The following is a 57,671-nucleotide window of genomic DNA, read 5'->3' as shown; positions in this document are numbered from 1 at the left end:
CTAAATCACTGCACAATTAAGGCTGGTTATAATGGGAATTAAATATATTCCAGATGTCTGTGAATGTAATTAATGCCTGTCTAGTGTGCAAGTTATTGTTTTGTTTTCAATAATGTGGGCACGCAATCATGGAGACGATATGAATACACGTATTGAACATGACAGCATGGGTGAAATCGCTGTATCTGAAAATGTTTACTGGGGTGCGCAGACTCAGCGTAGTCTGCAAAATTTTGATATTGGCGGCGAAACTTTGCCACCAGCTATGATTCAGGCAATGGCTCTGGTTAAAAAAGCAGCCGCATTAACTAACCAGCAGCTTGAGCGTATCAGCGGTGAATGTGCCGGTCTGATAGTACAGGCAGCTGAACGTGTTCTGGAAGGGAAACTGGCTGACCAGTTTCCATTGGTGGTATGGCAAACCGGCTCTGGTACGCAGAGTAATATGAACATGAATGAGGTTCTGGCTAATGTGGCCAATGAAATTGCCGGTCAGCCAAGAGGCAGTTATAAACCGGTACACCCGAATGATCATGTTAACCATGCTCAGTCTACCAATGATTCATTTCCGACAGCTATTCATGTCGCTACAGCGATTCAGATTAATAAGCATTTGATTCCCGCTGTGCAGGCTTTACGTGACACGCTGGCTTCTAAAGCTGAAGCCTTTAAAGATATTGTTAAAATTGGTCGTACACACCTGCAGGATGCGACACCGCTGACACTGGGTCAGGAATTCAGTGGTTATGTCAGCCAGCTGGATCATGGACTAGAGCGTTTGCAGCAGGCATTACACTGGTTATATGAACTGCCATTGGGTGGTACAGCAGTAGGTACCGGTTTGAACAGTCACCCACAGTATGCAGAAAAAGCGGCAGCCAAACTGGCTGAGTTAACTGGTTTGCCGTTTGTTACCGCTCCTAATAAATTTGAGGCACTTGCCGGTCGTGATGCAGTGGTATTTGCTTCTGGCAGTTTGAAAACGCTGGCAGTCAGTCTGAATAAAATTGCCAATGATATCCGCTGGCTAGCTAGCGGACCTCGCTGTGGTATTGGTGAAATCACTATTCCGGCAAATGAGCCGGGTTCAAGTATTATGCCGGGTAAAGTGAATCCGACTCAGTGTGAAGCCATGACTATGGTTGCTGCTCAGGTAATGGGTAATGATACAACTATTACAGTGGCTGGTGCTTCGGGTAATTTTGAACTGAATGTATTTATGCCGGTACTGGTGTTTAATATTCTGCAATCAGTGCGTTTACTGGCTGATGCCTGCAATAGTTTCAATTTGCGTTGTGCACAGGGGATTGAGCCTGTAAAAGAAAAAATTGATGCCAATTTACATCATTCTCTGATGCTGGTTACTGCCCTTAATCGCCATATCGGCTATGAAAAAGCAGCTAAAATTGCAAAAACAGCGTATGCACAGAATACGAGTCTGAAACAGGCAGCTATAGAGCTGGGTTTTCTGACCGCAGAAGAATTTGATAAATGGGTTATTCCGGAAGATATGATTGCACCACACTGATGGTGTAATCTGATTAAAAGCCGTATCGAAATTAATTCGATGCGGCTTTTTTGATATTAAATTCAGTATTAACGGTTGTATGATTAAGCTATTAAAATTGATTACAATCTGATAAAAAAATTTTTGTTTTTTTGATTAGTTTGCTGTTTCTTTAATCAAACGTGCTTCTACCCGTACATAACGGTCTTTATCCAGTAATTGCAGACGGACACCAGTAGTGTCATTAACAATGCGCCAGAATTTAACAAAACCGAGTGTACCAGTACCTGTACGTTCATCTTCTATATTAGCACATAGTTTATTGATGCCAAAAGGCTGACTTAAACGCAATGTATGATGATAGTCACGATAAGTACCATTTATTTGATTACAGCCGAAATAAGCAAAATACTGATGTGTATTCGGATCAAAACGAATACGAGAAGAAGTATCTGGCGTGGGTTCACCATTCAGAGAACGGATTTCCCAATTGCCGGATAAAAATCTGGTATTAGGCTTATCTGCAAAAGCACAGGCATTAATTACAAGCAGAATAGCCACAGAAGCCAGAAGTGATGTTAATTTCTTCATTTGTTTAATTTCATTTACTTATATAGCCAATTAATTTTGACATATTTTATTATTTTAGCATTTTTATTTAGTTTTGTCAGATTTTGCGCATTATTGTTCGGATTCGCGTTGTTGTTTATACAAACGTAACCATTCAAGAGCTTCTGCTTTTTGCTGATCATTCCCATATTGTAAATCTCGCATGGCGCGGCGGTAACCAGCCTGCTCCTGTGCCTTGGCAATTTGTTGCTGCTGAAAAGAGTCCTGATTATCAGGCACTCTTCTGTGTATCTGTTGCGTTTGTGCTTTAGCCATTGCTTTTGCAATCAAGGCAGCCGGATTAATTTTGCCGGCAGACTTTGCTGCAGAAGTTGTGGTTGTTGCAGGTTCTTTAGTTTTGCGTGCATGCAGTTGTTTCTCTTTTAAACGCTGCAAGCGTTGCAGACGTTCGGTACGATGCTGAAATCGCAGACTGGCCTGAGTAGCAGCGGCAAAACGGTCACTTTCCTGCTCATCGGTCAGTGTTCTTGCCTGTGGTAACCAGTGTTCAAGTACCGACTGCATATCGATACAATCAACCGGGCAGGGGGCAATACATAATTCACAACCGCTGCATTCAGCGCTGATTACTGTATGCATTTGTTTGGTTGCGCCCATAATCGCATCTACCGGACAGGCCTTAATACATGCCGTACAACCGATACACTCGGTTTCATCAATTACAGCTATTGCTTTAGGGAGGGCAGCTTTAAGCACATCAGCCGGAGGAAGAACCTGCACATTTAACAGTTTAGCCAGATCACTGATGACAGCAGTACCGCCCGGTGTACAGAGGTTAATTTCAGCTTCTCCGCGACTCAATGCCTGAGCATACGGCAAACAACCCTGATATCCACATTGCCTGCACTGAGTCTGAGGTAAAAGCCGGTCAATGTGTTCAGAAGCAATAGACATGATAAAACTACGTAATTTTTAATACTTAAAGAACTATTCTAACATAAAGCTAAAACAGCAAATTTATACATATAAGCAGACTTTATTAAATATTATAGTCTGTTTATTCTGCTTTGTATTCAATCCTGTGCGGTTGAGACTGAGATTATTTACCTGTAGGTGCTGTCCAGCCTCCGCCAAGAGCCTGATAAAGTGAAACCTGTGAATTCAGATAATCTGCTTTACTCTGAATTAGCTGACTTTGTACGCTCAGTAAATTGCGCTGGCTGTCCAGAACATCAAGATAAGGAGAATAACCTGCACGATAACGATTTGTTGCATGATGCAGGGCATTCGCCAATGCATCTCTTTCCATTGCCAAAGCTTGTTCCTGTTCCTGCAGGCGATAGCTGCCGGATAATTGGTCCTCAACTTCTTTTAGAGCAGTCAGAACAGTTTTGCGATAGTTCCAGACAGCTTCATTACGTTTAGCGACATTCAGATCAAAATTTGCTTTTAATTGTCCGCCTTCGAATACAGGTGCCAGAATACTGCCGCCTATACTCCATAAATTAACCGGTTCTTTAATTGGTGAAGTAGTAAACAGACGGCCGAATGTAGCACTGATTTTCACAGAAGGTAAAAATTGTGCCTGAGCCGAGGCCAGACTGGCATCACTGGCAGCTATTAATAGTGCCGACTGAACTATATCCGGACGATTTTTCATCAGATCAGAAGGCAGTATGTCAGGTATAGCCGGTGCATGCAGTTCTGATAAGGATAAACCGCGTTCAATGGTACGGCTGCTACTGCCTGTCAGCATACTCAGAGCATGTTCCTGTTGGCTGATACTGGATTGAACTACCGGAATCTGTTGCAGTGTGGCTGCATATTCAGCCTGTGCCTGATTCAGTTCCAGCTTGGATGTATAGCCGACATTAGCTTTAGATTGAGCAATTTTTAGCTCTCGCTGACGCGCTTCCAGAGTTTTTTGCAGTAAATTCAGCTTTTCATCAAGTGCACGCAGAGTGACATAAGATTTAACCGTAGTTGTGATGACACTCAGACGGGTTGCTTCTTCGGCAATTTCACTGGCTTGCCGGTTCAGACGACGTGCTTTCCATGCATTACGGTTTTGACCAAAAACATCCAGTTCGTATGCAGCCTGAAATGTTGGCTGTTCTACACGGTTAATGGTAGCAATACCAAAAGCATTCAGGCTTTTTTGCCGTGAAGTACCGCCGCTGGCTTCCAGACTGGGTAGTAAGGATGCGCGCGAAGCATGTTCCTGAGCGAGTGCTTCCTGTATTCGTGTTTGTGCCAGAGCGATATCAATGTTATTAGCAAGTGCTTCACTGATAAGCCGGTTTAAAACCGGATCATTAAGCTGAGTCCACCATTGTGCATCTGCAATTTGAGCGGAGTGATGATACTGTTCATGCCACTGTACCGGAACTTCGACCCGCGCAGTTGCCGGAATGTTCGGAATTCTGGGAATACAACCACTGGCACTGACTGATAGAGCAATCAGGGTAAACAGTCTGATTAAAGGTGTTTTCATGCTTTCACTCTGGTTGTATCTATACTTACTACCACAGACATGCCCGGGCGCAGACGTTCAAAAAGCTCATTACTGGTATCAATGCGTATGCGGACAGCGATACGCTGTGGTACTTTAACGAAGTTACCTGTAGTGGTATCTGGTTTGATTGCAGAAAACTCACTGCCGGCAGCCGGAGAAATTTTTTCTACGGTACCTTTGATTTTGGCTCCGTTCAGGGCATCCACTGTAAACCATGCTGGCTGACCAACGCGGATATTGGCTGTCTGTGCCTCTTTAAAGTTAGCGACCACCCATTTGCGTGCAGGTACCAGAAACATTAATTGTGTTCCGGCATTTACCAGCTGACCATTTTTGACGCTGATTTCACTTAACCGACCACTTTCAGGCGCCCGGACAACGGTATTGGATAAATCAATCTGAGCCAGTCCGAGCTGTGCATGTGCATTATCAACGTTTGCTTTCAGGCCGCTCTTGTTAACATGAGTGCTTTTCAGATCTTCCTGAGCAACCCGATATTGTGCTTTAGCTTCCGCAACTCCGGTTTGAGCCTGTTTTAATGCAGCTCTTGTCTGGTCGCGTTCACGTAAGGAAAGCGAACCATCAGCAACCAGAATATTCACCCGGGCCATATCAGCCTGAGCTTTTTCCAGTTGCGCTTGAGCATTGGCAATATCTGCCTCACGAGCTGCCAGAGTTGCTTCTTTACTGCGGCGATTCTGTTCGTAATTGGCTAAAGAGCTATCCTGTAAACCAATTCCGGCTTCAGCGGCTGCAACTTTTTGTTTGTATATCCGGTCATCAATCTGTATGAGTGGCTGTCCAGCCTTAACGTCGTCAAAATCCTGAACATATACCTTAGTAACGTAACCAGTTACTTGAGGACTGATAATGGTAGTCTGACCACGTACATATGCATTATCAGTTGATACCATTGAGTTGCGGAATGGCGGTAATTTCCATGCACGTAAAATCATCAGGACACCAAGCATTAATACCAGTACCAGAATGGCAGTTACAAACCATTTACGTTTAGGAGGCTGCCACTGACTGACTGTCGGCTGAGCAGGCGAGGGATTAGCCTTACCGGCAGAAGCGGATGAGCTGCTTTGCTGATTTGTGCCCGCCTGATTCGTATTTGGCTGTGCTGATGTCTGTTCATTAGCGGTTTTGCTTGCTACCGGAGCAGACTGTGCGGTTTGATTGCCGGTTGTTTTCTGATTTTGATCCGGATTGTTTTGTTGTGTGTCAGTCATTATTGTCCTTCTTTATTTTATTGTTTTGGCGGTTCTTGCATTGCACGCTGGCGGGCAGCCGCATAGTTTCTCAGTTCACGCCCGATTGGGTTGGTACCGTGTATCTGATGCCACCAGCGATGTGCGCCGACAACCAGAAAGCAGATTAACGAACCGATTCCCACCAAAACAAATAAATCATTGTAAGCAGCCACTTGTGCCAGCATGGTGTCCTGTTGAATCAGTTTACTGACACCATAGGCATGATTCCAGCTGCTATCAAAACTAAAACTCTGGCTCGCCAGAGCATTCTTCTGAATTACCTGATTGACTAACGGGTCTGTCAGGTATGCACTGTCTGCGCTGTTAATCAGATGAATGCGTGTTCTAATCGTAATGAAAGCATTAAGTAACGCTGAACCGATTAGCCCGCCGACTGTTTGTGAAAAACCGAATACAGCCGAGAAACTCATGATATATACAGGGTCTTTGGAAAGAGCTCGTATCAGTCCTTCCATCATAACCGGCCCGAAGAAAAACAGCGAAGCAAAGGCAATCATAAACTCGGGAATATAGAAGTTAACCGGTCGTGACCACTGATTCTGTCCAACTTCCATAAAACTGGCCATGGCAATAATGGCAAATGAAATGACCAAAGGTAATTTAATATCAAGAGGGTTGAATGTTAATACACTAGTAAGCAATCCGAGTGCAGCACCACAGGAAACAACCGCATAAAAATGTATCATCTGGTCATTACTCAGGCCTAAAGCTGTCATCAGACCAGCTGCACCCATGTTTTGCTCAGATAAAGCTACTCTTATCAATGAACCGAAAATCAGTATCTGGAGCATGCCATTGGTATGCATCATCCATTTGATATCCAGCATCGGGCGTTTGCGGTTGTATTCAATAATCACGGAAAGCATACAGCATACGACGCCGGCTACAAACAGCCAGCCAATCCAGTCTTTGTCCCACCAGACAATTCTGCCTTGTACCGCTCCTGCAGAAATAAAGGCAATTCCGGCAGCCAGCAAAGGGAAGCTTATCAAATCAATTTTTTCGAAAGATTTTTCCAGATAGCCAGAGGGAATAGGTAACAGCCATACTGCACCGCAAACCAGCAATGCCATACCTAACTGAAAACTGAATACAAGCTGAAACTGTTCGTGCTGTAAAAGCAGGGGAGAAATAAATCTGGCCAGCGGCTGGCTGAGCTGAGTAAGCCCCAGCCCGAATATCATGCCTTTACCACGATGAATAGCCGGCATCGCCTGCATCATGTAATACATGGCTACACTGTTTAAGCTGCCGCCTACCAACCCGCTCATACCACGTGCGAATAATTCCATATAATAATCATGGAAAAAAAACTGAAGGCAATTAGTCAGTATCAGCCCAAGAATGATATAGCCTACATAACGCGGCAACCCGAAATTCTGGCGGATTTTAAAAAGTAATACACTGATAATGGCGCTGAACATGTAATAGGATACCTGTATCCAGCCGCCCTGTTCAGGTGTCAGTCCCAAGTAGCCCTGAATCTGGGGAATGTTGGCCAGCATCATGCCATTGGTAAATCCGGCAGTTAAGCCAACGATTGTGCCAATGATGCCGTAGCATAAACGCCTTTTCCACGGATGGTCGGGAAATGACGGTGAGCCCGCCATCATGGGGCGTTCATGCGGTTTTAACTGATAGGTATTTTGAGACATGGATTTTTTACTGCAATATACATATGCTGAAGCCGCTACAATTAAAAATGCCATCCAGTAATCCTGATTAACTCAGATGGATGGGCGATAAACGTTCAGCGTGTAAGTATTCTAAAACAAATTTTTGGTTTCTGCTAACAATATTTTAATATCTGTGATAATAATTCTGCTTTAGAATAACGGATATAAATTGTTAATTTTTAAAATTATTTATCATTGTAAAAATATAAAACTATTGTGTCTGTCAATAATTCTCAAGTGATTGAGATAAGTTACGATTACATAAATATACGATAATTAAAACAGACAAGACTGCATATTAGTTTAATGCAAAATAGGACGAAAGTTCAGTAATTGCTGATTGATTTTTAGAGACAGGCAAAAATGATAATCACACATAAGTATTAACTTATTTTGTTAATAAAAAATCCAGAAGAGTAGATGGTCGTTAAAAACAAAAAAGCATAATCCTGAGATTATGCTTTTTTGTTTTTAACTGGTGCCGGCACCAAGAGTCGAACTCGGGACCTTCTGATTACAAGTCAGCTGCTCTACCAACTGAGCTATGCCGGCGAAAGAGGAGCGCATTATGCGCAATAAAATTAAATCGTGCAAGCCCTTTTGGTGATTATTTTTTAAATTTACAATTAAACTGCTGTTTTAACGATTAATTAAAATATTCAAGTTTTAGCCTGACGGCGACAAACTATAACTTTTTTTTATAACGTCCTATATTATAATACTGAGTTTTGTTTATTTATCGGGAGTGTCAGGGTGGGACACCATTTGAAACTCGCGCTTGCCGGCGCGCAAATTCTGTTTGTAGCATTTGGTGCTATGGTTCTGGTACCGTTGCTGACAGGGCTGAATCCGGCACTGGCATTAATGGGTGCAGGTATAGGTACTTTATTATTTCAACTTTGTACTAAACGTAAAGTACCGATTTATCTGGGTTCCTCTTTTGCGTTTATTGCACCGATTATTTATGCCATGCAGGAATGGGGACTGGGTTCAACTATGTTTGGTCTGTTTGCTGCCGGCTTTATGTATTTTGTTTTTGCCGCATTAATTAAATGGCGCGGTCTGGCTTCAGTACATCGTTTACTGCCACCAGTGGTCATTGGTCCGGTGATTATGGTGATAGGTTTATCGGTGGCTGTGGTAGCAAGCAGTATGGCTATGGGCAGATCTGGTGATAAGCAGGTGGTTGATTACGCTCATTCTTTGTTTTTGTCTGGTTTCACATTTGCTGTAACGGTTATTGTTACCGTATTCGGCAGCAAAATGATGCGGCTGATTCCGATTTTGATTGGTGTGGCCGCCGGTTATATTATGGCCTTATTTACCGGTATGGTAGATACCAGTGCCATGGCAGCAGCACCATGGTTTGCTGTGCCACATTTCGCTACGCCTGAGGTTAACTGGCAGGCTGCACTGTTTATGCTGCCCGTAGCTATCGCACCGGCTATTGAGCATATTGGCGGAATCATGGCTATTGGTAAGGTAACAGGCCACGATTATGTAAAAGACCCCGGCTTACATCGCACTTTGCTGGGTGATGGTTTGGGCGTATGTGTGGCTGGTCTGATTGGCGGCCCTCCGGTTACTACTTATGGTGAGGTTACCGGCGCGGTAATGATTACTAAAAACAGTAATCCGGTAATTATGACCTGGGCAGCCGTTTTTGCAATTTTTATGGCTTTCTTTGGTAAGTTTAATGCATTTCTCAGCTCTATTCCGTTGCCGGTAATGGGCGGGATTATGTTATTGCTGTTTGGAACTATTGCTTCACTGGGTTTGAAAACGCTGATTGATGCCAAAGTGGATTTGATGGAACCGCGTAATCTGGTGATTGTCAGTTCCGTACTGACTGTCGGTATCGGTGGTATGGTTGTGAAAATTGGTACGATGGCTTTTGCTGGTGTGGGTTTATGCGCTTTACTGGCAATTGTACTTAATTTGCTTTTACCGGCTAAATCGTCAGCCCAGTCCTGATCAATTATTCAAATCGTTTGATCCTGTTAAAAAACCGCAGCCTGTTTATAGCTGCGGTTTCTTATGTTTGACGGAAATTCAATTTATAAGACAGTAGTCTTATTCAAGTTAATTTTTTCAGTTCAAACAGAAAATAGCGGCTTTTGCCGCTATTTTAGACTAACCGGACAACCGGCTAAGATTAAGCTGCCTGAATATTAGCCGCTTGTTTACCTTTTGGACCGGTGGTCACGTCAAAAGATACACGTTGACCTTCTTTCAAGGTTTTGAAACCATTCATGTTGATTGCAGAGAAATGCGCAAACAAATCTTCGCCACCTTCATCAGGTGTAATAAAACCAAAACCTTTAGCGTCGTTAAACCACTTAACAATACCAGTTGCCATGAAACTTCCTATACATAAAAAACAAAATAAAGAACAAGTTTACGACACAAAAAGGCCAACAAAGTAGTGAACGGCTGTACATCAGTTTGTCTGGCAGTCTATGTCTGACTTGTTAAGTAGTCTTTTTACATAGGTTAAGAACTAACGTCAAGCAAGCTTACCGAAAAATGATAAAATTATTAAAACCGTTACTAAAAACCCACAGATACATGTAGATTACTAGACAATGTCAAATACGAAGATACAAATTGTTAGCCAGAGCCAGAAAGCAATGATAATGCCGCCAAAACGCTATAAAGTGGTGTTGCTGAATGATGATTATACGACAATGGATTTCGTTATCAGTATATTAATGGATGTGTTTCATTTACCACATACGCAGGCCATCGCCATTATGCTGATGGTGCATGAATCCGGAAGCGGCGTGTGTGGTGTGTTTCAAAAAGATATTGCAGAAACAAAATGTAATCAGGTTTTATCACGCTCGGAAGCAGCCGGTTTTCCTTTACAGTGCCTGGTAGAAGAGGCCTGAATTGCCTGTTTGGGTAATTACGGGTGAAATATTGGTTCTGCGGGTGCCACTTGAATTTTATCGTGTATGCTTCATGTTTATACAAGCGATTGAAATTATTTGCTGTCACTATTGATAACGTAACTTTGCCAGGAGGTCGGATATGATTTCGGCACAGCTTGAAAAAATTTTGCAATATATTTATGCAGAGGCTCGTAGCCACGCCTTTGAATTTATTGGTGTCGAACATCTGTTGCTCGGCCTGTTGCAGCAAAGTGAAGATGTCAGTGAAGTATTACAGGCTGTTGGCGTAGACAATCATTTACTGGCTAAACAGTTACAACAGAGTATTCATGAAAACACTCCGGTCTTGCCGGATAATGAGCTTGAACAGTCTGAATTACAGCCTACACTGGGTTTTCAGCGAGTTTTACAGCAGGCTATTGTACATGTGCGAGCGGCGCAGACAAAAGGTGAGGTAACACCGGTTGATGTACTGGTTGCGATTATGTCGGAAAAAGACAGTCATGCCGTGTATTTTATTGAAGCGCAATCAGTAACCCGTCTGGATGTGCTGCGATACCTGACACTGGGTAATCATCGTTTTTCTCAGGATAAAAATACTGAGCAGAACAATGAGACAGAAGCTGCCAAAGCAGAGGCAAAAGCTCTGGAGCTGTATACAGTGAATCTCAATATGGAGGTAATGGCCGGACGTATCGACCCGTTAATTGGACGTAATGAGGAAATACAGCGTCTGATCCAGACATTATGTCGCCGACGCAAAAATAATCCATTACTGGTAGGGGAGGCAGGTGTAGGTAAAACCGCTCTGGCAGAAGGACTGGCTTATTTACTAGTACATGAAAAGGTACCTGAATCTATTAAAGGTTCAGTAGTTTTTTCTTTGGATATGGGTGCACTGCTGGCCGGAACAAAATATCGCGGTGATTTTGAAGCCCGACTAAAAGCCGTAATCAAAGAATTAAGTGAGCTGGATAAAGCTGTGTTGTTTGTTGATGAAATTCATACCATCATTGGAGCAGGCAGTGTATCCGGCGGGACAATGGATGCATCCAATCTCCTCAAACCGGCATTAGCCAAAGGAAGTATGCGCTGCATTGGCGCCACTACGTATCAGGAATACCGCACCATTTTTGATAAGGATCACGCATTAAGCCGGCGTTTTCAGAAAATAGATGTAGTAGAACCTTCCGTACTGGAAACGGTACAGATATTGCAGGGCTTACGTCCGGCATTTGAGCACTTTCATCAGGTACGTTATACCCGTGCAGCATTACAGGCTGCTGCCGAGTTATCCGCGCGCTATATAAATGAACGTTTTTTGCCTGATAAAGCGATCGATATTATTGATGAAGCAGCGGCCGCACAGAAAATTCAGCCAAAATCCAGACAGCGTAAAGTTATCGGACGGGCTGAAATTGAGGCTATTGTCGCTAAAGTGGCACGTATTCCGGAAACAGCTGTTTCTCATGATGATAAACAGGTATTGCGTTTTCTGGCTGATAACCTGAAAGCAAAAGTTTTTGGACAGGATCAGGCTATAGATGTGCTGGTTGCATCAATAAAAATGGCTCGTTCTGGTTTGAAACCGGCTGATAAGCCGATTGGCAGCTTTCTGTTTGCCGGGCCTACCGGCGTCGGTAAAACTGAGGTTGCCAGACAGCTGGGACAATTACTGGATCTGCCATTATTGCGCTTTGATATGTCTGAATACATGGAACGCCATGCTGTTTCGCGTCTTATTGGATCGCCACCGGGCTATGTAGGATTTGAGCAGGGCGGATTACTGACTGATGCAGTGAATAAACAGCCTTATTGTATATTACTGCTGGATGAAATTGAAAAAGCTCATCCTGATGTATTTAATGTATTGTTACAAGTGATGGATTATGCCAAGCTCACAGATAATAATGGTCGTAGTGCGGATTTTCGTAATGTAATTGTCATTATGACTACTAATGCCGGTGCGGCCGAGCTTGCTAAACCTAACCTTGGTTTTACTGGTCAGCGTGAGCAGTCTGACAGTTTGATTGCTATTAAGAATACATTTACCCCCGAATTTCGTAATCGTCTTGATGCCATTGTTCCATTTAAGGCACTGGATGAAAAAATTATTGCTAAAGTGGTTGATAAATTTTTGTTGTCTTTGGAACAGCAGTTACTGTCTAAGCAGGTTGTGGCTGAATTTACACCTGCGTTACGTGCCTATCTGGCTAAACATGGTTTTGATGCGGCAATGGGTGCGCGGCCGATGCATCGTCTGATACAGGAACGTATTCGTAAATTACTTGCGGATGAATTATTATTTGGCCGGCTAAGTGAGGGTGGTGTTGTACGAATTGATTATTTACCACAGCCTGACGAAGTGGTACTCGATTTTACAGATCCACAAAAAAACAGTCAGAAAGAATCTGAGTCGGTAACTATTGAATAAGTGTGTTAATAATAATATATATTTTGATAAAAAAAAGTGTGGCGAAAAGCCACACTTAAACACACACATCAAGAGGAAACCAATCAAAGTAAGTTCATTATAATGTTTTCATTAACAAGTGTTTTGATTCATATCAAATGTAAAGCCTTAAACTAAAAAAATTTAAAATAAACGAATTAAACCTTTTTTAGTAAAGAATATGAAAATTGTTTATTTTCGAAAATAACAATAAATGATTTAAAGTAAATTAGCTGGTAGCGGGTCGTTTTGTAGCTTATTTACCGGCTGTAAACGCTGATGAAAATCCAGAACATGAAGCTGAGAGCTGTTTAATTTGCTAAAAAATTTTTCACTATAGGGCAGTTGCGGTATGCTGATTCCCAGCCATTGCGCCACACCATCCAGTAATTCCAGACCGCTGCGCTGAGCTTTATTACGTAATTGTCCGGTCAGATCGCTGCTGACAATCACTAATGGAACATGGTAGTTCTGGTAGAAGCAATCATTATGACGCAGGATACTTTCAGAACGTACGATGCTGTTTTTTTCATAACTGTTTTTATCGTGACTTAAACCATGGTCGCTGAAATACAACATACTGAATGGCTGACCGCTGTGCTGTAATGCCGTATATATCTGACTTAGTAAATTGTCTGTCTGCCGGATGGTGTCAATATAGCAGTTAGTGTTGTTGTTATCAACATAGTGATGCGCTTGTTGTGGAAGACGGTCGCACGGATTAGGATGAGAACCCATGATATGCAGCACAATCAGCCGCGACCGATTCGAAGGCAGTGGCTGATTTAAAATTTTTTGCAGTGGGGCAATAAGCTGATCATCAAAGCTGCGTATACCAAAATCGTATCCGGTTGTTTTCAGAAAAGTCACGTGATTTGCCTGATGAGCAATAGAAGAAATTGACGTATCGTATTGCCCGAGAGCGCCCTGATTAGATAACCAGGCGGTATCCAGACCTGCCTTTTTAGCCAGAGTAATAACATTATTTTGTATGTTGATAGATGTGCCGTGGCTGAGTGTCAAGCCATGTAATAATGAAATAGGGGTATTCGGTCCGGCAGACAGCATATTATTCATAACAATATTGGCATGTTTATCCAGAAATGGTGTATCTTTATATTTAAAACCATACAGATGCATATAGTCTGCACGGACACTTTCGCCGATAATCAGTACATAGTTACGATAAATCTGATGGCTGCTGCTGATTTGCCAACTGTCAGGTTTGGCTAAATCCCGCTTCATTTTGGCCAGTTCAGTAAAATAGGCTCGTGGTTGCAGATAGGCATCTGCTAAAAATTCCACCGGCTGTGCGCGCAACGCAAAACCACCGATTGTATAGCCCTTACGTGCTGTCTGTATTGTCATTACCATCAGAATCAGTACTAGCGGAATACTCCAGTAAAAACGCCAGCGAGGTGCTGCGGCTTTACGATTAAAACGTACAATAAACAGCGGAACGGCTGCTAGTAAAATAGTAGCAAAGTAGGTGTGCCATGGAATAGCACCAATATATTCACTTGCTTCACTGACGGTTGTGCTTAATAACGAAGCAATAATGCCAAAACTTGGCCGGCCGTACAGGGTAGCAGTAGGGTGATATAAAAGAATAATAATAGTACTTAACCACATCAGCCATCGCCATACGCTCGGGAAGAAACGCTGTAAAAGCAGCATAAGCAGCCAGGTTTCAATAATCCGGTTTGGATTCGGTGGATAAGCCAGCGCATAAATCATTACCAGACTGTAAATAAGTAATAACACAATCATCAGCAGATAATGTTTACGAGGTGTCAGTTTCATAAATAACTCAGGATGCAGGAGTAAAATTATCGGCAAAGAAAGCTGTTTCTGCCAGAGCAGTCTGTTTGAGGAATAAAGATTTTGCGCTGGCAATCATTTGCGGATGTCCGCATGCATATACTTCATGATTGCTCATATCGGGATAATCATTTAGGGCGATATCTTGTACATATCCCCGAGCTCCTTTCCAGGATGATTCCGGCCGGGACAGTACTGCTGTCCACTTTGCCTGAACCAATTCGGCGCAAAGATTGTCCAATAAGGCTGCATCGTACAAATTTTCTTCTGCGGCAACTCCCCAGTATACATGGATAGCCTGCCGATATTGTTGTTCAGCCAGAGTATTCAGCATAGCTTCAATTGGCGCAATACCAGTACCTGATGCCAGCATAATTAATTGTTTTTGTTGTTTACTCAGTTGAAAGCTGCCTAAAGGTCCGTGAATGTGAATAATATCTTTTTGCTGAAGCCGTCCGTCAAATAATTGTTCAGAAAAAACACCACCCGTATGGCGGCGGACATGAATAACCAGCTGACGAGTATCAGTATTAAAACCGGCGATGGAGTAACTGCGGCGTAAATTATCAGCGAGAACAATATCGACATATTGTCCGGCTGTAAAATTAAACTGTTTTTTTAGCGGCAGTTTCAGGGTAACAATGGCTACATTGGCACAATAGCGAATATCATCAATCCGCGCATTCAGCGTTTGAACCGGCTGATTATTTTTACCCTGATAATTGGGTAGATAAAGTGTTATATCACTTGCAGCACTCTGACAGCATAATAAAATATCCTGCTGATTGCTGTCTTTACTGTTCAAGGCCGCCTGTGAATTGATTTCAGTAGTTTTGCCCTCAGTCAGTTGCGCCTTGCAGGCACCACAACAGCCACTTTTACAGGCATGCGGCAGCATAATACCGTTTTCAATAGCCGCATTAAGCAGTGATACCCCTTGTTTTGCGTAAAAAGTTTCACTTGCCGGTAAAACAGTTATCCGATAACTCATATCTGTTTTGTATTATTTTAAAGAAAACGATTATTTTAGAACCTTGCCAGATAAAAGCCAAATCAGGAGGTAAAAAATGATAATAAATGCCGCAGCGCAGATTACATTATTGTTTAATGAAAAAAGCCTGTTATGCTCAGTAACAGGCTTATCATGAATACTTCCTGAAAAGGCAGGGAAAGATTTAATTAGAAAAGTATTTGGCGTAGATTTTGTCGTACTCGCCACTGGCACGAATTTTTTTCAATGCATCATTCAGTTTTTCTACTGTGGCTGTATCACCTTTGCGTACCACGAATCCATAATGGTCTACACCAAATTCCGGTACCTTATTAATAGTAAATTTATCAGCACCATTGGCTTTAACATAATTACTGATAACAGCACCATCTGAAACCATGGCCTCAACTCCGCCATTTTCCAACTCTTTAATGGCTAAAGGTACACTGTTAAAACGGGCAATTTTGGTACTTTGTGCACCAAGTATCTTCTGAACAGCCAAATCACCGGTCTGACCACTTGCAACAGCTACGCGCTGCATATTATTTAATTCTGCCAGAGAATGAAAGGTTTTTGCTTTCGGTGTCAGTACCATCATAGAAATATCAAAGTATGGATCGCTGAAAGTCATACTTTGTTTACGTTCGTCAGTGATGGTTACCCCGGAAGCTACGATATCTAAATCGCCATTATTTAAGCTGGCAAACAAACCGTCCCAGGGCTGGTCTTTAAACTGTATTTTGAAATTACCGGCTTTAGCCATTGCTGTAAGCAAGTCAATATCAAAACCGGTGAGTGAACCATCAGCGGTGCGTGACTCGAAAGGGGCAAATTCGGCATTTGTACCGACAATATAAGTTTTATCGGCACCAGACTGTGTAGGTGTAGGTGCAGATGCAGATTCTGAATTATTTTTACTTCCGCCACAGGCCGTTAGCACCAGTGCAGAGCACATGGCCGCAGCGGCGAACCAGTGTTTGATTTTCATAAATGTTCCTTGAGTTTAGATGGGTTAATTGGCTAAGGAAGATGTTCTATACAAAAATTTACATTTGATAATACGCATCCTTACTGCCATGTCTGGTTTGATAGTAACATATTTAAATGATGACACAAGCTTTATAGATACTCTGTAATGTAGGTTTGCAGTGTTATAATTTCACCTTCACATATACATGATATTTTCTAACAGTATATAAATTATGTATGTTTTAGTTTTACAGGATAATTTATGCATATAATACATACCATTGCTGAAATGCGTTCATGGCGCAAGCAGGCTAAACGCGTAGCCCTGGTACCGACTATGGGTAATCTGCATGAAGGTCATTTGTCACTGGTACGTACAGCTAAAGCTTATGCTGATTCAGTGGTAGTAAGTATATTTGTTAACAGGATACAGTTTGGTGCCGGAGAAGATTTTGATAAATATCCGCGTACTTTAGAGCAGGATGCAGAAAAGCTTAAAGCAGCCGGTGCCGATGTGGTATTCGCACCCGATGAAAACGAGCTTTATCCAAATGGTGTGCAGAGTTATTTTGTTGAACCGCCGGCAATCCAAAATGAGTTATGCGGGCGCAGCCGTCCGGGTCATTTTCGCGGGGTGACGACAGTAGTAACTAAACTGTTTAATATTGTTCAACCTGATGTAGCCTGTTTTGGTAAAAAAGACTATCAGCAACTGGCTGTGATAAAAGGCATGGTTCAGGATCTGAATATAAATGTAGAAATCATTCCGGTAGAAATAGAACGAGCACAAACTGGTTTGGCTTTATCCAGCCGTAATGGTTATCTTTCGGCACAGGAGCATGTACAGGCAGCACAGTTGTTTGCACAGTTACAAAATATTGCCGATGCAATTAAGCTGGGAAATACTAACTTTTCGGCTTTGGAAAATAGTGCCGCAACGTATTTGCAACAAAATGGATGGCAGGTTGATTATATTGAAATCAGGCAGGCACAAACGCTGACAAAAGCTCAGATATCCGATAAAAATCTGGTTATTCTGGCTGCTGCAATCTTGGGAACTACCCGTTTAATTGATAATATAGAAGTCAATTTGTCGCATTAATAATAAAAATAGTCTGTTAACCAGATATTAACCATAAGGCAGCGTGAACACGTATGTGGTGGATTGTATTAATACTGTTAATTAGTGCTATAGGCGCTTTATTCTGGTGGCGTAATATTCAGGAACGTAAATGGCAACTGGAATTGACCTACCTGACCCGCTATGAAAACCGGTTTCAGGAAGGTCAGTTTCCGGTATTGAAGATTGCCAGACCTTCTTTGAAAAGCCGTATTTCTTGTCTGGCGCAAAAGCTTGTACAGCGCAATCAGACAGTTCAAAGTTCAGCGCAACAAGAACATCCGTTAGAACCAGATTTGCTAAAGACTGAATCTGAAGCAATAGAAACTGTAAATAATCATGAAGAAATTCATCCGGCTGTACCGGCTAATAGTACTGGTGAGAGCTGTCTGCCGAAACAACAGACTGAAAAATCGGAATCTGAACCGGTTACTCCTCAGATTACAGTTATTGAATCCGCTCCTATACCGGTGAAAAATGAAACGGATAAAACAGTCAGTGAAAATGGAGATAGTTTACAAGACACAGCTGATACAGATAATGAATTGCCGGTAATAAAAGAAAACCCTTGGTTTCCGGTTAAATTTTTTAAATCTTTAAAAGAAAATGCTGCGGATGGTAATGATATTCATACTGAAGATGTGGCCGAAGAAAATATTCTGCCGAATACAGAGGAAGAGGCTGACATTGATAATGAAGAGTCGACAGATAAAAATATATTGATTACCAGTGAAGAGCATACACAAGCTGCAGTGGTGTTCCCTCCGGATAAAAATCTGGAAGTAATTACTCTGGCAGAGGCTACCCGTAAAGTAGAAAATCATTCACTTGCGGATACAGTCACTGAACAGGCTCCGGCACTTGAAGTGATTCAGCTTAAATGGCAGTACAAACCTTTAAACAGTCAGAATCAGCAGCACAATCGCAATGCGAAAGAAATTACTGTCGATGATCCGATATTAAATAAAGTTCGTTCGCGTACTAAAGCCGAACAGGCTGCTTTATTAAAAGCTCGGGCATTAAAAAATTTTGATTTGGATGATTTACAACAGGCTACCCATCACAAACTGGGTAATTCTGTTGGTGCTCCTTCGCACCTGCCGCATTCTGTAACTACTATTCCTGAGCAGTCAGTTCATGAGCATAGACTAGGGAGAGAACATAATGGCGTGCAAATTATTAACGAAGAAGATATTCGTTTGAATCTGCTGCGTCAGCGACTGGCAAGACAGCGCCATAACGAGAATGCCCAGCAGTTTAATTCTGGTTATAGCATACCGGTAATAGCTGAAGACGAAATATATGCGAATTTGGCTAAAACCGATTCACCGGTAAACAGACAGAAATTTCAGCGGCCGGTAGTCAGAGAAAGTGTTATTCCGGCAGCTGCACGTATCGGTAAAAGCCATACAGTAAAAATGACGGCACCAGTAGCTGATATGTCTGCAGACAAAGGTTTTACAGATGCTGCCGGCAGTGCACAGGCACCACTGTCAACAAGATTTACACCTTTTCATTCCATGCCGCCAGCATCTATTACTACAGTTGCGGCTGGAAATGCTCCTGTAGCAGAAGATTACAGCAGCAATAATGTTGACTATGGCGATTCTTTTAATCAGCAGCCTGTACAGCAGAATGAAAATTTTACTGAGAATCTGCGCCCGAGAAGAAGTCAGTTTCATTATTCTCAGGATATGCCAACAGTAAAGCAGGCAGTAACAGTCAATAATAATTCACAAAATTCTTATTATGAGAATTCTGATTTTAGTATCGGAAACACTTCTTATCTGTCTGATGATAGTGATGGAGATGTTGCAGTGGCGGAAACTCCGGTATTGGCTACAGAAGATCCGTTTTTCGCTGAAATTGAAGAGCAGACAGAAGCACCAGATTATTTCCCTTTGCATGAACATTACAACGAAGAAGAAGCTAACACAGATATATCAGCATTTTTGCCAAAGGTTGAAACTCAACCGCAGAGCTGCTCAGAAATTGTTAATCATGTTGAAGTAATTGAAAAAGATGAACGACAGACTGAATCAGTACCGGTTGTCGAAAGCACCGGAGTAGTTACCCGAAATAACCGGCAGTCACTACCCACAGAACAAAAAGACTATAGTGCTCAGTCATCGCAAACTGCTATCGGTATGGCATTGCAAAAAGCTTTGCATAAGACAGCGGTTGTCACACCGGCGCACAAACCACAGTTAAAACCTATGCTGCCGAGGATGGATTTATTATTACCACCATATTATGATCCCGCGGCACAACAAAGTGAAGAAACCTTGCTGGAAAATGGTATCACCATCGAAGAAAAACTGGCTGAATTTAAAGTCAAAGTTCGCGTAATTGATGCATTTGCCGGCCCGGTAATTACTCGTTATGAAATTGAACCGGCACAGGGCGTTCGCGGTAGTCAGGTAGTTAATCTGGAAAAAGATTTAGCACGCAGTCTGGGCTTTGCTTCTATCCGGGTAGTTGAAACGATTCCGGGCAAAACCTGTATGGGGCTGGAATTACCTAACCCCAAACGACAAATTATTCGTCTTAGTGAGATTTTTTCAGCTTCGGTATTTCAGCAATCCCGTTCTAAACTGACGCTGGCTCTTGGTCAGGGTATTACCGGTCAGCCTGTGGTAACGGATTTGGCTAAAGCACCACATCTTTTGGTAGCTGGAACAACAGGTTCTGGTAAGTCAGTAGGTGTTAATGCCATGATTCTGTCTATGCTGTTTAAAGCTACACCTGAAGATGTACGCCTGATTATGATTGATCCGAAAATGCTTGAATTAAGCATTTATGAAGGTATCCCTCATCTGCTGGCGCCCGTGGTTACAGATATGAAGCTGGCTGCTAATGCGCTGACTTGGTGTGTAAATGAAATGGAAAAACGTTACCGGCTGATGAGTCATGCCGGTGTGCGTAATCTGGCCGGATTCAATCAGAAAATTGCTGAGCTGGGTGCACGCAATCAAAAATTGTTTAATCCGTTCTCACTTACGCCGGATAATCCTGAACCACTGGAAAAATTGCCTTTTATTGTTGTGATTGTTGATGAATTTGCCGATTTGATGATGACGGCCGGCAAAAAAATTGAAGAACTTATTGCGCGTCTGGCGCAAAAAGCCCGTGCTGCCGGTATTCATTTGATACTGGCTACCCAACGTCCCAGTGTAGATGTTATAACCGGACTGATAAAAGCCAATATTCCAACCCGTATTGCTTTTCAGGTATCCAGTAAAGTAGACAGTCGCACCATTCTTGATCAGATGGGCGCTGAAAACTTGCTCGGACAGGGGGATATGCTGTTTTTACCACCGGGTACCGCCTATCCGGAGCGTGTACATGGGGCCTTTGTCGCCGACGAAGAAGTGCATCGGGTTGTACATTATCTGAAACAGTTTGGCGAACCCCAATATATTGATGATATTTTAACTGCCGGGGTCAGTGATGATGATATGTTCAGCAATGCATCGTCACGCAGTAGCGATGATGAGCTTGATCCTCTGTATGATGAAGCAGTGGCGCTGGTAATTAAAACTCGTAAGGCAAGTATTTCTTCTGTACAAAGACAATTGCGCATCGGTTATAACCGTGCTGCACGTCTGGTTGAACAAATGGAAGCAGAAGGAATTGTCTCTGCCGCAGAAGGCAATGGCAATCGTACCGTGCTGGCTCCGCAGAGTAATCATCTGGATGGATAATCTTTTAAAAATAAGTTTGTTTCTGCCGATTTCTTAAACGCATATTTTTATATGCGTTTTTTTATATCAATATAATACTACCGACGCAGGTGTACGTTTTTGGGTTTTAAATAATAAACAGCATCTCTGTAATATGGTTGATATCAATATTTATATTTTTTAAACCAATAAATAATATTCAGGTGAGCCGTATTTATAATGGCAAATTATAGTGTAGATACATTCAAATTGCTCTTGTCAGAATATTAATATCTAGTAATTTTTGATATTTAGAAAGATTGATTAGCAATAAAAGTTAGTCTGCGTTTTTAATATAAGTATCAAAAAATAATTATTTAGCTAATGATATGTATTTATTTGTATGATAAAAATGAATAAATTGTTAAAAATGTTGTTTAATTTATACATTTAATAGTTTTTTTTAGGAAAATGTCATATAAATTGAAATTTTTCTACTTTATTGCAATGAAGCTTGAATTTAAATAATGACAAATAATTAAATAAATATTGTAAATATGTATTTAAACGCAAATAAATATACAAATATATTTAATTAAAGTATAAATATTCTTATAATCGATAAAATATCTAAAAATAATATATTAAATTTTATAATTAAATAAAAATTGTAAGTAATTGTTTTATAAATTAAATTGTTTGCCTCGTTTGTAGGTAAGTCTTAAGATTAATTATCTGTATCTGACATATAAATCCGAATTTGAAAATTTATAGTTGTAAATGTATTAATAATCTGGAGATAAACTAATGATTGAATCCTACAAACGATTCTGGCATAACATTCTGAATTTTTCAGGAACCTCTAATCGTGCTGATTATTGGTGGCCGATTGTTCTTAACTATTTTCTTGGAATGATTTTATTATATGCTGTTGAAAAAATGCTGGGACATCCGATTAATGATATCTATACATGGGGTGACTGGACAATTAATTTCGTTGTGCTGGTAATCGGTTTTGTTGTATGGATAGCGACTTTGTCACTTCAGTTCAGACGGCTGCATGACACTAACCGTTCTGCATGGTGGATTCTGATTACTCTTATACCGGTCATCGGGCAAATCTGGTTTATCATACTGATGCTGTTGCCGGGTAAGCCAAACCGTTTTGAGCATAGGTTATTCTAGCGTTTTGGGGAGATTCCGTATGGAAAATAATAAAGACAAAACTAAAAATTTAGTTTTATCTTTATTTAGTTAGTGGCTTATTTATATATATATTATGATGATAAAAAATAAGCCACTAATTGAAAAATTTATTGCCATTGTAAAAAATGTCAACGATACATTTTGATTTTGAATTATAAGAAGATAACTACAAGATTGGCAGGGTGAAATAAATAATTACATTTTTCTTATATTTTCATTTAAATTTTAATTTGAAAAATATTTAATTTATTTTAAAAAATTTATGATCAAAATCATATATCTATTTTTAAATATATGATTTTCCTTAATAGATATGTAACTAATGATAACATCTCATTTATTTACTTGTTTATATGACTTTTTGATATTAAATAGACATCAACAGCAGTCTCTGAACATTCTTCATAAGAAGCATCATTTTTAGTAATGGTTTCATAAGTATTTCCTGTTGTATCATAAAAAATAAAGTGATAAATCTGGGTATATAAGCCTTTTGCTTTTTTCTCAGATGCCAATAATGTTGACTTAGTTTTAGATTCATCTAAATTTATGATAGTAACTATACCAGCTTTTTGTAACCAGGTTTCACTCATATTCATTGGCCAGGAATCGCAATCAGGCCCTTTAGCAAAGCTTAATATAGGCAAGACTGCTAATAGCGTTACTATTAAAAATTTTTTCACTTTTCTTCATCCTTAGATTTTATCTATTATGCTATTACTGCTGTTCCACATATCTTTTCGATAATTTTTATCTAGAATTATACATTACATCTTACTGATATATTTCATTTAAATTTTAGTTTTAAAAATTTATAATGAAAATTATATATTTATTTAAAATATATGATTTTATTAAAAAATAATGTGATTAATGATAACATCTCACTTATTTTCTTGTTTATAAATATTTGATATTAATTTTGATATTAAATATACATCAACATCACTCATTGAACATTCTTCATAAGAAGCATCACTATTAGTAATGATTTCATAAATATTTCCTTTTTTATCATAAAAAATAAAGTGATAAGTCTGGGTATATAAGCCTTTTGCTTTTTTCTCAGATGCTAATAATGTTGACTTAGTTTTAGATTCATCTAAATTTTTAATATCAACTATACCAGCATTTTGTAACCAGACTTCACTCATATTCATTGGCCAGGAATCGCAATCAGGTGCTTTAGCAAAGCTTAATATAGGCAAGATTGCTAATAGTGTTACTAGTAGAAGTTTTTTCACTTTTTTATCCTTTTGTTTTATCTATTCCACTATTATATTACTTCTAGATTTTTATTATTGCTATTCCACATTTGTTCCCGATATTTTTTATCTAGAAGAATACAACCAGTAGAAGTAGTACCGGAATTCATTTTACTATCACCATGGATGTAAAAACCAAATCTACCACACATATTATTACCTGGATCAGGTTCTAACCTGATTGAATATGCACTACAATGTGGGTGTTTCAAGATAATCTCTAAGATGGCAGAATGTAATAAATATTACATCTTACTTATATATTTATTTGATACTAAGACTATAAATTACTGTAATCAAAATTTCACTATTCCAGAACTGAATAAATGAAATGATTTAAGTTTTATTTTAAAAACATCTAATTTGTTTTAAAAATATATAAAGAAAATCATATATCTATTTTTAAATATATGATTTTCCTTAAAAATATTTAACTAATGATAACATCTCATTTATTTACTCGTTTATTTATATAACTTTTTGATATTAAATAGACATCAGCAGCAGTCATTGAACATTCTTCATAAGAAGCATCATTTTTAGTAATGATTTCATAACTATTTCCTTTTTCATCATAAAAAATAAAGTGATAAATTTGGGTATATAAGCCTTTTGCTTTTTTCTCAGATGCTAATAAAGTTGACTTAGTTTTAGATTCATCTAAATTTTTGATATCAACTATACCCTCTCTTTGTAACCAGCTTTCACTTACATTCATTGGCCAGGAATCGCAATCAGGCCCTTTAGCAAAGCTTAATATAGGCAAGATTGCTAATAGTGTTACTAGTAGAAGTTTTTTCACTTTTTTATCCTTTGGTTTTATCTATTCCACTATTATATTACTTCTAGATTTTTATTATTGCTATTCCACATTTGTTCCCGATATTTTTTATCTAGAATAATACAACCAGTAGAAGTAGTACCGGAATTCATTTTACTATCACCATGGATGTAAAAACCAGATCTACCACACATATTATTACCTGGATCAGGTTCTAACCTGATTGAATATGCACTACAATGTGGGTGTTTCAAGATAATCTCTAAGATGGCGGAATGTAATAAATATTACATCTTACTTATATATTTATTTGATACTAAGACTATATAAATTGATGCAATCAAAATTTCACTATTCCAGAGCTGAATAAATGATATGATTTAAGTCTTAGTTTAAAAAAATATTTAATTTATTTTAAATATTTATTATTTATGATGAAAATCATATATCTATTTATAGATACATGATTTTCCTTAAAAAATATGTAACTAAGGATAACATCTCATTTATTTACTTGTTTATATGACTTTTTGATATTAAATAGACATCAGCAGCAGTCTCTGAACATTCTTCATAAGAAGCATCATTTTTAGTAATGGTTTCATAAGTATTTCCTGTTGTATCATAAAAAATAAAGTGATAAATCTGGGTATATAAGCCTTTTGCTTTTTTCTCAGATGCCAATAATGTTATCTTAGTTTTAGATTCATCTAAATTTATGTTATCAACTATACCAACTTTTTTTAACCAGCCTTCACTTATATTCATTGGCCAGGAATAGCAATCAGGCCCTTTAGCAAAGCTTAATATAGGTAAGACTGCTAATAGTGTTACTAGTAAAAGTTTTTTCACTTTTCTTCACCCTTAGATTTTATCTCTTATGCTATTACTTCTAGAATTTTATCACCGCTGTTCCACATATCTTTTCGACACTTTTTATCTAGAATTATACAAACATCAAAAGCTATACCGGGATGCATTGTACTATTACCATGGATGTAAAAACCGGATCTACTACACATATTATTACCTGGATCAGGTTCTAACCTGATTACATATGTACCACAATGTAGATGTTTCAAGATAATCTTTAAGATGGCAGAATGTAATAAATATTACATCTTATTTATATATTTATTTGATACAAAGACTATATAAATTACTGTAATCAAAATTTCATTATTCCAGAGCTGAATAAATGATATGAATTAAGTTTTATTTTAAAAAACATCTAATTTATTTTAAAAATTTATGATGAAAATCATATATCTATTTTAAATATATGATTTTCCTTAAAAGATATGTAACTAATGATAATATTTCATTTATTTATTTGTTTGAAACACTTCTTGATATTAAATAGACATCAACACCAGTCTCTGAACATTCTTCATAAGAAGCATCATTATTAGTAATGGTTTCATAACGATTTCCTATTGCATCATAAAAAATAAAGTGATAAATCTGGGTATATAAGCCTTTTGCTTTTTTCTCAGATGCCAATAATGTTATCTTAGTTTTAGGTTCATTTATATTTTCGATAGCAACTATACCAGCATTTTGTAACCAGACTTCACTCATATTCATTGGCCAGGAATGGCAATCAGGCCCTTTAGCAAAGCTTAATATAGGCAAGACTGCGAATAGTGTTACTAGTAAAAATTTTTTCACTTTTCTTCATCCTTAGATTTTATCTATTATGCTATTACTTCTAGAACTTTATCACCGCTGTTCCACATATCTTTTTGATACTTAATATTTACAATTATACAACCATGAAAAGCAAAACCGGGATGCGATTTACTATCACCATGGATGTAAAAACCGGATCTACTACACATATTATTACCAGAATTAGGTTCTAACCTGATTACATATGTACCACAATGTAGATGTTTCAAGATAATCTTTAAGATGGCAAAATGTAATAAATATTACATCTTAATTATATATTTATTTGATACTAAGACTATCTAAATTGCTGTAATCAAATTTCACTATTCCAGAGCTGAATAAATGATATGATTTAAGTTTTCGTTTAAAAACATCTAATTTATTTTAAAAATTTATGATGAAAATCATATATATATTTATAGATACATGATTTTCCTTAAAAAATATGTAACTAATGATAATATCTCATTTATTTACTTGTTTGAAACACTTTTTGATATTAGATAGATATCAACACCAGTCATTGAACATTCTTCATAAGAAGCATCATTATTAGTAATGATTTCATAGCTATTTCCTATTTTATCATAAAAAATAAAGTGATAAATCTGAGTATATAAACCTTTTGCTTTTTTCTCGGATGCTAATAATGTTATCTTAGTTTTAGATTCATCTAAATTTATGACATCAACTATACCAGCATTTTGTAACCAGCCTTCACTCATATTCATTGGCCAGGAATCGCAATCAGGCCCTTTAGCAAAGCTTAATATAGGCAAGACTGCTAATAGTATTACTAGTAAAAGTTTTTTCACTTTTCTTCATCCTTAGATTTTATCTATTATGCTATTACTTCTAGAATTTTATCACCGCTGTTCCACATATCTTTTCGATAGTTTATAAATAGAATTATACAACCATGTGATGCAGAACCGGGATGCGTTTTACTATCACCATGAATTAAAAAACCGGATCTACCACACATATTATTACTTGGATCAGGTTCTAACCTGATTACATATGTACCACAATGTGGATGTTTCAAGATAATCTTTAAGATGGCAAAATGTAATAAATATTACATCTTAATTATATATTTATTTGATACAAAGACTATATAAATTACTGTAATCAAAATTTCACTATTCCAGAGCTGAATAAATGATATGATTTAAATTTTATTTTAAAAACATCTAATTTATTTTAAAAATTTATGAAGAAAATCATATATCTATTTTTAAATATATGATTTTCCTTAAAAGATAATGTAATTAATGATAATATCTCATTTATTTTCTTGTTTATAAATATTTGATATTAATTTTGATATTAAATATACATCAACATCACTCATTGAACATTCTTCATAAGAAGCATCACTATTAGTAATGATTTCATAACTATTTCCTTTTTTATCATAAAAAATAAAGTGAAAAATCTGGGTATATAAGCCTTTTGCTTTTTTCTCAGATGCTAATAATGTTATCTTAGTTTTAGATTCATCTAAATTTTTAATATCAACTACACCAGCATTTTGTAACCAAGTTCTACTCATATTCATTGGCCAGGAAACGCAATAAGGTGCTTTAGCAAAGCTTAATATAGGCAAGACTGCTAATAGTGTTACTATTAAAAATTTTTTCACTTTCCTTCATCCTTTGATTTTATCTATTTTACTTCTAGATTTTTATCATTGCTTTTCCACATTTTTTCCCGATGTATTTTACGTAGAATTATACAACCAGTAGAAGCCGTACCGGGATTCTTTATACTATCACCATGAATGTAAAAACCGGATCTACCACACATATTATTACTTGGATCAGGTTCTAACCTTATTATATATGGACCCATATGTTTATGGTTCAAGATAAGCTCTTTCATAATATATTTACCTCTGGGCAGAGGACCAACATTGCTTACACATTGTTTTGAAGGTTGGTTTTGCCCTTCACCAAAACCTGCATACCCAGAAATAATAAACTCACCATTATGTCTCAAGATACCAGTTTTTTGTTCATAAGTCCAAGTCATAGCAATTCACTCCTTTTTATAATTAATAAAAATCTAAAATAGATTAAAATAAGTTATTTTATTATTTCAATTATTAAATATATTAAAAAATAGTAAATATATTATATATTTTATTGGCAAAGATATCAAATTTTATATGAATATCAAATCTGTATTTCGACTTTTGCGTTATAGTGCTGCCAGTTTTCTGATTGGGGTGTTATGAAAAATCTGTGGCAAAAGTTTGATCGGTCGTTTATACGCGGACAGAAGTTATCAAAAGTCCTGGTTGTGCTGATTGCTGTGTGGCTGTTTCTGGCTACCAGTCTGGTAGGGTTGTCGTTGAATACCTCATGGCGGCTGGAAGAGCTGGGAATGGCAATCAATGAAGCCGGCAGTCTGCGCAAGCGGGTGTTTTATATGGTACTGGTCACGAAAACACCGGGTGCGGAGCAGCAGTTTGCGGATGAAAAGCGTCAATTTAAGGAAATACTTGGTCATTTATACGAATTGCATGATACCGGGGTTATGAACGGTCAGCGCCATAAACAGTTATTAACTCAAGTTCAGGAAATTGAGGAGCAGTTGCAGGATTTTCTTGCTGACCGTGAAGCTTATTTACAGGGCAGACTAAGCGGAGAAGCTTTCCTTGCTCAGGCCAGAGAATTTACTGCGGTAATTGACCGGGTGGTTTTGCTTATTGAGCAAGATAATACGCACAATATCAAACTGTTGCGCTGGTTGCAGGTGCTAGTATTAATGATGGCTGTTCTATCTGCGATTGTATCATTGCTGTTACTGCATCATCTGGTTATTTCGCCGCTGTTACGTCTGAATCAGGGGATCAGTCAGATTGGTAAGGGGTATTTTGATACACGCCTGAAAGTGGGTACGGCTAATGAGTTCGGGCAGGTAGCACAGGGTTTTAATTTGATGGCCGCCAAGTTGTATGAGGTATATGACACGCTGGAAAACCGGGTAGCTGAACAGACGCAGGCAGTGGTTAAGCGTAATCGTGAGCTGGCGGTATTATATGCTATGACCTCATTGTTTCAGGAACAGCATGATCTGACGGTGCTGGTACAAATATTTATGCATAAAATGAAGGCATTCAGTGGTGCGGATGCTTGTGTGGTGCAGTTAAAAAATCGCCATTCACAGATGCTTGAAGTAGCCGGCTCGGATGGGCTGACAGAAGAGCAGGTAGATATGTTCCGTGATTATCGCTGTGATGGCGGGCGCTGTGTGCGGTTGCATCAGTCTGTGGTTAATTACAATAATCAATCGCTGGTCATTCATGAGGAAAATAATCATTGCTGTCAGATGCAGCAGGTTCTGCCGTTTTGTCTGACTTTTGCAGTGAAATCAGTAGATGATGAAATCGGTATGCTGCACTTGTTTGCACTGAAGCCGTTTGCGCTGAGTGAAGAAAATCAACGTCTGATTTCAACTGTTTGCAGCCAGTTCGGGATAGCAATTGAGAGTATGCGCCTGAATGAACTGGATAAGCAGATGGCGATACTGGAAGAGCGTAACCTGATGGCACAAGGATTGCATGATAGTATCGCGCAGTCGCTTTCATTTATGAATATGCAGATACAGGTACTGGAAAAATCTCTTGCAGAGCAGAAACAAGAGCAGGCTAAACAGACTCTGGATTTTATTCATGAGGGTATTCAGCAATGCTATGATGATGTACGCGAATTATTGTCAAATTTCCGGGTACGTCTGGTTTCAGAAGGGCTAATCAGTTCGTTGCAGGAAGTGATGAAAAGATTTGAACAACAAACAGATATTGTTGCGGATTGGTCGGTAGAAGGCGATGTGTATGAGGTAGAGTCGGATGTACAATTGCAGGTAGTGTTCATTGTGCAGGAAGCATTATCAAATGTACGTAAACATGCGCATGCCGATGCTGTGCGTGTGAGGCTGGTATATCTGGCTGATCGCCTGAATCTCTGTATTGAAGATAACGGAATAGGTTTTGCCGAGGATACGCTGATTCAGAAGGGGCTGCACGGGCATGTGGGTGTGCATATCATGAAAGAACGAGCCGGCAAGATTAATGGAGAATTAAAAATATTTGCACGTGAAAATAACGGGGTCTGTGTAGAGTTGATGGTGCCGCGTCAGTATATTCATGCGCAGAAATAATTTTTGGGAATTTAATAATGCTTAATAAAAATAAGTACCGGATTCTGATTGTCGATGATCACACTTTGTTTCGGCGTGGTTTGCGTGCACTGATTGATAGTTGTGAGCGTTTTGAGGTGGTGGGTGAAGCCACAGACGGGCTTGAAGGGGTAAAAATGCAGCAACAGCTCCAGCCGGATGCCGTACTCCTTGATCTGGATATGCCGGTAATGAGAGGACTTGAAGCACTACCGCAGATGATAAATCATAATCCGCAGCAGGTGGTACTGATGCTGACAGTATCTGAAGACGGTAGCGATTTACTCGAATGTATGCGACTGGGCGCCCGCGGATATCTGTTAAAAAATATTGATACGGAATTTTTGCTGGATAGTATTGAAAAAGCGATTAGCGGTGATAGTGTGTTATCGCCTGAAATGACAAGTAAGCTGGTAACAAGGTTGCGCAGGCAGGAGCAGGCTGACGAGAAAATTACTGAACCACTGACACCGCGCGAACGGGAAATTTTGCGCTGGCTGGCACGTGGGAATAGTAATAAGGTGATTGCGCGTAATCTGGATGTAACTGAAAGCACTATAAAAGTGCATGTTCAGAATATTTTACGCAAATTAAATGTAGCCAGCAGGGTGCAGGCTGCTGTCTATGCCATTGAGCATGGTCTGGATAAATAAACAAGTGAGTTGAGTATCAGGTAATAACTACTGAATATCAGAATTTGATAAAGGCCTATTGAGTTTGTCAATAGGTCTTTTTGCTTATTTGACGTTGTGCTTTCTGGTTAATGATTTTGCATCGGATGACTAATTGGATATGAAAAGGTGATTACGTACACTAAAGAGAATTATTAATGGGGGTACAGAATGGATTCTGGTGTTAGAAAATCGGTAACAGTGCTTACTTCCAGCACGATTGCATTTATTGTCTGTTTTATGATCTGGATGATATTTGCTGTTTTGGGAATACCTATCAAAAAACAATTACAACTTAGTGAAGCTGAATTTGGTTTGCTGGTAGCGATGCCTGTACTGTCCGGATCACTTATCCGGGTACCTTTAGGTATCTGGACTGACCGTTTTGGCGGCCGTATTGTATTTTTTCTGCTGATGCTGTCATGTGTTCCGGCAGTCTGGCTGCTTGAATATGCACACACATACAGTCAGTTTCTCTGGATTGCGCTGTGGCTGGGATTAGTAGGCGGCTCATTTTCTGTTGGTACTCCTTATGTGGCCAAATGGTTTCGCAAGGAACGTCAGGGTTTGGCAATGGGTATTTTTGGAGCCGGTAATGCCGGTTCTGCCGTAAATAAGTTTCTGGCACCTGCACTAATTGCAGCATATGGCTGGCAGGCTGTACCCCGTGTATATGCCGTAATTTTGCTGGTCATTACAGTATTGTTCTGGTTTTTCAGTTATCCGGAGCCTAAAGCAGCTTCTGCGAAACAGCCAAGTCTGAAAGCTCAGTTGTTATTAATGAAAAATCCGCAAGTGCTGAAATACAGTCAGCTGTATTCGGTAGTGTTTGGCGGCTATGTAGGTATTTCGCTGTGGATGGTGAATTACTATGTTAACGAATATAACTTCGGCTTAGCACAGGCCGGATTGCTGGCTGCATGCTTCTCTCTGCCGGGGGGTGTACTGCGTGCATTCGGTGGCTGGCTGTCTGATAAATACGGTGCCTATAAAGTTACCTGGGCTGTAATGTGGATTTGCGCAATTGCATTCTTTCTGTTGTCTTATCCGCAAACACAAATGTCTATTCGTACAGTAAGTGGTCATCTGGATATGCATATTGGTTTAAATGCAACGATATTTACTGTGCTGCTGTTTGTGGTCGGTGTGGCTATGGCAATCGGTAAAGCTTCGGTATTTAAGTTTATTTCTGATGAGTTTCCGGATGATATGGGTACTGTGTCTGGTGTAGTGGGTCTGGCCGGGGGACTGGGCGGTTTTCTGTTGCCGATTATGTTTGGTCGGTTAGTAGACTGGACAGGTGTACGTTCTACCTCCTTCATGCTGATGTTTGGCACGGTATGTATCAGTTTAATCTGGATGCATTTTTCTCTGAAAAACCCTAAGCACCAATAAAGTGAGTTTGATATGGGTAAAGTTTTAAAAGATTGGCGACCGGAAGATCAACAATTCTGGCAGTCAGGTGGTCGTGCAATAGCACGCAGAAATTTATGGATTTCCGTTCCTGCATTGTTACTGGCGTTTGCCATCTGGCAGGTATGGAGTGTGACGGTAGTAAAACTGCCACTGGTTGGATTTAAGTTCAGCAGCAATGAACTGTTCTGGCTGGCGGCCTTGCCGGCATTATCAGGTGCAACTTTACGAATTTTCTATTCATTTGTGATTCCGATTTTCGGTGGCCGCAAATGGACGACAATTTCTACAGCCAGTTTGCTGATTCCTGCGCTGGGTTTGGGCTTTGCTGTACAGAATCCGAATACTTCTTATACAACGATGTTCATTCTGGCGCTTTTATGTGGTTTTGGCGGAGCAAATTTCAGTTCATCTATGTCCAATATCAGTCTGTTTTTCCCGAAATCGGAAAAAGGTCAGGCGATGGGGATTAATGCCGGTTTGGGCAATCTGGGCGTATCCGCAGTACAGATTGCTGTGCCACTGGCGATTACTAGCTGTCTGTTTGGTGCAATGGGCGGTGAGTCTCAGACAATTTCTACGCCTCAGGGATCTGCACAGGTTTGGTTGCAGAATGCTGGTTTTATCTGGGTACCGTTTATTGTGCTCAGTACGCTGGCTGCATGGTTTGGGATGAATGATATTGGCAGCATGCATTCCTCACTAAAGGAACAGTTTGTCATTTTCAAGCGGTTGCACAACTGGATTTTATGCTGGCTTTATGTGGGCACGTTTGGTTCGTTCATCGGTTTTTCGGCTGCTTTCCCGTTATTAATCAGTCATTCTTTCCCGCATCTGGATGCAGTTAAATTTGCCTTTTTAGGTCCGTTTGTAGGTGCAGTACTGCGTGTCGTGGGTGGTTGGCTGTCTGACAAGATGTCTGCGGCAAAACTTACCGAAATCAGCTATGCCATGATGATTGTCGGGGTCATTGGTGTTCTGGTATTTCAGCCTATTGGCGGCAATGAAGGCAGTTTTGTTGGTTTTTTCTGTAGTTTTATGTTGCTGTTTGCTTTTAGCGGTATTGGTAACGGTTCAACTTATGCGCAGGTGCCGCGGATTTTCTCTCAGTTTCATCGTCATCTGCATCAGGGCGATGTTAAAACCTCAGAAGCTCATGCCACTAAAGAATCAGCTACGGTATTAGGCTTTATGGGCGCAATCGGTGCTTATGGTGGTTTTCTGATTCCGAAAAGTTTTGGTTCTTCGATTGAGGCGACAGGCAGCGCATCAGTGGCTTTATGGGGCTTTATTGTTTTCTATGTAAGCTGTCTGATAGTTAATTACTGGTTTTATGTTCGCAAACAATCAGTTACGAGTTGTTAATTTGAAGTGATCGCACCATTGTCATAGATAATGGTGCAGAAAAAATATAAATCAATAAGAAACTGTTTGAGGCTTTTGCCTCTATGGAGCACAAATTCATGAGCCATTTTTTAGACAGACTGAATTTTTTACGTAAAACCAAAGAAACATTTTCTGCCGGACATGGGGCAGTGGTGGCTGAGAGCAGAGAATGGGAAGATGCTTACCGCCAGCGCTGGCAGCATGACAAAATTGTACGTTCAACTCACGGAGTAAATTGTACCGGTTCCTGTAGTTGGCGCGTTTTTGTTAAAAACGGTTTGATTACATGGGAAATGCAACAGACAGATTACCCGCGTACACGTGCCGATTTACCCAATCATGAACCGCGGGGCTGTCCGCGTGGTGCATCATATAGCTGGTATGTTTACTCTGCACAGCGGGTGAAATATCCGATGATTCGCGCTTCTCTGCTGCGTATGTGGCGTGAAAAACGCCAGACTCTGAATGCAATTGAGGCCTGGCAGAGTATTACTCAGAATCCGGAATTGGCGAAAAAATATAAATCTGAGCGTGGTCAGGGCGGTTTTGTCCGTCTGGACTGGAAAGAAGCTTATGAAATTATTGCTGCTGCCAATGCATTCACAATTAAAGAGTTTGGTCCGGATCGTGTAATTGGCTTTTCTCCGATTCCGGCAATGTCGATGGTGAGCTATGCTGCCGGTTCGCGTTATCTGAGTCTGATTGGCGGTGTACCGCTGTCATTTTACGACTGGTATTGCGATTTACCGCCTTCCAGCCCGCAAACATGGGGTGAACAAACCGATGTTGCAGAATCTGCCGACTGGTACAACGCCAACTATCTGATGGTATGGGGCTCTAATGTACCCATGACACGCACTCCGGATGCGCACTTCTATACTGAAGTGCGTTATAAAGGTACAAAAACAGTAGCAGTTTCATCTGATTATGGTGAAATGGTGAAATTCAGTGATATCTGGATGGCACCAAAACAGGGGACAGATGCTGCTCTGGCAATGGCAATGGGGCATGTGATTCTGAAAGAATTTCATCTGCAGAATCCGTCAGAATATTTTATTGATTATTGTCGTCGTCTGACAGATATGCCTAATCTGGTGGTGATTAATCAGGAAAACGGTAAACTGCTGCCGGGCTACTTCCTGCGTGCAAGCCAGATAGCAGGCGGGCTGGATGAAAGCAATCATTCTGAATGGAAAACACTGGTTATCAACGAAAATACCGGTGATATTGTTGCACCGAAAGGATCGATAGGTTTTCGCTGGGGTGAGCAGGGTAAATGGAATCTGCTGGCACAAAAATCTGACAGTACAGAAATCAAAGCGCTGATATCACTTAAAGATAATCATGATGCCATCATGGGTGTGTCTTTTGATTATTTCGGCGGGGATGATGCAGCAGAAGTCATTGTTAAAAATATTCCGGTTAAGCAGATAATTAATGCAGATGGCGAAAAAATACTGGTAACAACAGTATTTGATTTGATGTGTGCCAATTATGGTATTGACCGTGGTTTTGGTGGTGATGGCGTTACCGATGATTATCTGGCTGATGTGCCTTATACACCATTGTGGCAGCAGAAACATACCGGCGTGAAGCCGGAGCTGGTGATTCAGGTGGCACGCGAATTTGCCCAAAACGCACATGAAACACATGGTCGCAGTATGGTAATTGTGGGTGCCGGTCTGAATCACTGGTATCACATGGACATGGCGTATCGTGGCATTATTAATATGCTGATGATGTGTGGCTGTATCGGTCAGAGCGGCGGCGGCTGGTGTCATTATGTCGGTCAGGAAAAACTACGCCCGCAAACCGGCTGGGCCCCTCTGGCTTTTGCTGCAGACTGGAACCGGCCTTCACGCCAGATGAATGGTACTTCTTTCTTCTATGCACACACCAGCCAGTGGCGGCATGAAAAACTTAAGATGTCGGAAGTTATTGCGCCAACCCATGCTGGTCAGATGGCTGATATGAGTCAGCTGGATTTCAACGTTAAAGCTGAACGAATGGGCTGGCTGCCTTCTGCTCCGCAGCTGGGACGTAATCCGCTTGATGTGACCCGTGACGCAGAAGCACAAGGTAAAGATCCGATTGCATTTGCTGTTGAGCAGATGAAATCGGGCGCACTGGATATGGCTTGTACTGATCCGGATAATCCGCAGAATTTCCCGCGTAATCTGTTTGTCTGGCGTTCCAATATTCTTGGTTCATCCGGTAAAGGGCATGAGTATTTTCTCAAGTATCTGCTTGGCACACAAAATGCACTGATGAGTGATGAAACCGATGCTATTAAGCCGATTGATGTACAAGTGCGTCCGGCAGCTGAGGGTAAGCTGGATTTACTTACCGTACTGGATTTTCGTATGTCCACTACCTGTCTGTATGCAGATATTGTGCTGCCTACAGCCACCTGGTATGAAAAAGATGATCTGAACACTTCGGATATGCATCCGTTTATCCATCCGCTTAGTGAGGCAGTAAAACCGCTTTGGGAAAGTAAAACTGACTGGGATATTTATCGTGGTCTGGCGAAAGCATTTTCCGAAACTGCCAAAGATTATCTGGGTGTACGTAAGGATCTGGTATTAACACCATTGATGCACGACAGTCCAGAAGAGCTGGCACAGCCGTTTGACCCGAAAGACTGGAAACTGGGTGAATGTGAACCGGTACCGGGCAAAACCATGCCGAAAATGACCGTGGTTGAACGTGATTATGGTGCTATTTATGACAAATTCACTTCAGTAGGACCGTTGCTGGAAAAAATCGGTAATGGTGGTAAAGGTATTAGCTGGCAGACTGGTGCAGAAGTAGATTTACTGCGCAAACTTAACAACACCCAATCCGAAGGTGTGGCCACAGGCCAGCCGAAACTGCACACAGCTATTGATGCTGCGGAAATGATTCTGACACTGGCTCCGGAGACCAATGGCCATGTGGCAGTTAAGGCATGGGAAGCTTTATCAAAAAATACAGGTATCGACCATACTCATCTGGCCATTGCCCGTGAAGATGATGCTATCCGTTTCCGCGATGTGCAGGCACAGCCGCGCAAGATTATTTCATCACCCACTTGGTCTGGTCTGGAAAGTGAAAAAGTCAGCTATAACGCTGGTTATACCAATGTGCACGAACTGATTCCATGGCGCACCTTAACCGGCCGGCAGCAGTTTTATCAGGATCATCAATGGATGCGGCTGTTTGGTGAGGGACTGGTTTCCTATCGTCCGGCTGTAGATCTGAAAACCACGCTGAACGTGAAAGGCCATCAAAGCAACGGCAACCCTGAAATCGTACTGAATTTCATCACACCACATCAGAAATGGGGTATTCACAGTACATATTCAGATAATTTACGCATGCTGACCTTATCACGCGGTGGTCCGCATGTGTGGGTTTCTGAAATTGATGCTAAACGTGCCGGTCTCGAAGATAACGACTGGGTGGAAGTATTCAATGTGAATGGTACGCTGACCGCACGGGTAGTGGTAAGTCAGCGAGTACCTGAAACCATGATTCTGATGTATCACGCACAGGAAAAAATTGTCAATGTGCCCGGTTCAGAGCTGTCCGGTAAACGCGGAGGTATTCATAACTCAGTCACTAAAGTAGTTATGAAGCCAACGCATATGATTGGTGGTTATGCTCAATTATCATGGGGCTTTAATTATTACGGTACGGTAGGTACCAACCGTGATGAGCTTGTCGTAGTACGCAAAATGAACAGAGTGGAATGGCTGGATCAACCGGCCAAAACACCGGTGACAGAATAAAAAGGACACAATCATGAAAATTCGTGCACAAATCGGAATGGTGTTAAATCTGGACAAGTGTATTGGCTGTCATACCTGTTCTGTTACCTGTAAAAATGTATGGACAAGTCGTGACGGGGTTGAATATGCCTGGTTTAATAATGTAGAAACGAAACCCGGTATCGGTTATCCGAAAAACTGGGAGGATCAGGAACAGTATAAAGGTGGCTGGGTACGTGAAAATTCAGGCAAGCTGAAACTGAAGCAGGGTAATCGTCTCAAAGTACTGGCCAATATCTTTGCCAACCCTAATATGCCGGCTATTGACCAGTATTATGAACCGTTTACCTATGATTATGAGCATCTGCAAAATGCCCCGCTGATGCAAACACCGCCTACAGCACGGCCTGTTTCGGTATTAACCGGGCAGAAAATGGATAAAATTCACTGGGGACCGAACTGGGAAGATGATTTAGGCGGTGAATTTGCCAAGCGTTCTAAAGATAAACTTTTTGATGGCATTCAGAAAGATATCTACGCTGCTTTTGAAAATACATTTATGATGTATTTGCCGCGTTTGTGTGAACATTGCCTGAATCCAGCCTGTGTGGCCAGTTGTCCGTCCGGTTCAATATACAAGCGTGAAGAAGATGGGATTGTTCTGATTGATCAGGATAAATGCCGTGGCTGGCGTATGTGTGTCTCTGGCTGCCCTTATAAAAAGATTTACTACAACTGGGTGGCAGGCAAAGCGGAAAAATGTATTTTCTGTTATCCGCGCATTGAAGGCGGTCAACCGACAATTTGTTCAGAAACCTGTGTTGGCAGAATACGTTATCTCGGTGTACTCCTCTATGATGCAGACCGGATCAGTGAGAGTGCTGCGATAGAAAATCCTCAGGATTTATACGAACAGCAACTGGATATTTTTCTTGACCCGAATGATCCTGAAATTGCCAAAGAAGCACTGGCTCAGGGAATTCCGGCAGACTGGATACAGGCAGCTCAGAATTCGCCGGTTTATAAAATGGCGGTTGAATGGAAAGTGGCATTTCCGTTGCATCCAGAATATCGTACTTTACCGATGGTTTGGTATATTCCGCCGTTATCACCAATTCAGTCTGCGGTTGAATCCGGTGTTATTGGTCAGAATGGTCTGATTCCGGAAATAAAAGATATGCGAATTCCGATTGAATATCTGGCCAATCTGCTCACTGCCGGTAAAACCGAACCAATTATTAATGCGCTGCAAACCATGATTGATATGCGTAAATACATGCGCAGCAAAAATATTTATTCTGAAGAGCAGGCATTACAGGAATTGTCCGGACATCGTTTGAGTGCTGCACAAATTGAAGAAATGTATCAGGTAATGGCAATTGCCAATTATGAAGACAGATTTGTCATTCCAAGTGCACATAAAGAACTGGTCAGCAATACTTTTGAGGAAAAAGCCAGTTGCGGATTTTCTTTTGGAGATGGCTGCCATAACGGCCACAGCAAAGAAAGCCTGTTTGGTACACGTAAAGCTTCACCGATTATTTTTCATGGACTGCGTAAGAAAAATAATCGTCAGTCGGCCTCATAGGACAGACAAATGTATAAAATTTTATCCATTTTACTAAGCTATCCAAGGCAGGAATGGTTAGACCATACGGATGAATTGCATTCAATTCTGGCCGATCAGTTATCTGCTAATCAGATTTCAGTATTACAGCCATTTTTTGAACATTTACGCACGCATGATGAAATCGATCTTCAAGAAGTATATGTAGCTACTTTTGATCGCAGTCGCAAACATGCTTTACACATGTTTGAACATCTGCATGGAGAAGATCGCATCCGTGGTCAGGCGATGGTCGATTTACTGGCAGAATATCAGAAACACGGCTTTGAACCTGCCGATAATGAATTGCCGGATTATCTGCCTTTATTTTTAGAATTTTTGTCTCATGTTGCCGAAGATGAAGCCAAAAATTTACTTGCTGATGCAGTCCATGTGATTGGCTATATAGCTGACAACCTGCATCAGAGTAAATCAGTGTATGCACCGGTTATGGATGCAGTTGTCGCTTTATCTCCAGTTAAACCGCAGCCATTACAGGCTGCACCAGTACGCAATATGGACGAAGCTCTGGAAAAATTCGGACCAACAGCAGAAGGACTGGAACCGTTATTAAATCAGCCGTCTGTGCAGGAAGTGCAATTTTTCCGCAATAAAAAATTCAGTTAGCCGGGAGACAGCATGTATTATCTTAATCAATTTATTTTCGGCATTTTTCCTTATATTGCCGCCAGTATTTTTTTTCTGGGCAGTTTGATTCGTTTTGATACAAATCAGTATTCATGGAAGTCTGAATCAAGCCAGCTGCTTTATCCGCGTCTGCTGCGAGTTGGCAATATTCTGTTTCATATTGGTGTACTCGGACTGTTTTTCGGACATCTGGTCGGTTTGCTTACGCCTGTAGTAGTTTGGGATACACTTGGTGTTACTCATGAAGCCAAGCAGCTGACAGCAATGATTGCCGGCGGAATAATGGGTACACTTGCTTTAATCGGATTACTGATGCTTATTTACCGGCGTTTCAGCTGTGCACGTTTACTGGCTAACAGTAGCTGGCGCGACAAACTGGTATTAATCTGGTTGCTGATTACGCTTTGTCTGGGGCTGGGTACTATCCATGTTTCCGCTCATCATCTGGACGGAGCAGAAATGATTAGTCTTATGCAGTGGGCTCAGCATATTGTGACATTCAGAGGCGGTGCAGCGGATATTATTGCGCATGTCAGCCCGATTTTTAAATTACACCTCTTTATGGGTATGAGTGTATTTGTAATCTTTCCATTTACCCGTCTGGTGCATATCTGGAGCGGATTTGGTACTTTAGTCTATCTGAAGCGTAAAACACAGCTGGTCAGAAGCAGACGTTATTAAATAGTTTCTAAAAAAAAGGCAGTACTGGTATTCAGTACTGCCTTATTTATTATAAATTAAACTAAATAGAATTGAATTAATTTAATTAATTGTTCTGTCGAGAAATAGATAAACAAAACAAAATTTGATGTAATGAAAAACACAATAAAAAAAACAATAAATGAGTGTACTTGAATACTAAAGAGGAAAAAACTCTTGAAATGCGAGATTTTCTCTCTTCAGATTTTCTGCAGGGTAATGCGCTATGTCTTTTTTCTTTGAGTAAAAAAAGCCCTCATAAGAGACAATTCTTTGAGGGCTGAAGGATGTTAAAGGGGATTTAACAACAAAGGTTATATTACATGAATAAATGTTAATTTTCTATACATTGTTGTTTAATCTGGCTGCTGCTTAATGGTATTTACTGAAAATCTAAAAAGATGAGATGGATATCTCAGCTTTTTAAAGACAAGTAATGGGTATTTTAATGAAATTTTTAGGCAAATAAATAATTTGAATCACTATATTTCGTTTGTGACTATTGCTAACATGATGGAACTAAAAGTACAGCAAGCATACATGGCAGTAACTTAAGTCAAATTCAAAATAATAAAATTTAATATTCCGCCTCTGCTAATGTGCAACGGCTTAAGATCTGAATCTTTATAGTCCCAGAATTTTGCCGAGATACCATTAAAAAATATGTTCGCGAAATCTCAATAATAACTTTATAAATAAAATGAAAAAATCATGTCTTATGAGTACTATTAATCAGTTTATTTTACAATATTAAATTTAAAACTAATCTTTTTGTATTAATATTCTGATTTCAAGGGATTCAATTTTATAAATTTTATAATAGGTAAAAAAATAACTATTTTACAAATAGAAAACAATAAATTATAAGTCAGTTTTCATAGTACTCAATTTTTTAAAAACAAAAAAATACATGAATAAAAATCATTTCTGAAGGTCTTGATTTTATCAAAATAATAGGAGATAATACACCCATATTTACTAATTGCAGTTAGATCAAATGCTAACTAAACAATTGTAATAAAAAATTTACACTATTATTCTCTATATTTAGCTTCAAATTTTTTAAAATCAGGCGATGTTCTTTAAATATATATTTTAAATATATATTTTAAATTTTTCGACCACTACGCCGCATATAGTAATGTGGTCAGACATCTCAATAATCGGATAACGGTTATTGAGAGGTTTGAGATAATGATAGCTACCCTCACTGATATACTGCTTAAACATGGCCTTATTGTTATTTTCGCATACAACAACAAAGCAGCCGTCTTTTATCGGTCTTTCTGGGTCTACAATGATTTTATCACCGGCTGTGAATTCAGGTTCCATACTATCACCTTTAATTTCAAGCGCAAATGCCTGATTACTGTGTTTACGTAATGTTGGTACCCATATGAGATTAGTCTCTAGCAAAGTATTACTATCTAATTGTTTAGTGGCGTCTATCCATGATAGTAAAGGAACTTTGTAACTATTAAACAAAATTTCATTTGTTTCGAATGATCCAATACCAAAATGTTCTGGTCTCACTACATCGGCAAAATAAGAAACCAACTTATCGATATGTGCCTTATCAATACGACCAGTCTGAATCCAACTGGTTACAGATGGTGGTTTTATCCCGAAAGCTCGAGCTACATCAGCTTTGCGTACACCTTTAAGTTCGATTGCAGATTTGATGGCTTCACCTAATTGTTTACCTGTATACATAATCATCCTTATTTTTGCCTAATCTTATTTAGTAGGTATATAGTTAGGCAATGATTTGCATTTTATTAGTTATTGACTTAATATTAACGAAAATTTAATAAAGATTTTTTAAATTATAGATTTTATATTAGGTATAAACAAATATATTTATTAAATTGTAAAATATTATCTATAACCAATTTTAATTTTAAGAGAGTGCCTACAATATGAAAAGGGAACTGTATGATTTTACTCTAAATTTCAAACTAACACTTAATCAGATTATATGTTTAAAAATGATAAATATAAATTGAATAATAAATTGAATCAGTGAAATAACTTGTTATATTTTACATTTATTTAAAATGATTTCAGTACTTTACTTATATAAGGTATATCTATGACAAACTATAAAATTGAAGTTGACCTGGCTGAAAATGTTTTACGGGCTTATGAATATTGTATGAAAGATACTATTAAAAAAGGGCATTGCAGAAGTATTGAATGGAAATACCAGGCACCGGCAGCTTCAAAAGGGGTTCAGCAAACTTTTTATCCTACTTATCAACCAGAAGTTTATGATATGGTGAAGACTTCTATGGGAAATCTGTTTTATAAGAATCGTGAAGCCTTTGCTCTATTATCAAGCAAATACTGCAAACTAAGTCCTTTATATAAACGCCAGAATCAAAATACAGTTAAACGGAATCAGCGGAGACGTTACTCAAGTAAAGACTGGAATAAATCAATTGAACAAAGTTTGTGGCTTTTCTGGCAGGAAATGAAGATTCAAAACAATTTCGAAAAATATTTTCGTTATAATTCTTGACATATCCGATACAATATTTTATAATAAGTTAAAAATTAGTTATAGGTATGCTTAACCTTGAACAGCTGATAAATAAAGTTCCCGAAAGGGGGCTTTTTTGCGTTTTGAGAAAGTGATTACAGGTTGAATAGACTCATTTTAAAAATAAATTTAATTTATTTAATTAAATTTGAGGAGAGTTCATATCTTAATTATGGAAGTTTTCATTAAAGTATTATGAAAAAATATTGAATGGCACTGAACATCTTTTTTATCCTATATAGTTTATATAATTGTATAAATTATTAGTGCTACCAATACTTTAAATTAATTGTTATTCAAACTAGATTTACCTTGCTAAATACAGATTTAAGATTAAAATGTTCATTTTAGAAATTTTATATGTGAATATTGAAATAAAATTGTAAGTATACTTGTTCAAATATATCTGGTTTTATGATTTTCTGTATCAGAAAACTTAAATAATAATACATAAGCATTTTGTATTGAAATATATTCTCTCAATAAATGAAAAAATAGTAATATTATTTACATTAATATTTTGTTTACAAATGTTAATTATATTATAATGAGCCGGAGACTATATTCAGACACTCGGCTGATATTTCATAAATTGAATAAAATTATTACTTAATGTTTTGATTACAATGTTATATAACCTGCTCTATAAATGATTTGACCGATTAGTTCTATTTCACTTAATGCGACAATTTCTTCAGGATATTCGTAATTATTATAGCTTTTCAGACGTATTTGTTGATTTGGCAAGTTTTGCAGTATCTTAATTCTGAATAAGTTACCTTGATTAAAGGCATAAATTTTGCCATCTACTGGTTGTTTCTGAGAAATATCAATAATGAATTTATCACCGTCATTGAGCAGATTTTGCATAGAGCTTCCGCTCATTGTTGCATAAAATAAATTTTCTATCTGAAAATTATGGTTATTTAAATCTTCTTTTAGTATGGATATGTGGGTCGTTTCAATATTTGTATGCTGAATAGGTAATGGAGGGATACTCAAAAAGACTCCATTATTGTAATGATTTCGGGGTAAATTTTCAGTATGCTGAAAATTTAATATGTTCATAATTTTATTAACTGTGTCTAATCTCGGTACGACTTTACCCAATTCATATCTGGATATCAGTGATGGTGTGATACTGGTTTTCTGAGCTAATTCTTTTTGAGAAAGCCCTGCTGCAAGTCTGGCATTTTTAAGTTGTTTTGCAAATTTCATAATAGGAACATAATATATTAATAGATAAAAATTAATTTATAGATGATAAAAAATAGTCATTAAAGGTCATAAAGTGCTTGTAATTATCTTTCAGAGATTTTAATATAGCCATAAGTGGTTATATTTAATAATCATTTAAAGGGGTATATTACCTTAAATTATATAGAAACGGCACTACTACTAGATTTTAAATTTAAAGTATATGGAAACAAATATTTTTTAATTATCAAATAATTTATATAACGTAAAGGTTAAAATTTTTAAATATATTTAAATATTAGTATCTGAAAAGAAAATACCTCAAAGGTGGCAGCCTTTGAGGTATTAAGTGAACAAAAATCCCCAAGGTAAATTAAGGAGTTTTGAAGTGAATAATAGTATCACATTTGTTGCTTTTTATGGGAGTAGTCTGGCTACCATTAAAGTTAAGAACACAATTTATGTATGTATGAAATCAGTGGTTAATGGAATTGGTTTAGACTGGTCTACACAACATCGTAAATTAAGAGGATGTTATCAAAAATATGGTTGTGGTTTTTTATCTATTCCTGTAAAAAACGGAACCAAAAAAATTCTGGTTATTCCATTAAAGAAATTGACTAACTGGTTGCAAAGTATTAATCCCAAAAAAGTTAAAAGCAATCTCAAAGAACTAGTTCTTACTTATCAAAGTGAGTGTGCTGAAGCTATTCAGAAACACTGGCGTAAACCACAGGCTGCAAAAAGATCCGGCAGTGTTGTAGATAAGAAAGAAAGTGGCTGTACTGGGCTATTACCTAATCAGATTAGCATTATTAAGGCTTTACATAAACAACTAGTACTGGCTGTATCTAAAGACAAACAAGCTGAGCTGGCAATGTCATTATGGCAGGCTGTGAAAGCACGGTATGGAGTTAGCTATGAAAAAGTGCCTTCATCCAAGTTTGTAGATGTTATTTGTCTGTTAAGTCGTGTTGCCGTAAAAAAAGCCAGTATCAGTAGTACCGAGTTAGCTAAAAATAATAACGATGAAATTACTGTTCCATCGTCAATATTAGCTAGTTTATATGAATCATTTGCTTGTTCGCAAAAAATGCGTCTGATGTATGAGCACTTGTTTCCGGTATTTCGTATTATGGGCAGTAAATATGAATGTGATATTCATGAATTTGCTTATGAAATGGACAAAGTATTCAATAAATGTCATAAAGCTTTTTTGCCTTTATTTGAAAAAATGCCTGAATCTGCAGCTAAAGATTTTGCCCGGGATTGTTTAGCTAAGTTAATGTAATAATCTGACTGTATAGTTATAGCCATATCCTGAAATTTAATTTATAAAAAAATTCCGGATATGGCTGATACATCTGAATAAAATGAATATTAAGAAAAAATAATAAGTATTTTTAATTTAAAAAATAATAAATAAATCAGAATAATATAAAATTAAATTTATTTATATTTAGAAAGGGGAAATAAAGATTGACTCAATAAATTGGAAAATATTATGAAATATAAAATAATTAATAAACTGGTTTTAACCAGCTTTCATTTTTAAAGGATATGATAGTTGATTTATGAGAAATGTTGAATTGATACTTCAGTTACTTTATTCTCTGCTTGATTTAAGATTTTTACCGGATAAATTACAAAAATGGTTATTTGATACAGGTACGCGTGTAATTACTGTTACCAGTGCTCTGATTATGATAGGTTTTGCCGGAATATTCATTTTAGGCGGGAGTGAGGTATTTAATCTGAAGCTTTATAAAGGTTTTTTATTACTACAACCTTTCACTTTGGAAGTATTGCTGCTTAGTGTGGCATTACTTCAGCTAATTATAACAATATTTAAATCTAATCGATGCCATGTTTTATCTGGATATTTATTAATTCTATCTGCTTTAATCTGGGCTGTGATATCAGCTACATTTTTAGCATCTTATCCGCCGTTAACGACCGGTATGACCACCTATCCGGTTTTAGCAGTGGTATGTGCACTGGCAGGTCGTAATTTGATTAACTATACAAAACGGATTGAAGATTCAAAACATAAAGGACAATAAAATATGGATTTAGTGAAAGATGCTTTTTCGATCTGTATTTTATTTGCGCTGACAGGCGGGCTGGCTGGTTCTTTACTGGTTACCGATTACAAACGCTATGGCTGGTTTATGACAATTTTATTTGTCTTGCTGGGAATGATCTTTGCTGCGGCAATAACTGATTATTTTTTCCCGCAGAAACATCCATGGCTTTTTGCCGGAGTTGGTGTATTTGCAGGTATGTCTACAACAGCATTTCTTGATGCATTTAAAGCTGCAGCACCAAAACTGGCACAGCGCATAATTGATATTGTTAGCAAAAAAGCTGAAAAATTTGTTGGTAGTGATGAATCAACAAAAAAATAAAAATAAATTTAATATCACAAGCAGCCTTTGGGCTGCTTTTTTTGGAATAATAAAATGTATAAATTGAGTAATCGATCATTACAGCGTTTGTATGGAGTAGATCCCGATTTAGTCAGGGTAGTAAAACGGGCGATTGAATTGACCAGTCAGGATTTTATGATAACTGAAGGTCGAAGAACTCGTGAACAATGCTGTATCAATTACGGTAAGGGTCGTACAATTCAGCAGTGTAGTCAGAAAGGAGTACCGGCGAAATACGCACAGCCAAATTTGAGTAAAGTAACTTGGCTGAATGATCCGTTTGCAAGCAAACATTGTACTGGTAAGGCAATTGATCTGGTTCCTTACCCAGTTGACTGGAATGATTTGAAAAAATTCCACACAATTGCGGTTGCCATGAAGCAGGCTGCTTTTGAGCTGAGGGTAAAAATTAAGTGGGGCGGAGATTGGAGTAGCAGTAAGGATTACCCTCATTTTGAAATTTAATAATCAAAGACTACTATATAAAGATAAAAAATATCATTTTTATCGCTACAATTTATCAGAATAATTTATAATTTCCTAATAAATAGCTAATTATAAATGTTGATTATAGTAGTCTCTTATAAAATTATAAATGTGTAATAATCTAGTAATGTTTAGCTTATTTGGAGACTGATTTTATAGATATTTATCATAGCTTACTTGAAATTAGAATTTTGTTTTTTCAGTGAAATAAATATAATTTGATTATGGGTTATTTTTAATAAATGTTTTAAATATCAATTAATTAAATTTAAATCTTATAGTTAAAATTTAATTGTTGACTATTGTATAAAAGGTGATTACAATAGTAAGTAATTAATAGGTATGCTTCACCTTAAACAGCTGATGATAATAAAAGTTCCCGCTTGGGAGCTTTTTTGCGTTTTCAGCAAAGAGAATACTTAAAAAACTGTTTAAATCAGCATTATTATGCTTTTATAAATTAAAAATATAGTGAAATATTGAATTTAATTGGTGGTGGAGGCGGGGGGAATCGAACCCCCGTCCGAAAGTCCTCTACAGAGCGATCTACATACTTAGTCTTGCCAACTTCGAATCTTATTCACAAACCGCCGACAGACAGGCTGTTTGTAAACCAGTTGCCATAAATCTTATTTAATGCCAGGCAACACGACATTAAACCAGCCAATGTGAATGTCGTTGCGGTGAGTTGCCTCACACGGCCCATTGGCGAACCGCTGCAACGTTTAGCCTTAAGCGGCTAAAGCGTAAGTTTCGTCGTTTGCGACTATATAAATTCAGTGTTTAACGGGAATCTGAGACCCCGGTATGCACGCATCTGCTTTGCAACCCCCGTCGAAACCAAGGTCGCCCCCAGATGGTTTTGTTATTATACTTTTTTTTGGTGATTTTGCATAGTTATCTATGCTATCGGCTCTTTTCCCAGGAAAATAATCTTCACTTCCAAAAAAAATGATAAATTATATTGATAATTTTTATTATTTAATAAAACAACAATCTAAGAAACGTTTATTCTGTGTTATTTTTATAAGTTTAAGATTTAATATTTAAATATTATAAAGATAACAATTTATTGCAATAAAATTAAGTCTCTAATAAAATAGTTGAAATACTATGTAAATTAATAAAAATTAAGAAAATATAATTAAAGGATTATATATACTTTATGTTGCGGATCTGAAAAAAGTTGAGAAGATTGTTTTGAAAATGATAAATTAAAAAAATCCTAAGCTTAAGAAGCTTGGTATTTGGGTTGGAGAATCACGTGAATGTGTTGCTGTAGTGAAATATTTTACAAGAGCAGGGCAGACTGCTAACTGGAAAAAAGGCGCCAGAGTTAAAGAAAACATTAGTATTAAATCTGGTACTGCTATAGCAACATTTAATAGTAACGGTAAATATTATGGTCATGCTGCAATTTACGTTAGTCAAACAGCTATTGCTATTACCGTTTACGATCAATGGAATGATACACCTTTACACACTCGCCAGATCAAATTTAAGGGACATGGCTATGTTTCTAATGACGGGGATCAATTTTATGTTATTGAATAAACAAAAAAATGCGATATTATTTTCAATCTATTTTCTTGGTCTAATTTCGTTTAATTGCTATGCCCAGACTCCTGTTGTGAGTTGTCCATCATCTTTTTCTGACGCACATGGTGTTCATAAGCTTGATGATGTTTATGCATATGATGGTCCAGTATGTATGAAGGTATCATTAGTACCTGAGTATAAAAAAAACAAACAAGTATGGGATTTAGATGCATTAAGGGATCCTTCGTTAGTTTGTACGTATGAAAATACTGAACATTACGTTGTTATTAATGCGAAGGGGGCAGCTTATTGTGAAAAAACAAATGCACCAGTAGAAGTAAAATGTATGCCTAGATAATTTTTATAAATCATCAAAGAAGTCTTTAAGATTTACTTATGATTAGCATGAATTTTATACTATTGAATACTCGAAAATTGCCTCAGTATTTTTTGGTTTTATTTTTTAATATTGTATCAATTTATTGTCTAGCCCAGACTCCTGTTGTGAGTTGCCCGTCAACATTTTCTGACGGGCATGGTGTTCATAAGCTTGATGATGTTTATGCATATGATGGTCCAGTATGTATGGATGTATCATTAGTACCTGAGTATAAAAAAAATAAAGAAGTATGGGATTTAGATACATTAAGGGAACCTTCATTAGTTTGTACGTATGAGAATACCCGTCATTACGTTGTTATTAATGCGAAGGAAGCAGCTTATTGTGAAAAAACAAATGCACCAGTAGTAGAAGTAAAATGTATGCCTAAATAATTTTTATAAATCATCAAAGAAGTCTTAAAGATTTACTTATGATTAGCATGAATTTTATACTATTGAATAATCGAAAATTGCCTCAGTATTTATTGGCTTTATTTTTTAATATTGTATCAATTAATTGTCTGGCCCAGACTCCTGTTGTGAGTTGCCCGTCAACATTTTCTGACGGGCATAATGTTTACCAGTTTAAGAATGCCAGAGTATTCGATGGACCGGTTGAATTAAATGCTGAACTAAAGCCAGAATTTAAAAAAGATAAACAATATTGGAAGGTGTTTGGAACGAAGTATGACCCTTTTTTAATCTGCACATACGCTAAAGCTAATCATTATATTGTTTTTGATGCAAAGGGCGCGAGCTTTTGTGAAGTTACCGATAAACCTTTACAGGCAAGATGTATGCCTTAATCATTTAATATAATCTTGATTAGTTTATCGGATAGAAATAACTTAGCTGCATCTTTTTGGATTTGGAATATAACTAATCATGGCAGATTATTTAAGCCAAAAAGGAGTGTCGATTCAGTGAATAATGAAATAGTAGATTATGAAAGTGATGCGATTTTGAGTTTGAAAAATTAATGCTTGTACTCAAAATGAAAGATATTAATTTATATGTTATCAAATAATAAAGAAATATTAGCATTATTTATTAGCACGTTACTTGGCGTAGTATCAATTAATTGCTATGCTCAGACTCCTGTTGTGAGTTGTCCACCAACATTTTCTGACGGACATGGTATTCATAAACTTACTGAAGTCATGGTATATGATGGTCCAGTATGTATGAAAGCATCATTAGTGCCTGAGTATAAAAAAAACAAAGAAGTATGGGTTCTGGATACATTAAGGGATCCATCAGTAGTTTGTGCGTATGAGAAAATCCCTCATTACATTGTTCTTAATGCGAAGGGGGCAGTTTACTGTGAAAGAACAACGGCACCAGTACAGGTAAAATGTATGCCATAGCACATTTAGTGCAAACAGTTAACTCATATCGTATGTTATTTGCCAGCTTTTTATGAAGTTACGGTACTGGCAATCTGATAATGCCAATTGATAGGATGAGTCTGTCTTATAAGAAAATAAAAAATCTATGATTTGTTTATTATTTCAGCTGCGGTAAGGCTAGCAGTAATTACTGTATACATCAGCTAATTTTTCTTTATTTTGATTGATATACAATTAAATGAATAGTTATTGATGTCCGATTATTAATCTATTTTGAAAATATGTGCTGTTACAGAAATAAGGATTATTAAGAAGAAACTGGTTGCGATAGAAGTAATAAATTATCAGTAATAAGGTCATTGTTTTATAATTTGCATTATTTTGTCTGCAATGAGTGCTGTTATGTATGATGTCAATACTAATGATGTACGTCATTTTTTTGCGGATGTATGGCGTAAACGTCAGCAGCCGCAGTTGCTGGATGCGCTGCAACAAAAAGCGTTAAGAATTGTTGCTGCACACACTGAATATGCACCTTATCTGGAAAATATCGAGCAGTATTTAACCCGGGTATGGCGGCCTGAAGAAGGCGAAACTAATCCATTTCTGCATTTATCTTTGCATTTGTCTGTACAGGAGCAGGTAGCGATAGATCAGCCTTTCGGGATTGCTGCTATTCATCAGCGTTTGTGTCAGCAATATGCAGGCGACTGGGTAAAAGCGGAACACGATATGATAGAAGTTCTGGCTGAAACTTTATGGCAGGCGCAACGTTATGGTCAGGGGCTGGATGTTAATGATTATATGACACGTTTACGCAGTCTGGTTGGATTGGGGCAGGAAGATGAGGCTCGTTTAAACCCTCATGAAGTCGGAAAAATTTCTGATATACAAGCATGAATTGCTCAGACTTTGATTATGGTTTATTGTTTTGTACATTTGTATCAGTTACCCATATTGTTGCAATGGGATTGATACGGGTATTTATTTTCAATAATCTTAAATCAGGGGATGAATATGTCTTTCTGGGCAAGTAATGCAAATGCTTTGCTGCTATTATTGTTTGTGGCTTTGGGTATTATCGGGCATAACCCTTCTGTAACCATTTCTGCACTGATTATTTTGCTGGTGCAACAAACGCCTTTGCTTAAATATGCACCTGTACTGGAAAAATACGGTGTGCAACTGGGTATTATGTTACTTATGATAGGGGTACTGGCTCCTTTAATTACTGGTAAGGTTCAGCCCGCACAAATTGCAGCTCTGGTAACCAGTTGGAAAACCATGGCTGCGGTAGCGGTAGGTATAGTGGTGGCATGGTTGGGCGGACGCGGTGTTCATCTGATGCAGGTTAATCCGACTATTGTCACTGGTTTAATGATTGGCACCATTATTGGTGTGGCTTTTTTACGCGGAGTACCGGTCGGACCTCTGATTGCGGCAGGATTGTTATCACTGATTTTATAGTGGCCGAATTGCTGAAGTTCTTGCCAGAAAGATACGCTCTCGTTATAATGCGCGCAATTCCATTCTCACGGAGAGGTGGATGAGTGGTTGAAGTCGCACGCCTGGAAAGCGTGTATACGTGAATAGCGTATCGAGGGTTCGAATCCCTTCCTCTCCGCCAAATTATGATTAAAAGCTGCGAATGCAGCTTTTTTTATAGCTGTTATTTAAAATGCTTTTGTCATTTTAATGTTTATACTTTTTTGTATATTCATATTCTGAATGTCATCTTTGTTAAAGATGACAATTTGATTTTGTAATATTTTATTGATTTTTTGCTGGCAGGTTTAAGCTGTAAACTGTTTAGTCGCAATATTTATTTCCCTCACAATTTTGATTGTGAGGTTTTTTTGTGCCTGCCGGAATGTATGGAGAGTACTGGATGAATTTAACCTGTTCTGTTTTAAATGATGTGCAGACACATCTTCAGCATGCATTGCCAAAATATTCAGTACAACTGATGCCTAATAGTTTAAAGAATTATCAGTTTGTTCATTCGCTGGGTACGGTCTTAATCGGTTATCAGCGCAGTAAATTTAAAAAGCCGCGCAGTACGGATCTGATTGTACAGGAGAGGCATTTGCAATTGCGTTTTACTGTTTTTGCACGTGCTTTGGATGGTGAAAACGGTGTTCTGGATTTACTCGATTCTTTACGTCTGGCATTAGTGGGATTCCAGCCTGAACATTGCCAGCAAATCCGATTGTTGAGTGAGCGCTTTCTGGGTGAGGCCGACGGAGTCTGGCAATACCGGTTACGCGCTCGCACCGAGACACTTCAGGTGGAGCAGCGTCCGGTGATTAATCAGCAAAATTTGGTCAAGTCTATACCAACTCGTGGTGAGATTAAGGCCAGAGCTATTTCACATTCTGTAATTTCGAAGGAGTAAAAATCATCATGGCAGCAGCCTATTTGCATGGTGTTGAAACAATTCGTATTGATGGTGGCAGCAGTCCTGTCTATACCGTAGACGGGGCAATTACTGCAATTGTCGGTACCGGTATGTCTGGCCCGGTTAATGAGTTAACTGTATGTCAGACTGTTAAAGATTTCAGTCAGTTCGGTTTGCTGACTGGTGCAGGTTTCACTTTACCTGATGCGGCCAATATCTGGACTCGTTATCAGTCTGGTGTTGCTTATGTAGTGAATGTACTGGATCCGGATAAACATAAAACGGTCGTTGATTCTGAGTTACTGGTTATTGACGGTGATACGCTGACTGCGAAAACAGCACATCCGGCTGTACAGGCAGGTTATACAGTTCTGGCTGGTAATCAGACATTATCAGAGGGTACTGACTATGCTTTGAATAATGAAACAGGTGAGCTGACTTTTGTTCAAATGCGTTCAGATGTATCTATTAGTTATACTTATCTTGATCCAAGTAAGGTAACTTCAAAGGATATTATCGGCGGTTACGAGGCAGCTACCGGTAAACGCAAAGGGATGGAGCTGCTTACGGAAGGTTTTACCCGGCTGGGAGCAGATGCAAAAATTATTATTGTGCCTCAGTTTGATGCGGAAGCGACTGTGGCGGCAGCTATGGTTACTCTGGCTGATAAGCTTGAAGCTATTGCCTATATTGCTGCACCGAAAGGAACAACGCTTACCCAGGCTGTTCAGGGGCGCGGTTCGCTCGGTAATATTAATTTCCAGACGTCTTCGGATCGGGCGCAATTATTTTATCCCTATGTTACCGGTACCAGTGGTGAGCTGGAAAGTCTGGCTACTCATGCAGCCGGTTTACGGATGCGAACTGATGTTGAACAGGGTTATTGGTTCAGTATTTCCAATCGTGAACTGTCCGGTGTAACGGGTATGGAGGTTTCGCTGACTGCACGTATTGATGATCCGCAGGCAGAAACCAATCGTCTGAATGAAAAGGGTATTACGACGGTATTTAACAGTTATGGTACTGGTTTCCGCTTATGGGGTAACCGTCTGGCCTGTTTCCCGACAGTAACACATATTAAAAACTTTGAAACTGCACAGCGTACCGGCGATTTGATTAATGAATCAATTCGCCGTGCTCAGTTACAGTATATTGATTTGCCTATTGATGATGCGCTGATTGACAGCCTTCTGGGTACGGTGCGCACCTATCTGGGTACGTTGAAGAGTATTGTTGGTTTTAGTGTCAGCCTGGATTATGACTATGATCTGGCTGATGCTTTCAGTAAAGGGCAGGTACCAATTAAGTATGACTATACGCCTAAACTGCCTGCAGAACGTATCACTAATACCAGTGTGATGACCCGTACTTATCTGGCTAATTTGATTAGTAACCAGTCTGCCGCTTAGGAAAGAGTTATGACAGAATTTAATGCAATTTATAATGCCAATGTTTATGTTAATGGTAATAGTCAGTTAGGCCGTGCCAGTCAGTTTAAATTACCGGATATTTCTGTTGGTCAGACAGAAACTAAAGGTCTGGGTCTGGTGGGTTCAGTAAAACTGCCTAGCGGGATTGAGGCACTGGAAGGGGAAATCACCTGGAATAGCTTTTATCCGGATGTGTTTACAAAAGTATATAATCCTTTCAAAGCTTGTCAGCTAATGGTTCGTGCCAATGTGCAGGCATTTAATGCTTCCGGACTTGCAGCTGAGGCTCCGATGGTCGTGACTGTAATGGCAACTTTCAGCAAAAATCCGTTGGGAACCTATAAACCGAAAGAAAAAGCTGAATTCGCCAGCACTTTTCAGGCTACCGAAATTCATCAGACAGTGTCTGGTCGTGAAGTGTTGTATTACAACGCATTTACCAATCAGTACCGGGTAAATGGTGTGGATATGCTGGCGCAGATGCGTGCAAATATTGGTATGTAATTTTTATTTGTATTGATGTATTTGAATGCTCACTCTGATTGCCAGAGTGAGCTTTTTTATGGTTGAAATATTTTTATATGCTGAATTGATTCAGTAATTATTGATTAGTCGAGGAATAAATATGGCACAAACTGAAGCGCAAAATCTGCAAGAACAATTGGGTACAGGCAAAGTAATTAAACTGGCGGAACCACTGCAAACACCAAGTGGTGCGATAACGGAGCTGACATTGCGCCGGGTACGGGTTAAAGATTTTAAACGTGCTGCAGAACAGTATCCTGATAATGCAGTATTACAGGAAGCTCAGTGTTTGGCTATGGCATCTGGTCTGCAAAGTGAAGATTTTGATGAGTTGTCATGGGAGGACTACACGCAGGTGCGTCAGTTTTGTCTGGGTACTCACTGATTGGGATAGTTTTTATCAGGCAGCTGCGGATTTAGCGTGGTGGTTTGGTTTTTCTCCGGCAGATATTGATGAAATGTCTCTGGAGGAAATTTTGCAATGGCAGCAACAGGCTAACCGGCAGATTAAAGCCAAATACAGCAAACTATAACTGGTTGCTGTCTGAAGTAACTGTGCTGTTAACTTGTTGTAAGCTTATAAGCGTGGTTATGAAGCGATAATAAGTTGACAGTCACAGTAATCGAAACAACAAATAATATAAATAAGTAGATTCCAATACAGTTAGGTAATTGGAGAAAAATATATTGGTGCCGTTATGGATAATGGATTCGTTTCTGATTTTGGTGAGGTGCACCGTTCTGTAAAGGCTTTTGGCTTTGCTATCAGTACAGCGACCCGGCATGTTGAGGAGATGGGAAAAGCTTTACAAGGTTTACATGGACAAATTCGCTCTCTTGATAGTTTTTCAGCAGCGACGGCTAAAGCGGGTAATGCTCAGGATAAATTAACTCAGGCAATTGAAAGACAAAATAAGGTTCTGGAGCAGCGCACTAAAATCGGTAGTGAATTAAGCAAAACTAAGAGCACGCTGCAAGCTTTGATGAAACCAGCTGAAAAGTCTGTAAAAATTTATATGGAGCGCGAAACATCTGAAACTGGGCTGAAGCAGGCTATGATGCAAAATGATGGCAGATTAGGCGGATTTGATCAGATTAATGCCCGAACAGCACAGCTAAGCCTTGAGCAGCGGGGAAATAAAAATGATTTTACCAGTCTTGCCACTAATATGAAGATGGCTAATATGTCTGATGATTCGCTACTTCAGGGAGGTATGAAGTCAATAGCCAGTTTTAATGCATTATTCGGTAAAAAAATTGAGGATATTTCTGTTGCCAATGGGCTGATGCAAACTTATAAGCTGAAAGATACTGAATTATCAGCCGGTCTGGACGCTGTACAGAAAATGGCTTATTCGACCGGAATGAGTTTGGAAGATATAGAAAAATTTCAAAGTGCTATGGCCTCTCCTCTGCAAAGGCTTCATCTGACCGGTTTACAGAACCAGCAAAAAATATATGCTTTAGAAGGTATGGCAATACAAGGCGGTATCAGTAAAGCTGTGGCCGCAGATGGGATGGAAGAATTTCTGAATAAGCTGGCGCAGGGACCTAAAGCTATGCATCTGGCTACGTCAGCTATGAATGCGGAAATGCGCCAGATGATGCAGAAATCCGGTGTAAAGTTTGATTTATTTAATAAAGACGGTTCACTTAAAGACATGCGTGTGGTTATTGGTGAGCTGGAAACGAATTTTAAAGCTGTTAAAACTAAGTATGGTGAACGCGCTGCACTGAATATGATGGATGCTGTGTTTGGCGGGAAGGGCGGACAAGTTGCTTCAGCCGCGGCTAAAGGTGGTCATACCGGTTATCAGGCCATGCAAACTAAAATAAATCAGCAGCCTTCTCTTGATCAGCGAGCAGAACTGCAGACAAATACGCTGGCTGTCAGTATGGAAAATCTGCAAGATTCGGTTGCTGAAGTCGGGAATGCTTTTGGTGCTATTCTGGCACCGGAGATTAATACTTTCGCTCAGGTGGCTAAAGATGTGCTGCTTAATACTGTATTGCCTTTTATTCAGAAACATCCAACGCTGATTAAATCTGTAGTGGCTTTTGGTATTGGAATGGCAGGCTTACGGATGGTATTACTGACTGTTCGTTATGCGATTACTATGGTTACCGGTCCGCTGGCTGTTCTGCGTACTATTTTTGCCCGTTTTCAGGTGGCACGTGAGCTTAAGCAAAGTGGTTCTGTATTTAAGCGTCTTCGAACTGCAATTTCCTCAGTAGGAAAATCTGCAGGTTCATTGCGTCAGAAACTGATGTCTTTTGGCAGTAAGCTGTCCGGCATTGGAAAAAAGTTTACTGTTTTTAGTAAAGGTCGTGCTGCATTAGGTTTATTGAAAAAAGCATTTGGTGCAATTGGTCGTGCAGCAATGGCTCCCATCAAAAAAATTGTGCAGTCTTTTGGTCTGATTTCTAAGGCGGTGAAACCTCTGTTTTCGGTTTTTTCGAATTTGGGGAAGGGGTTTAGTGTTTTAGATAAAGGCAGGTTTGTACTTAATTTGCTGCGTCAGGGAATTATGGCAGTAGGCCGGGCCTTCTTGATGTCACCGATAGGTTGGGTTGCGCTGGCAATTGGTGTGGCCGCCTTATTGATTTATAAATATTGGCAGCCAATCAAGAAATTCTTTATTGGTTTATGGGATA

At 38.9% G+C, this 57,671-nt stretch carries 53 protein-coding genes, 2 tRNA genes and 1 other RNA gene (1 of these 56 running past the window's edge); 34 read left to right on the top strand and 22 right to left on the bottom strand.

Features of this window, described 5'->3' with window-relative positions; genetic code table 11:
* The first annotated feature begins 139 nt into the window (after positions 1-139).
* Complete coding sequence (gene fumC, locus H3T84_RS04405; RefSeq protein ID WP_198218272.1) at positions 140-1,528, top strand: class II fumarate hydratase; 1,389 nt, start codon at positions 140-142, stop codon at positions 1,526-1,528.
* Positions 1,529-1,663: 135 nt separating this feature from the next.
* On the opposite strand, the gene H3T84_RS04400 is transcribed toward fumC, so the two are convergent.
* From H3T84_RS04400 to H3T84_RS04375, 6 genes are all read right to left on the bottom strand, one after another.
* Positions 1,664-2,098 (bottom strand): META domain-containing protein, encoded by a 435-nt coding sequence (locus tag H3T84_RS04400; RefSeq protein WP_198218264.1) that lies wholly within the window; start codon positions 2,096-2,098, stop codon positions 1,664-1,666.
* A 90-nt stretch (positions 2,099-2,188) separates the two neighbouring features.
* Positions 2,189-3,031, bottom strand: a complete 843-nt coding sequence (locus H3T84_RS04395) for an RnfABCDGE type electron transport complex subunit B (RefSeq protein WP_198218256.1) — start codon at positions 3,029-3,031, stop codon at positions 2,189-2,191.
* A 145-nt stretch (positions 3,032-3,176) separates the two neighbouring features.
* Positions 3,177-4,571, bottom strand: a complete 1,395-nt coding sequence (locus H3T84_RS04390) for an efflux transporter outer membrane subunit (protein WP_198218248.1) — start codon at positions 4,569-4,571, stop codon at positions 3,177-3,179.
* Positions 4,568-5,827: an HlyD family secretion protein gene (locus H3T84_RS04385; protein ID WP_198218246.1), complete on the bottom strand. Its 1,260-nt coding sequence runs from the start codon at positions 5,825-5,827 to the stop codon at positions 4,568-4,570. The genes H3T84_RS04390 and H3T84_RS04385 overlap by 4 nt, the downstream gene beginning before the upstream one ends.
* Before the next feature lie 17 nt (positions 5,828-5,844).
* Positions 5,845-7,578: an MFS transporter gene (locus H3T84_RS04380; RefSeq protein ID WP_084563415.1), complete on the bottom strand. Its 1,734-nt coding sequence runs from the start codon at positions 7,576-7,578 to the stop codon at positions 5,845-5,847.
* 443 nt (positions 7,579-8,021) lie between these two features.
* Positions 8,022-8,097 (bottom strand) — tRNA-Thr (locus tag H3T84_RS04375).
* Between the two features lie 201 nt (positions 8,098-8,298).
* Here H3T84_RS04375 and H3T84_RS04370 point away from each other — a divergent pair.
* The gene (locus tag H3T84_RS04370) at positions 8,299-9,519 is read left to right on the top strand and encodes a uracil-xanthine permease family protein (protein WP_174833185.1); all 1,221 of its coding nucleotides are present in this window, start codon (positions 8,299-8,301) and stop codon (positions 9,517-9,519) included.
* A 181-nt stretch (positions 9,520-9,700) separates the two neighbouring features.
* On the opposite strand, the gene H3T84_RS04365 is transcribed toward H3T84_RS04370, so the two are convergent.
* On the bottom strand, positions 9,701-9,904 hold the full coding sequence (locus tag H3T84_RS04365) for a cold-shock protein (RefSeq protein ID WP_025330479.1): 204 nt from the start codon (positions 9,902-9,904) through the stop codon (positions 9,701-9,703).
* A 226-nt stretch (positions 9,905-10,130) separates the two neighbouring features.
* Here H3T84_RS04365 and clpS point away from each other — a divergent pair, with 226 nt between their 5' ends.
* Positions 10,131-10,436: an ATP-dependent Clp protease adapter ClpS gene (clpS, locus tag H3T84_RS04360; protein WP_174833186.1), complete on the top strand. Its 306-nt coding sequence runs from the start codon at positions 10,131-10,133 to the stop codon at positions 10,434-10,436.
* 142 nt (positions 10,437-10,578) lie between these two features.
* A complete protein-coding gene (gene clpA / locus H3T84_RS04355; RefSeq protein WP_198218244.1) occupies positions 10,579-12,873 on the top strand; it encodes an ATP-dependent Clp protease ATP-binding subunit ClpA in 2,295 nt (764 codons plus the stop codon).
* 237 nt (positions 12,874-13,110) lie between these two features.
* On the opposite strand, the gene H3T84_RS04350 is transcribed toward clpA, so the two are convergent.
* The 3 genes from H3T84_RS04350 to H3T84_RS04340 all read right to left on the bottom strand — a co-directional run bounded on the left by H3T84_RS04350 (position 13,111) and on the right by H3T84_RS04340 (position 16,691).
* A complete protein-coding gene (locus H3T84_RS04350) occupies positions 13,111-14,694 on the bottom strand; it encodes a phosphoethanolamine transferase (RefSeq protein WP_198218242.1) in 1,584 nt (527 codons plus the stop codon).
* A gap of 7 nt (positions 14,695-14,701) precedes the next feature.
* Positions 14,702-15,703, bottom strand: a complete 1,002-nt coding sequence (locus H3T84_RS04345) for a 2Fe-2S iron-sulfur cluster-binding protein (protein WP_198218240.1) — start codon at positions 15,701-15,703, stop codon at positions 14,702-14,704.
* Between the two features lie 184 nt (positions 15,704-15,887).
* Positions 15,888-16,691: a basic amino acid ABC transporter substrate-binding protein gene (locus tag H3T84_RS04340; RefSeq protein WP_198218238.1), complete on the bottom strand. Its 804-nt coding sequence runs from the start codon at positions 16,689-16,691 to the stop codon at positions 15,888-15,890.
* Positions 16,692-16,934: 243 nt separating this feature from the next.
* Here H3T84_RS04340 and panC point away from each other — a divergent pair, with 243 nt between their 5' ends.
* The 3 genes from panC to H3T84_RS04325 all read left to right on the top strand — a co-directional run bounded on the left by panC (position 16,935) and on the right by H3T84_RS04325 (position 22,639).
* On the top strand, positions 16,935-17,774 hold the full coding sequence (gene panC / locus H3T84_RS04335; protein ID WP_198218236.1) for a pantoate--beta-alanine ligase: 840 nt from the start codon (positions 16,935-16,937) through the stop codon (positions 17,772-17,774).
* Between the two features lie 53 nt (positions 17,775-17,827).
* On the top strand, positions 17,828-21,496 hold the full coding sequence (locus H3T84_RS12085; RefSeq protein WP_232346102.1) for a DNA translocase FtsK: 3,669 nt from the start codon (positions 17,828-17,830) through the stop codon (positions 21,494-21,496).
* 765 nt (positions 21,497-22,261) lie between these two features.
* Positions 22,262-22,639, top strand: coding sequence for a DUF805 domain-containing protein (locus H3T84_RS04325; RefSeq protein WP_037474252.1), 378 nt, complete (start codon positions 22,262-22,264; stop codon positions 22,637-22,639).
* A 362-nt stretch (positions 22,640-23,001) separates the two neighbouring features.
* On the opposite strand, the gene H3T84_RS04320 is transcribed toward H3T84_RS04325, so the two are convergent.
* The 9 genes from H3T84_RS04320 to H3T84_RS04280 all read right to left on the bottom strand — a co-directional run bounded on the left by H3T84_RS04320 (position 23,002) and on the right by H3T84_RS04280 (position 28,414).
* The gene (locus H3T84_RS04320) at positions 23,002-23,343 is read right to left on the bottom strand and encodes a hypothetical protein (protein ID WP_100141632.1); all 342 of its coding nucleotides are present in this window, start codon (positions 23,341-23,343) and stop codon (positions 23,002-23,004) included.
* A 201-nt stretch (positions 23,344-23,544) separates the two neighbouring features.
* Positions 23,545-23,904: a hypothetical protein gene (locus H3T84_RS04315; protein ID WP_198218234.1), complete on the bottom strand. Its 360-nt coding sequence runs from the start codon at positions 23,902-23,904 to the stop codon at positions 23,545-23,547.
* A 469-nt stretch (positions 23,905-24,373) separates the two neighbouring features.
* Positions 24,374-24,727 (bottom strand): hypothetical protein, encoded by a 354-nt coding sequence (locus H3T84_RS04310; protein WP_198218232.1) that lies wholly within the window; start codon positions 24,725-24,727, stop codon positions 24,374-24,376.
* Between the two features lie 32 nt (positions 24,728-24,759).
* Complete coding sequence (locus H3T84_RS12410; protein ID WP_370524003.1) at positions 24,760-24,960, bottom strand: tlde1 domain-containing protein; 201 nt, start codon at positions 24,958-24,960, stop codon at positions 24,760-24,762.
* Positions 24,961-25,216: 256 nt separating this feature from the next.
* Positions 25,217-25,558 carry a hypothetical protein gene (locus H3T84_RS04300; protein ID WP_198218230.1) on the bottom strand — a complete coding sequence of 114 codons (342 nt, stop codon included), beginning with the start codon at positions 25,556-25,558 and terminating at the stop codon, positions 25,217-25,219.
* Positions 25,559-26,035: 477 nt separating this feature from the next.
* Positions 26,036-26,377, bottom strand: a complete 342-nt coding sequence (locus H3T84_RS04295) for a hypothetical protein (RefSeq protein ID WP_198218228.1) — start codon at positions 26,375-26,377, stop codon at positions 26,036-26,038.
* 476 nt (positions 26,378-26,853) lie between these two features.
* A complete protein-coding gene (locus H3T84_RS04290; RefSeq protein WP_198218223.1) occupies positions 26,854-27,195 on the bottom strand; it encodes a hypothetical protein in 342 nt (113 codons plus the stop codon).
* 470 nt (positions 27,196-27,665) lie between these two features.
* Positions 27,666-28,025 carry a hypothetical protein gene (locus H3T84_RS04285; protein ID WP_198218222.1) on the bottom strand — a complete coding sequence of 120 codons (360 nt, stop codon included), beginning with the start codon at positions 28,023-28,025 and terminating at the stop codon, positions 27,666-27,668.
* A gap of 23 nt (positions 28,026-28,048) precedes the next feature.
* A complete protein-coding gene (locus H3T84_RS04280; RefSeq protein ID WP_198218221.1) occupies positions 28,049-28,414 on the bottom strand; it encodes a tlde1 domain-containing protein in 366 nt (121 codons plus the stop codon).
* 201 nt (positions 28,415-28,615) lie between these two features.
* Between H3T84_RS04280 and H3T84_RS04275 the strand changes: the two genes are divergently transcribed.
* The 8 genes from H3T84_RS04275 (at position 28,616) to narI (ending at position 40,722) form a co-directional block, all read left to right on the top strand.
* Positions 28,616-30,547: a histidine kinase gene (locus H3T84_RS04275; RefSeq protein ID WP_198218219.1), complete on the top strand. Its 1,932-nt coding sequence runs from the start codon at positions 28,616-28,618 to the stop codon at positions 30,545-30,547.
* Between the two features lie 17 nt (positions 30,548-30,564).
* Complete coding sequence (locus H3T84_RS04270; RefSeq protein ID WP_174830023.1) at positions 30,565-31,218, top strand: response regulator transcription factor; 654 nt, start codon at positions 30,565-30,567, stop codon at positions 31,216-31,218.
* A 189-nt stretch (positions 31,219-31,407) separates the two neighbouring features.
* Positions 31,408-32,631, top strand: a complete 1,224-nt coding sequence (locus H3T84_RS04265) for a nitrate/nitrite transporter (protein WP_084564566.1) — start codon at positions 31,408-31,410, stop codon at positions 32,629-32,631.
* 12 nt (positions 32,632-32,643) lie between these two features.
* Complete coding sequence (locus H3T84_RS04260) at positions 32,644-34,014, top strand: NarK family nitrate/nitrite MFS transporter (protein WP_078474597.1); 1,371 nt, start codon at positions 32,644-32,646, stop codon at positions 34,012-34,014.
* A gap of 98 nt (positions 34,015-34,112) precedes the next feature.
* Positions 34,113-37,808: a nitrate reductase subunit alpha gene (locus tag H3T84_RS04255; protein WP_198218217.1), complete on the top strand. Its 3,696-nt coding sequence runs from the start codon at positions 34,113-34,115 to the stop codon at positions 37,806-37,808.
* A gap of 13 nt (positions 37,809-37,821) precedes the next feature.
* Complete coding sequence (narH, locus tag H3T84_RS04250) at positions 37,822-39,375, top strand: nitrate reductase subunit beta (protein ID WP_037488730.1); 1,554 nt, start codon at positions 37,822-37,824, stop codon at positions 39,373-39,375.
* A 9-nt stretch (positions 39,376-39,384) separates the two neighbouring features.
* Complete coding sequence (gene narJ, locus H3T84_RS04245; RefSeq protein WP_037488732.1) at positions 39,385-40,020, top strand: nitrate reductase molybdenum cofactor assembly chaperone; 636 nt, start codon at positions 39,385-39,387, stop codon at positions 40,018-40,020.
* Between the two features lie 12 nt (positions 40,021-40,032).
* Positions 40,033-40,722, top strand: a complete 690-nt coding sequence (gene narI, locus H3T84_RS04240) for a respiratory nitrate reductase subunit gamma (RefSeq protein ID WP_025330500.1) — start codon at positions 40,033-40,035, stop codon at positions 40,720-40,722.
* Positions 40,723-41,835: 1,113 nt separating this feature from the next.
* Here the strand turns inward: narI and H3T84_RS04235 are convergent.
* The gene (locus tag H3T84_RS04235; protein ID WP_198218215.1) at positions 41,836-42,453 is read right to left on the bottom strand and encodes a LexA family transcriptional regulator; all 618 of its coding nucleotides are present in this window, start codon (positions 42,451-42,453) and stop codon (positions 41,836-41,838) included.
* 379 nt (positions 42,454-42,832) lie between these two features.
* Here H3T84_RS04235 and H3T84_RS04230 point away from each other — a divergent pair, with 379 nt between their 5' ends.
* Positions 42,833-43,261: a hypothetical protein gene (locus H3T84_RS04230; protein WP_198218213.1), complete on the top strand. Its 429-nt coding sequence runs from the start codon at positions 42,833-42,835 to the stop codon at positions 43,259-43,261.
* A 642-nt stretch (positions 43,262-43,903) separates the two neighbouring features.
* Here H3T84_RS04230 and H3T84_RS04225 read toward each other — a convergent pair.
* Positions 43,904-44,500: a LexA family transcriptional regulator gene (locus H3T84_RS04225; RefSeq protein ID WP_198218211.1), complete on the bottom strand. Its 597-nt coding sequence runs from the start codon at positions 44,498-44,500 to the stop codon at positions 43,904-43,906.
* Positions 44,501-44,867: 367 nt separating this feature from the next.
* On the opposite strand from H3T84_RS04225, the gene H3T84_RS04220 reads away from it, so the two are divergent.
* The 4 genes from H3T84_RS04220 (at position 44,868) to H3T84_RS04205 (ending at position 47,373) form a co-directional block, all read left to right on the top strand.
* A complete protein-coding gene (locus H3T84_RS04220) occupies positions 44,868-45,770 on the top strand; it encodes a phage antirepressor N-terminal domain-containing protein (protein WP_198218210.1) in 903 nt (300 codons plus the stop codon).
* A 283-nt stretch (positions 45,771-46,053) separates the two neighbouring features.
* The gene (locus H3T84_RS04215) at positions 46,054-46,542 is read left to right on the top strand and encodes a hypothetical protein (RefSeq protein ID WP_100116490.1); all 489 of its coding nucleotides are present in this window, start codon (positions 46,054-46,056) and stop codon (positions 46,540-46,542) included.
* Positions 46,543-46,545: 3 nt separating this feature from the next.
* Entirely contained in the window at positions 46,546-46,887 is a 342-nt protein-coding gene (locus tag H3T84_RS04210) for a hypothetical protein (RefSeq protein WP_100116491.1), read from the top strand.
* A gap of 54 nt (positions 46,888-46,941) precedes the next feature.
* Positions 46,942-47,373 carry a M15 family metallopeptidase gene (locus tag H3T84_RS04205; protein WP_100116492.1) on the top strand — a complete coding sequence of 144 codons (432 nt, stop codon included), beginning with the start codon at positions 46,942-46,944 and terminating at the stop codon, positions 47,371-47,373.
* A 514-nt stretch (positions 47,374-47,887) separates the two neighbouring features.
* Here H3T84_RS04205 and ssrA read toward each other — a convergent pair.
* Positions 47,888-48,248, bottom strand: a transfer-messenger RNA (tmRNA) gene (gene ssrA, locus H3T84_RS04200).
* 427 nt (positions 48,249-48,675) lie between these two features.
* Here ssrA and H3T84_RS04195 point away from each other — a divergent pair.
* The 14 genes from H3T84_RS04195 to H3T84_RS04130 all read left to right on the top strand — a co-directional run.
* A complete protein-coding gene (locus tag H3T84_RS04195; RefSeq protein WP_198218207.1) occupies positions 48,676-48,948 on the top strand; it encodes a BPSL0067 family protein in 273 nt (90 codons plus the stop codon).
* Positions 48,935-49,291: an STY0301 family protein gene (locus H3T84_RS04190; RefSeq protein WP_174833222.1), complete on the top strand. Its 357-nt coding sequence runs from the start codon at positions 48,935-48,937 to the stop codon at positions 49,289-49,291. The genes H3T84_RS04195 and H3T84_RS04190 overlap by 14 nt, the downstream gene beginning before the upstream one ends.
* 47 nt (positions 49,292-49,338) lie before the next feature.
* Positions 49,339-49,707, top strand: coding sequence for an STY0301 family protein (locus H3T84_RS04185; protein WP_198218205.1), 369 nt, complete (start codon positions 49,339-49,341; stop codon positions 49,705-49,707).
* 62 nt (positions 49,708-49,769) lie between these two features.
* Positions 49,770-50,120, top strand: a complete 351-nt coding sequence (locus H3T84_RS04180) for an STY0301 family protein (RefSeq protein WP_198218202.1) — start codon at positions 49,770-49,772, stop codon at positions 50,118-50,120.
* Between the two features lie 207 nt (positions 50,121-50,327).
* Complete coding sequence (locus H3T84_RS04175; protein ID WP_370524001.1) at positions 50,328-50,681, top strand: STY0301 family protein; 354 nt, start codon at positions 50,328-50,330, stop codon at positions 50,679-50,681.
* Positions 50,682-51,065: 384 nt separating this feature from the next.
* Positions 51,066-51,563, top strand: a complete 498-nt coding sequence (locus H3T84_RS04170) for a DUF1841 family protein (protein ID WP_198218198.1) — start codon at positions 51,066-51,068, stop codon at positions 51,561-51,563.
* A 111-nt stretch (positions 51,564-51,674) separates the two neighbouring features.
* The gene (locus H3T84_RS04165) at positions 51,675-52,130 is read left to right on the top strand and encodes a DUF441 domain-containing protein (protein WP_084562907.1); all 456 of its coding nucleotides are present in this window, start codon (positions 51,675-51,677) and stop codon (positions 52,128-52,130) included.
* 69 nt (positions 52,131-52,199) lie between these two features.
* Positions 52,200-52,290, top strand: a tRNA-Ser gene (locus H3T84_RS04160).
* Positions 52,291-52,551: 261 nt separating this feature from the next.
* Entirely contained in the window at positions 52,552-53,058 is a 507-nt protein-coding gene (locus tag H3T84_RS04155; protein ID WP_025330543.1) for a Gp37 family protein, read from the top strand.
* An 8-nt stretch (positions 53,059-53,066) separates the two neighbouring features.
* Positions 53,067-54,470, top strand: coding sequence for a phage tail sheath subtilisin-like domain-containing protein (locus tag H3T84_RS04150; RefSeq protein ID WP_025330544.1), 1,404 nt, complete (start codon positions 53,067-53,069; stop codon positions 54,468-54,470).
* Between the two features lie 9 nt (positions 54,471-54,479).
* Positions 54,480-54,995, top strand: coding sequence for a phage major tail tube protein (locus H3T84_RS04145; RefSeq protein ID WP_198218196.1), 516 nt, complete (start codon positions 54,480-54,482; stop codon positions 54,993-54,995).
* A gap of 121 nt (positions 54,996-55,116) precedes the next feature.
* On the top strand, positions 55,117-55,401 hold the full coding sequence (locus H3T84_RS04140) for a phage tail assembly protein (RefSeq protein WP_025330546.1): 285 nt from the start codon (positions 55,117-55,119) through the stop codon (positions 55,399-55,401).
* Positions 55,343-55,549, top strand: a complete 207-nt coding sequence (locus tag H3T84_RS04135; protein WP_080690445.1) for a GpE family phage tail protein — start codon at positions 55,343-55,345, stop codon at positions 55,547-55,549. Before H3T84_RS04140 ends, H3T84_RS04135 begins: the two co-directional genes overlap by 59 nt.
* Positions 55,550-55,714: 165 nt before the next feature.
* Positions 55,715-57,671, top strand: the 5' portion of a protein-coding gene (locus H3T84_RS04130; protein ID WP_198218194.1) for a phage tail tape measure protein. Its footprint extends 569 nt past the window's final position; 1,957 of the gene's 2,526 nt are visible here — the first part of the coding sequence; the start codon lies at positions 55,715-55,717; its stop codon lies beyond the right edge, outside the window.

The sequence above is a fragment of the Snodgrassella sp. M0110 genome (assembly GCF_016101465.1).
In the GTDB taxonomy this organism is placed as follows: domain Bacteria; phylum Pseudomonadota; class Gammaproteobacteria; order Burkholderiales; family Neisseriaceae; genus Snodgrassella; species Snodgrassella alvi.
Note: the sequence above shows the minus strand (reverse complement) of the source record. Positions and strands in the feature narration are given on the sequence as shown.

Bases quoted from the DNA above. Each gene is read 5' to 3' on its own strand.
- H3T84_RS04385 (WP_198218246.1), bottom strand. From the start codon at position 5,827: ATGACTGACACACAACAAAACAATCCGGATCAAAATCAGAAAACAACC.
- clpS (WP_174833186.1), top strand. From the start codon at position 10,131: ATGTCAAATACGAAGATACAAATTGTTAGCCAGAGCCAGAAAGCAATG.
- H3T84_RS04400 (WP_198218264.1), bottom strand. From the start codon at position 2,098: ATGAAGAAATTAACATCACTTCTGGCTTCTGTGGCTATTCTGCTTGTA.
- narJ (WP_037488732.1), top strand. From the start codon at position 39,385: ATGTATAAAATTTTATCCATTTTACTAAGCTATCCAAGGCAGGAATGG.
- H3T84_RS04185 (WP_198218205.1), top strand. From the start codon at position 49,339: ATGAATTTTATACTATTGAATACTCGAAAATTGCCTCAGTATTTTTTG.
- H3T84_RS04135 (WP_080690445.1), top strand. From the start codon at position 55,343: ATGAGTTGTCATGGGAGGACTACACGCAGGTGCGTCAGTTTTGTCTGG.
- H3T84_RS04380 (WP_084563415.1), bottom strand. From the start codon at position 7,578: ATGGCATTTTTAATTGTAGCGGCTTCAGCATATGTATATTGCAGTAAA.
- H3T84_RS04210 (WP_100116491.1), top strand. From the start codon at position 46,546: ATGGATTTAGTGAAAGATGCTTTTTCGATCTGTATTTTATTTGCGCTG.
- H3T84_RS04175 (WP_370524001.1), top strand. From the start codon at position 50,328: ATGTTATCAAATAATAAAGAAATATTAGCATTATTTATTAGCACGTTA.
- H3T84_RS04170 (WP_198218198.1), top strand. From the start codon at position 51,066: ATGTATGATGTCAATACTAATGATGTACGTCATTTTTTTGCGGATGTA.
- H3T84_RS04165 (WP_084562907.1), top strand. From the start codon at position 51,675: ATGAATATGTCTTTCTGGGCAAGTAATGCAAATGCTTTGCTGCTATTA.
- H3T84_RS04275 (WP_198218219.1), top strand. From the start codon at position 28,616: ATGAAAAATCTGTGGCAAAAGTTTGATCGGTCGTTTATACGCGGACAG.
- fumC (WP_198218272.1), top strand. From the start codon at position 140: ATGAATACACGTATTGAACATGACAGCATGGGTGAAATCGCTGTATCT.
- H3T84_RS12085 (WP_232346102.1), top strand. From the start codon at position 17,828: ATGTGGTGGATTGTATTAATACTGTTAATTAGTGCTATAGGCGCTTTA.
- narH (WP_037488730.1), top strand. From the start codon at position 37,822: ATGAAAATTCGTGCACAAATCGGAATGGTGTTAAATCTGGACAAGTGT.
- H3T84_RS04255 (WP_198218217.1), top strand. From the start codon at position 34,113: ATGAGCCATTTTTTAGACAGACTGAATTTTTTACGTAAAACCAAAGAA.
- H3T84_RS04260 (WP_078474597.1), top strand. From the start codon at position 32,644: ATGGGTAAAGTTTTAAAAGATTGGCGACCGGAAGATCAACAATTCTGG.
- H3T84_RS04395 (WP_198218256.1), bottom strand. From the start codon at position 3,031: ATGTCTATTGCTTCTGAACACATTGACCGGCTTTTACCTCAGACTCAG.
- H3T84_RS04190 (WP_174833222.1), top strand. From the start codon at position 48,935: ATGTTATTGAATAAACAAAAAAATGCGATATTATTTTCAATCTATTTT.
- H3T84_RS04230 (WP_198218213.1), top strand. From the start codon at position 42,833: ATGACAAACTATAAAATTGAAGTTGACCTGGCTGAAAATGTTTTACGG.
- H3T84_RS04150 (WP_025330544.1), top strand. From the start codon at position 53,067: ATGGCAGCAGCCTATTTGCATGGTGTTGAAACAATTCGTATTGATGGT.
- H3T84_RS04325 (WP_037474252.1), top strand. From the start codon at position 22,262: ATGATTGAATCCTACAAACGATTCTGGCATAACATTCTGAATTTTTCA.
- H3T84_RS04205 (WP_100116492.1), top strand. From the start codon at position 46,942: ATGTATAAATTGAGTAATCGATCATTACAGCGTTTGTATGGAGTAGAT.
- H3T84_RS04225 (WP_198218211.1), bottom strand. From the start codon at position 44,500: ATGAAATTTGCAAAACAACTTAAAAATGCCAGACTTGCAGCAGGGCTT.
- panC (WP_198218236.1), top strand. From the start codon at position 16,935: ATGCATATAATACATACCATTGCTGAAATGCGTTCATGGCGCAAGCAG.
- H3T84_RS04140 (WP_025330546.1), top strand. From the start codon at position 55,117: ATGGCACAAACTGAAGCGCAAAATCTGCAAGAACAATTGGGTACAGGC.
- H3T84_RS04145 (WP_198218196.1), top strand. From the start codon at position 54,480: ATGACAGAATTTAATGCAATTTATAATGCCAATGTTTATGTTAATGGT.
- H3T84_RS04235 (WP_198218215.1), bottom strand. From the start codon at position 42,453: ATGTATACAGGTAAACAATTAGGTGAAGCCATCAAATCTGCAATCGAA.
- narI (WP_025330500.1), top strand. From the start codon at position 40,033: ATGTATTATCTTAATCAATTTATTTTCGGCATTTTTCCTTATATTGCC.
- H3T84_RS04350 (WP_198218242.1), bottom strand. From the start codon at position 14,694: ATGAAACTGACACCTCGTAAACATTATCTGCTGATGATTGTGTTATTA.
- H3T84_RS04265 (WP_084564566.1), top strand. From the start codon at position 31,408: ATGGATTCTGGTGTTAGAAAATCGGTAACAGTGCTTACTTCCAGCACG.
- H3T84_RS04365 (WP_025330479.1), bottom strand. From the start codon at position 9,904: ATGGCAACTGGTATTGTTAAGTGGTTTAACGACGCTAAAGGTTTTGGT.
- H3T84_RS04155 (WP_025330543.1), top strand. From the start codon at position 52,552: ATGAATTTAACCTGTTCTGTTTTAAATGATGTGCAGACACATCTTCAG.
- H3T84_RS04345 (WP_198218240.1), bottom strand. From the start codon at position 15,703: ATGAGTTATCGGATAACTGTTTTACCGGCAAGTGAAACTTTTTACGCA.
- H3T84_RS04280 (WP_198218221.1), bottom strand. From the start codon at position 28,414: ATGACTTGGACTTATGAACAAAAAACTGGTATCTTGAGACATAATGGT.
- H3T84_RS04390 (WP_198218248.1), bottom strand. From the start codon at position 4,571: ATGAAAACACCTTTAATCAGACTGTTTACCCTGATTGCTCTATCAGTC.
- clpA (WP_198218244.1), top strand. From the start codon at position 10,579: ATGATTTCGGCACAGCTTGAAAAAATTTTGCAATATATTTATGCAGAG.
- H3T84_RS04270 (WP_174830023.1), top strand. From the start codon at position 30,565: ATGCTTAATAAAAATAAGTACCGGATTCTGATTGTCGATGATCACACT.
- H3T84_RS04340 (WP_198218238.1), bottom strand. From the start codon at position 16,691: ATGAAAATCAAACACTGGTTCGCCGCTGCGGCCATGTGCTCTGCACTG.
- H3T84_RS04215 (WP_100116490.1), top strand. From the start codon at position 46,054: ATGAGAAATGTTGAATTGATACTTCAGTTACTTTATTCTCTGCTTGAT.